Genomic DNA, 57,671 nt, shown 5'->3' with positions numbered 1-57,671 from the left:
TAGTGTTGATGAAGAAATCACTGAAGGCCAGTCGCAATGGGGTAACTACATTCGTGCTGTTACTTATGTTCTTAAAAGAGCGGGCTACACACTGCGTGGCGCCGACCTACTTATTGACAGCAACTTACCGCAAGGTAGTGGCTTGTCGTCATCGGCCGCACTAGAAGTTGCTGTAGGCGGTATGTTTAACCATATTGCACAGCTTGGTTTACCGCCAGAGCAAATTGCGCTATTTGGTCAAGAAGCCGAAAACGACTTTATGCATTGCCAATGCGGCATTATGGATCAGCTTATTTCAGCTAAAGGCGAGAATGGTCATGCACTATTAATCGACTGTGAAAACCTCGCAACCAAATCAGTTAAAGTTCCTGATGATTTAAATATTGTTATTGTTAATTCAAACTACCCGCGTAAGTTGGTTGATAGCGAATACAACCAGCGCCGTATTGACTGCGAACAAGCTGCTGTAAAAATGGGTGTAGAAACACTTCGCCAAGCCACCATGGCTGGCCTGCAAGCAGTAAAAGCGACATTAAGCGAAAACGAATATAAACGTGCACACCACGTAATTAGCGAAAACGACCGTGTAATTGCAGCAACTACTGCACTACAAAATAACGATATGGATGCACTTCGCACGCTAATGGCAGCATCGCATCAATCACTTAAACACGACTTTGAAGTAACCGTACCTGCAACCGATGGCTTAGTAGAAATTTGTAAAGAAGCGATGGGCGAGCGTGGCGCAGTTCGTATGACAGGGGGTGGTTTTGGTGGCGCAATTGTATGTTTATGTCGTGATGCGGAAGTACCACTAATTAAAGCAGCGGTAGAAAAGCATTACTTTGAACGCTTTAATTTAAATGCTGATATTTACGTATGTTCAGCGGGTTCAGGATTACAAATTACGTCTTTTTAAATAAACTTAAGGAATAAGCATGGCAAAGGTTAATTGGGGAATTATTGGGTGTGGCAATATAGCTCACACCTTTGCTACAAGCATTGCGCATTGCAGTGACGCACAGCTTATTGGCGCGGCATCAACGAGTATACAGCGCGCTAAAGAATTTGCCACACCGTACAATATTCAAGGCTATGAAAGCTATCAAGCTCTTGTGCAATGCCCAAATATAGATGCTATTTATATTGCCAATACCCACGATCAACACTTTAAAACGATAGCCCAATGCTTAAAACACAATAAGCACGTGCTAAGCGAAAAACCAATCACCGTTAATGCTAAGCAGTTGCAAAGTCTCACTGAGCTTGCCAAGCAACAAAACTGCTTTTTAATGGAAGGCGTTTGGATGCGGTTTTTACCAGCCATAGTAAAATTACAACAGCTCCTAAGTGAAGGTGTTATTGGTAATGTGCACAGTGTTAATGCCAACTTTAGTTTACCTGGCAGCTTTGCCGACACTCACCGATTAATGAACCCTGTAACAGCGGGTGGCGCCCTGCTCGATTTAGGTATTTATCCTATTTCGATTGCTGATGTGGTATTTAATAAAGCCCCTGAACACATCAACTCCTTTGTACATAAAAGCACAACCGGCGTTGATGAGCGAAGCACTGCTATAGTTGATTACGGTAACGGGCAATTTGCATCTCTTGCCAGCGCATTACAACAAAGTGGCCCCACAGAAGCATGTATTAATGGTGAGCTTGGCTATATTCGAATACCTCAGTTTGTAGGTGCACAAACGCTAGAGCTACACATAAAAGACCAAGACCCTCAGTACCTTGAATACGACTTTAGCGACGATGAAAACTTTAAGTTTGAAATTGCACATGTCACGCAGTGTATATTACAAAAACAAACTCAAAGCAGCGTGTTGCCCCTCAGTACTAGCTTACGAGTTATGAACATAATGGATACCTTGCGAGCACAGTGGCAGTTGCAATATAGCAATGTCGTCGAGTCGGCTGAACTGACTAATTAAAAAATAAAAATACACAACAAGGACACACAATGACACACACACTCAAGGCGCTTTCAAAAGCCATATTACTTGCAACGTGCAGTTTATCTGCCAGTGTAGCTGTTGCTGAATCTAATAAACCAGAGCAGCTATACCCGCCACTCACTAGCGAAGTACTGCCAGAGCTTGCAGCTAAAGGTAGCTACAATATAGGTGTGCAAACACTTGATTTAGTTAACCCTGCGCAATTTGACCCCGCTACACAAGGTCAAAAAGATCGTCCTTTAAAAGTAGAGGTGTGGTATCCGGCTGCAAATACAGCAAAAGCGCCACTTAGCAGCTACACAGATGAAACTCGCTCAGGTAAAGAGTTTACTTTGCAAGCCGATGCAATGCGTGATGTCGCCATTAATAATAAAGAGCACTACCCTGTGATAGTGCTTTCGCACGGTTATACCGGTTACCGTACAATTATGTACTACCTTGGCGAGCATTTAGCGTCGCACGGTTACATTGTGGTAGCTATTGACCATACTGACTCAACCAATGCCGATGTTGATTTTGAAAACGCACCGTTTTCTGGCTTTTTTAGCACGCTTATAAATCGCTCACGCGATCAGCAGTTTGTAATTAATTACTTTAATGAGCAAAACAACTTTGCCAGCAAGCAGATAGATAACAAAAGCGCAGGTGTAATTGGTTACTCAATGGGTGGCTATGGCGCGGTAAATACGATAGGTGGTTGTTACGCTTTTAATGAGCAAACTACGGCTATGTTTACGGGTATGAAAGACCCAGCTCAAATTAAAAAAGTACAGCAATTACTAAACAGCTGCGCTGGTGGACAATACCAAAACCCAAAAATAGACCCTCGTATAAAAGCGATGGTGGCCTTTGCACCGTGGGGCGGACAGCACGCTATATTTGATGCCAAAGCAATGGAAAATATTAAAGTACCTTCGCTTTATGTAGCTGGTGACTTAGATGACATTTCAGGCTATGAAGGCATTAAAAGTCTTTATGAACAAACAGGCAGCAAATATAAGTACATGCTTACTTACAAAAATGCACGCCATAATATTGCACCACACCCAGCCCCTGCTATTGCACAAAGCAGCAGTGAGCTAGATATAGGCCATTACTACGAGCCTTCGTGGTCTATGCGCACACTAAACGAGACCAACAAACACTTTGTACTTGCCATGATGGATTGCCACGTAAAAGGCATAGCCAGCGAGTGTAAATACTTAGATTTACCACAAAACGGCGACCAAGCTGTTGTTGATGGTAAGCCGCTGCCACAGTGGCGCGGGTTTGATAATCGCTTTTCTACCGGGATGGATTGGCAACAAGCTAAACCTCACACCAAGTAATAATAAGCTTTAAGCGGTTATTTTAATCAATAGCCGCATACGCCCTTAAAATAATGCAAAAATAAAACGCCTTTTATATAAAAGAGTTACCAGCAAATATCAGCGTGTTTATTTTTTAATCTGCTATTTTAAGAAAAAACCATTGCCATTAACTTCGGTTAAAGGCAATCTAGTCATATATAAGATAAGATAAATAACACAAATATCATGTCCAAATACATACTCTCAATTGATCAAGGAACCACAAGCTCTCGGGCCATCTTGTTTACAAAAGATGCAGACGTTTTTGGTACAGCACAACAAGAATTTTCGCAGCATTTTCCACAAAATGGTTGGGTAGAACACGACCCTAACGATATTTGGCAAACAGTGCTTAGCACTAGTCGCGAAGTGTTAACTAAAAACGATGTAAAGCCTGAAGAAATTATTGCCATTGGTATCACCAATCAGCGCGAAACCACTTTGGTATGGAACAAAAAAACAGGCAAAACAATTTATAACGCTATTGTATGGCAAGACCGTCGCACCAGTGACTATTGCGAAAGCCTAACAACTGATGAGCTTTGCCAAACAATAAGCGATAAAACAGGCTTATTACTCGACCCTTATTTTTCGGCCACTAAAGTTCGTTGGATTTTAGATAACGTTGAAGGCGCACGCGAACAAGCCCTTGCAGGCGAACTCGCCTTCGGTACGGTTGACACTTACCTACTTTGGCAGCTAACTGGCGGTAAAGAGCACCGAACCGATGCAACCAATGCATCGCGCACCATGTTATTTAATATTCATACCCAGCAGTGGGATCAAGAGCTTTTAGAGTTATTCGATATTCCAGAATCTATGCTGCCAGAAGTAATGGATTCAGCTGACGAGTTTGGTTCAACCAGCGCTGACATTTTTGGCGCGCCAATTCGTGTTTGTGGTATTGCAGGCGATCAACAAGCTGCGCTTGTAGGACACGCATGTTTTGAACAAGGCATGGCTAAAAGTACTTACGGTACTGGCTGTTTTTTAATGCTTAACACTGGCGAAAAAGCACTGACCTCAGAAAACCGCTTACTGACCACTGTTGCTTATAGATTAAACGGCAAGCCAACTTACGCCATTGAAGGCAGTATATTTATGGCTGGCGCAACTATGCAGTGGATTGTTGAAGGCTTAAAACTACTTAGCCATGCTGGCGAAAGTGAGTCGATGGTTAAAGATGTACCGCTCGATCATGGTGTATTTTTAGTGCCTTCGTTTACTGGTTTAGGCGCTCCTTATTGGGACCCTAATGCACGTGGCGCTATTTTAGGGCTAACACGCGACTCTGGTATTAGCACTATTGTTGCTGCAGCGCTGCAATCAGTTGGCTACCAGACCAAAGATTTACAAAAAGCGATGGAGCGTGATGGCCTTCGCCCAAGTGTGCTTCGTGTAGATGGCGGTATGGTAAAAAATAATTGGGTTATGACCTTTTTATCAAATATTTTAGGTGCAACAGTTGAGCGACCAACAGTGACCGAAACCACCTCTTTAGGGGTCGCTTATTTAGCAGGCTTGCAAGCAGGTGTGTACGAGTCAACTGAACAGTTATCTAAAATGTGGACATGCGACCGTCGCTTTGAGCCCACCATGAGTGCCGACGAGCGTAACGATCTATACGCAAAATGGCAGCACTGCGTAGCTCAAGTGTGCTTAACGAATAAAAACTGCCCGCAGTAAATACTAAGTGGTTAAGGCCAGTACTTTAGCCACTTTGCTTTTTTAACTTAGCTAAATGCTAGATTTAAAAGGCATGTTTTACTGCTTTAAATTGAAAATGAATTGGCGTCAAAATTAACGAATAAAAAACTGGGTTTTCTATTGTCAAATGAAAACAGCAGCTTTATGATGTTTATGTCTTATTTATATTACAAATAAAAAGGTTAGCTCGGTGGAATTAGCAGATAACGAATATGACTTACTAGTCATCGGTGGCGGTGTAAACGGCACTGGAATAGCAGCTGATGCAGCTGGCAGAGGGTTAAAAGTTCTATTGTGCGAACAATCAGACCTTGCCTGTGCAACATCTTCAAACAGTTCTAAGCTGATCCACGGCGGTCTGCGCTACCTTGAGCATTACGAATTTAGATTAGTAAAAGAAGCGCTAGCAGAGCGTGAAGTGCTACTTAAAAACGCACCTCATATTATGTGGCCGCTAACCTTTAGATTGCCGCATCAAAAACACCTCCGCCCTGCGTGGATGATTCGTATTGGCTTGTTTATGTATGACAACCTAGCAAAACGCGAAACACTAGCGGGTTCTCGAAGCATTAAATTTGGTGAAAATAGCGTTTTAGAACCCTCTATTACTAAAGGTTTTGAATACTCAGATGGCTGGGTTGATGACTCTCGCCTAGTCGTTTTAAACGCCCTAGCAGCGCAGCAAAAAGGTGCTGTTATTACCACGCAAACTAAGTGTGTACATGCTAAACGTGAGCAAGGTAAATGGCAGGTAACGCTTGAGCAGCAAAAGAGTAAAGCTAAATACACCATTTCTGCCAAAGGGATTGTTAATGCTGCGGGTCCTTGGGTTGCTAAATTATTTGACGAAGCACTAACAGAAAAATCACCACAAAATATTCGCCTTGTAAAAGGTAGCCACATTGTAGTGCCTCGTATTCACGATGAAAAACAAGCTTATATTTTACAAAATAAAGATCAGCGTATTGTGTTTGTTATTCCGTTTGAAGATGACTTCTCACTTATTGGCACAACCGATGTAGAACACAAAGGTGAAGCACAAGACGTTAAAATTAGTGATGAAGAAATTGATTACTTAATTGATATTACTAATACCTACTTTAAACAACCGATTAAACGCGAAGACATAGTACATACCTTTTCTGGTGTACGCCCATTACTTGATGACGAATCAGTTAATGCACAAGCCGTTACTCGCGATTATAAATTAGAGCTTTCGAGTGATGCTAAGCAAACACCTCTACTGAGTGTGTTTGGCGGAAAAATTACAACTTATCGCAAACTTGCCGAAGCTGCGGTTAATAAGCTTGAAGATTTTTATCCGCAAATGAGCAATGCGTGGACCAAACATAGTCCGCTCCCTGGTGGTGATTTTAGCTCTGTAGAAGCACTTAAATCAGAGCTAAAAGCAAAATACGAATGGCTACCTGAAATAACACTTAAACGCTTTGTACGCACTTATGGTACTCGTGCTAAACATATTTTAGGTAGTGCAACTGGGCTGAGTGATTTAGGCCAGGATTTTGGCCATGGTTTATTTGCAGCAGAAGTAGATTACTTGCTAAATGAAGAGTGGGCAGAAAACGCATACAATATTTTATGGCGCCGCAGTAAATTAGGACTACGTTTTAATGAGGCGCAAGTTGCTGCGCTTAATGATTATATTGAGCATAACCAAGCAGCTAAAAGCGCTTAACTATCAAGTTATAATAGCTTCCTGTTAACCCCTTTATAATTTAACCGTTATAAAGGGGTTTATTTTTTTGACTCTAAATTAAATAAATAATTAAAGCCACTAAGCGTCGCTGTTTTAATATCAAACTCAACACACTTCACACCTATTTGGTTAAGCGCCGTAGTAAAACACTTATTCAGCTGCTTTGTGCCAATCACCACAACTTGTGTATCACTTAATAATTGCCATTCACTAGCGTGGCGAGCTGCTCGTACATCGCTGCCAATTAATACACCCGACAAATAGGCTTTAGCTTGTACTGGCGTTAACTCCTTTGAAAGCTGGCGGGTACGCACACTAAAAATACCATGTGCCAAGTTACCGCTATCACTACCTAAAGTTAGCTCACAGCCTTGCTCAAATGCTTTAAAGTCAAACTCACCTTCTGCACAGTCGTTAGGAATTAAAACACTTTGATGACATAACAAATCATATAACTCACCGGTCATGGCTGTTTTAAAGCAAATGATTTCGCCATTGTTTATAAGCACCCATTTGGTATGTGTGCCAGGCAAACAGAGTAATATTTTACCTTGTTGATACTCTGGGTTTTGCTTTAAAAACCCTAAAATTTGCAGCTCTTCACCGCGCATTACATCAAACAAGCCATTTTGCAGCGTACACTTTGTGCCAGGTAACGCTTTAATAATATGTCCATCGCAATCAAAGCTAACAGCAGCATTAAGTAACCCTTCGGGATTAATTGGGCATTCTAAATAAGGTGTTTCGTGCCAGCCGATGCTTGAGGTAATTTGTCCTGCAATATATATAGGTAAGCTGCCATATTCTTGCTTCCACACCTCAATGGTGTCGATTAGGGTTTGCTCAAAATTTTGATTTGCTTTAACAACACCTGGGCCATCACGTTGTGCTAATAATTTAAGTGTTGATTGCGCTCGTACTTCGCACAAATAAGCGCGTAAATGGCTCGTGCCCCAGTCAACAGCAATAAAAAGAGATGAAGTAGCCAAGCTTTAAAGCCTCCCACCGTCAATTTTAATACTTTGCCCGGTGATCATACTGCTTTCATCGGCGGCTAAAAAGAGTGCCAAATTAGCAACATCTTCAGGAGTTACTAATTTTTTAAGCGCCATGGCTTCCATCCACTTAACTTGCTCTTCTTCGGTAAACCAGCTTGCTAGTTGACGGTCGGTAGCCACCCACCCTGGTAAAATAGCGTTAACGCGAATACCAAACTCGCCGTAATCGCGAGCCAGTGCCTTAGTCATACCTATTAGGCCTGCTTTTGCGGTTACATAGCCTGCCATTTGAGGTTGCCCCATAATAGCGTTAATAGAACTAAAGTTAATGATACTGCCCGCTCCATCGCCCTTCATAAAAGACATAGCAACTTGAGAGGCAAAAAATGCAGGGTTTAAGTTTATTTGTAAGCACTGATCCCAGTCTTGCACTGTAACGTCTTCGCTTGCTTGACGGCGATCGTTCGCTACATTATTAACTAGTACATTAATGGCACCAAAAGCGGCGCATGCATCCACAAGTGATTGCTGAAGTGCATGAGAGTCAGTTACATCAACTTGCCTATACCATAGTTTTGCATTGGGTAAATCACGAATAAGCGATTGCGCTGCCTTATCATCAATATCTATAAATGCCACTTTTGCATTTTGGTTTACAAAGGATTTAACCATTGCTCTACCAATGCCTGATGCACCGCCTGTAATAAAAATAACTTTACCAGAAAGACTATGATATTGAGCTAGGGTGTTCAAATTCAACTCTCCATACAGCGCATTTTCAATTTTAATTAAACCCTTTATAAACTTACATTTACAGTATAAAGAGCCAAACTAAGTTGTTATTGCTGTGCTAAAATATTTAACTAATTAAAAGTTTATATCATATCCTTGAGTACATTAATATGATATATGATATATAATAAAGCAATATATCAACTCGGAATCCTGCGCAATGAAAAGCCAACCCCGTCAAAATTTAACACAACAATTAACCCACGATTTGGGTTTTGCTATTGTGCGTGGTGTTTACCCTGTAAGCGAAGGCCTGCCTTCTGAAGCCGATTTATGTATAAAGTATGATGTAAGTCGCAGCGCTACCCGCGAAGCGGTAAAAATGCTCTCTGCTAAAGGGTTAATTTCATCGCGTCCTAAGCAAGGTATTCGTGTATTACCTGAAAGTAGCTGGAACATGTTTGATACCGACGTACTACGTTGGATTTTAAGCAGCAAGCCGTCACTCTCATTATTAAAAGAGTTTACTCAAGTACGCGTTGCCCTTGAACCACAAGCGGCCGCTCTTGCAGCACTAAATGCAACTGCTGAACAACTTGCCGATATAGATAGTGCCTTAGCCCGTATGGCTGAAGCAGACGAAGGCTTAGACGACCCACTAGAAGCCGACATTGCTTTTCATACCAGCATATTAGTGGCCAGTAACAATCGCTTTTTTGTGCAGTTAACTGAGTTTATTAGTACAGCCCTTAGAGTAAGTATTCGTTATACAAACCACATTAAAGGTGTACCGGGCGCAGATGTTGCTAAGCACGCTGATATTTTAGAGACCATAAAGTCACGCGATCCTGAGCGCGCTAAAAAAGCAGTAGAAACAATTTTAGAAGAAGCACTACAGTTAATTGAATCTAAATTAGTGTAATGTTAGTTCAACATATTATATAAATATTGAGTCCATCAAATTTACTCTTTGCAGTATATTTTATGGACTTTTTTATTGCCTATAAAACTTAAATTACAGGCATTAAAAAATCCGATATCAGTCTCCTGATATCGGATTTTTAATTATTTAAATCAGCTTAATAACTCGGGTTATTAACTAAGATAAAACGCCTTTTTACAGGCTAGAATTACAATCCTAATTTCTTCTCAAGATAGTGGATGTTAGTACCACCATTTTGGAAGTTTTCATCTGCAAGAATTCTCTTATGCAAAGGAGTATTAGTTTTAATTCCGTCAATTACTAGCTCGTTAAGTGCATTGCGCGCGCGGGCAATAGCTACGTCACGGTTTTCACCGTAAGTAATTAACTTACCAATCATTGAATCGTAATGTGGTGGAACCGTATAGTCAGCGTAAATATGGCTGTCCCAACGAATACCTAAGCCACCAGCAGGATGGAAACGTGTAATTTTACCCGGTGAAGGGATAAACGTTTCAGGGTCTTCAGCATTAATACGACACTCAATAGCATGACCACGAATAACAACGTCGTCTTGCGTGAATGATAATGGTTGACCCGCAGCAATTTTTAACTGCTCTTTGATTAAATCAATACCAGTAACCATTTCAGTTACAGGGTGTTCAACCTGAATACGTGTATTCATTTCGATGAAGTAAAACTCGCCGTTTTCGTATAAAAACTCAAACGTACCTGCACCGCGGTAACCGATTTCGATACATGCACGTGTACAGCGTTCACCAATAAATTTACGTGTTTCTGCAGTAATACCTGGCGCTGGTGCTTCTTCAACTACTTTTTGGTGACGACGTTGCATAGAACAATCACGTTCACCTAAATGTACTGCATTACCTTGGCCATCTGCTAATACTTGAACTTCGATATGGCGTGGGTTTTCAAGGAATTTCTCCATGTAAACCATGCTATTACCAAAGAACTGCTTAGCTTCTTGCTGTGTTAATGCAATTGAATCAATAAGTTCAGATTCGCTACGAACAACACGCATACCACGACCACCACCGCCACCAGCGGCTTTGATGATTACCGGGTAACCGATTCGTTTAGCGATTTGCATGTTACGTTCTTTATCATCTGATACCGGACCATCAGACCCTGGTACACATGGAACGCCTGCTTTACGCATTGCTGAAATAGCAGAAACTTTATCACCCATAAGGCGAATAGTGTCACCTTTTGGACCAATAAATACAAAACCACTTTGCTCAACTTGGTCGGCAAAATCAGCGTTTTCTGCAAGGAAACCGTAACCTGGATGAATCGCTACAGCGTCAGTTATTTCAGCCGCAGCAATAATGCGCGGGATATCTAAATAACTTTCAGTTGCTGATGGTCTACCAATACAGATGGTTTCATCTGCAAGCAATACATGCTTAAGATCGCGATCCGCCGTTGAATGCACAGCAACCGTTTTGATCCCAAGCTCTTTGCAGGCGCGCAATATACGAAGTGCAATTTCACCTCGGTTTGCAATGACTACTTTATCTAACATTAGAGTTGGCCTTTTAGGTTACGCTATTATTCAATGATGAATAGAGGTTGATCAAATTCTATTGGCTCGCCATTTTCAGCTAAGATAGCTCTTACTGTACCGGCTTTATCTGACTCAATTTGGTTCATCATTTTCATAGCTTCGATAATACAAAGCGTATCGCCAACTTTAACTTGCTGACCAACTTCTACATACGCTGGAGCTTCAGGAGACGCTGCTGCATAGAAAGATCCAACCATTGGTGATTTAACTTGATGGCCAGTAGGTTCTGCTGGAGCTGCTGCTTCAACTGCTACAGGAGCTGCTGCAACTGGAGCTGGGGCTGCTGGCGCCGGTGCATATTGCTGTGGAGCAAATTGCGGGTAACCAGGGCCTGCGCTCATGTTGTTACGGTTAATACGTACTGATTCTTCACCTTCAGTGATTTCTAGCTCAGCAATACCTGATTCTTCTACTAATTCGATAAGCTTCTTTATCTTGCGAATATCCATTACACGACCCGCCTGTTTGTTTGTGTGTTAATTTAAAATTAAATCGAGTTTTTCAACCGGCTCACAGCGGCATTTAATGCTGCGTGGTAACCCATTGCACCTAATCCACATATCACGCCCTGTGCCACATCAGAAAAATACGAATGATGACGAAAGGCTTCACGTGCGTGCACATTACTTAAGTGCACTTCAAAAAACGGAATATCAACACTTAGCAATGCATCACGTAATGCAACGCTTGTATGCGTAAATGCAGCAGGGTTAATTATTATGTAATCAACCGCTTGCCAAGCACTGTGTATTCGCTCAATGAGGGCTTGCTCACTATTACTTTGAAAATGTGCTAACTCAACATCTAGACTATCAGCGGCACTGGTTAGTTCGCTCATAATTTCACTTAGCGTTTGAAAACCGTATTTATCCGGTTCACGTTTGCCAAGCATGTTCAAATTTGGACCATTTATAACTAAAAGGTTAAATTTTGCAGCCATAATACGCGATATATCCTATAAGTAATGAGTTAAGCGGTTGCTAAGTAGTTTTTCGCTTTTAAGTAAGCAGAAAAAAGTAATGTAGCAACAAATTCTCACGTTAACCAACTATTATAGTGATTTCGATGTAAATAGCAGCAAAATACTGGTCCAATCTCTATTTTGGGAACGAATAACTAGGAGGGAGTCGTAAGCCACTTGGTATATCCAAGTGGCTCTATTGCACTATTATTGTGCGCTGGCGCGCACTGTAGCAAGGTGTTTAGCAAAATCTTCTGCGTTTAAAAAGCCGGTTACACGTTGTGTAGTTAGCTCTTTACCTTGGGTGTTAAAAAACAAAATACTAGGTAAACCAAACACGGTGTACTCTTCCATTAACTCAATTGTTTTATTGTCACTGTTAGTTAAATCAACTTGAATTAGCTGATAATGGCTAAATTCACTTTGTACTTTGGCATCTGGAAACGTGTAATGCTCAAACTCTTTACACGCCACACACCAGTCAGCATATAAGTCGACCATAACCATTCGACCTTCATTACTCGCTTGCGCTACGGCCTCTTTTAGCTCAGCTAAATCCGCCACCTTTTTAAACTCATTACTTTGTGAGCTTACTTGCACAGCTTGTACTGGCCAAAAGTAGTTTTTAGTTAACGTAAACCCTGTCATAACTAATAGCGTTGCAGCAAACCATAATGCAGTTTTTAACTTGCTTTGTGTTTGGCTACTTTGCCAGTGATGTAGGTAAAGTGCCGTTGCTAATGCAAGCACACCTGCCATTAATAATATAATGTCGGCGCTTACTAGTCGCTCAAGTAATATAAGCGGCACAACGAGCATCACAAAACCAAACAAGGTTTTAACTTGCTCCATCCAACCACCGGCTTTAGGCAGCAATTTACCGCCAGATGTACCAAGTAATAAAAGTGGTAACCCCATACCTAAACTAAGCACGTATAGCGTTAAACCACCCACTAAGTAATCACCACTTTGCGCTACAAATAAGAGCGCAGCTGACAGTGGCGCAGTAGTACACGGTGATGCAATTAACCCCGACAGTACGCCCATTAAAAATACGCCAACGTAGTTGCCGCCTTTTTGGTTATTACTTACTTGGGTTAGCTTGCTCATCATACTGCTTGGCAGTTTAATTTCGTACCAACCAAACATCGACATAGCCAATAATACAAATAGTAAACTAAAGCTAACTAATACAAATGGATGCTGTAAATACCCCTGCACTTGCCCACCAAGCGCCGCAACAACTAAACCAAGCGCTGCATAGGTAACTGCCATGCCTTGTATATATACAAACGACAACGCAAACGCTTTTTTAGTTGAAAGGTTTTGCTGACCCGCAATTAAGCTCGACAAAATAGGAAACATAGGGAATACGCAAGGCGTAAAAGCAAGGCCTACACCAACAACAAAAAATATAAGTAAATTAGTTATTAAGCCCTGACTTGCTAACTGTTCAGTAAAAGTAAGTTCTTTTTCGGTATCATCCGAATTTGTTGTAGGTTCAGTAGCTGGCTCGTTGAGTGCTGCAAATGTGCTTTGCGCAGTTGCTGCTTCATCTGTAGTGTTATTTTGGTCTACATTTTTAACCTGTGCACCACTAATAACACTAAGTGGGATGCTGATTACTTCTGGTGGATAGCAAAGCCCTGCTTTTGCACAGCCTTGGTAACGAACTTTAACCACAGCGCCTTCGGTTACATTACTTAGCTTACTAATAACACTCGCGGAATTAAAAAAAACCTCTGTTTTACCAAAAAATTCATCTTCAATAATTTCGCCACGGCCAGAATCGCCTACTTGAATGTTTGCACCTTTGGCGATAATTTCTATTTTCTTTTTATATAAATAATAGTCTGGCGCTATATCCCAACCTACAAACAAGGTACTGCCTTGCTGGTCAAAATCAAAAACAAACGCTTGGTCTACAGGTAAAAAAGTCTGTTGCGGAGGCCCAAGTAGATCACCAAGCACATTATTAGTCGCAGCCTTTACGGGTACAGTTAATAATGTAACCAACAATAAAAAGAAAAAACGCATTAATTCAGTACCTCGTCCATCCAATTAAAATACGCCAAATTACCGGTTGAAACTTCTACAACCTGAATCTCCGGCACTTCGTAGCTATGTAGCTCTTTTATTGTTAAAAACACATCGTTCATTTTATCTGCTTTTGTTTTTATAAGTAGCTTGGCTTCAGTTGCTTCTGCTACTTCGCCCTCCCACATATAAATAGAGCCCATGTTAGGTAAAATATTTACACAAGCTGCTAGCTTTTTTTCTACCAACGCCCTTGCTAGGCTGCGTGCTTCTGCTTCGTCTTTGCAAGTCGTAAAAATCATTTTAAAATGCGTAGTCATTATGAACCTATTCTTATTGGACAGTGTCTAGCTTCATAGTATCTGATAGGCGATACAATGTGTAGACGCTTAAATATCAGTAAAATGACTATACCTATGCCCTAACCTTGAAAAGAGACCTAGTCACCCTCATTTATATTTCATCAACTCTTTTGAGTGTCATTATTTAGAGAGCGCTATGTTTAGATTTTTATTTGTGTTGTTTATCATCATCCCTATTATCGAAATCGCTTTGCTGATTCAAGTAAGCGATGTGATTGGCGGATTTGCAACAATTGCACTTGTTGTTATTACCGCGATTTTAGGTGCCAAAATGGTTAAAACACAAGGTATGGGTGCGCTGCAAAACGTACAAGCGCAAATGGCGCAAGGGCAAATGCCAGCCAAAGAATTATTTACCGGAATATGCGTTGTAATTGCAGGGGTATTATTACTTACCCCTGGCATTATGACCGACGTGTTTGGGTTACTATTATTAACGCCTGCAATTCGTAACAAACTGGCCGCAGGTCTTGCTAGCCAAGCAACTGTTAGAATGAGCGCAGGTAGGCAACAAGGGCCATCGCCGTTTGCTGGGCAGCAACATGCTGAACGAGAGCAAGGGCAAATGGAACGACCAACGACTATTGATGGCGAATATGAGCGAAAAGATTAAAAATTTATCATTTTTTCTCTTGGAATTTTACACTCTACCCCCATTAATGAATGCAAATTAGAAAAGCTTTTTTCTGTACTGTTCAGAAACTGTTAGGAGAACTAAAAAACATGAACATTCGTCCTTTACAAGATCGCGTAATCGTTAAACGTCTAGAAGAAGAAACAAAATCTGCTGGCGGTATTGTATTAACTGGCTCTGCAGCTGAAAAATCAACTCGCGGAGAAGTTGTAGCCGTAGGTAATGGTCGCGTTTTAGATAACGGTGACGTGAGAGCGTTAGAAGTTAAAGCCGGTGACACTGTGTTATTTGGCTCATATGTTGAAAAAGTTGAAAAGATCGAAGGTCAAGAGTACCTGATCATGCGTGAAGATAATATTTTAGGCATTGTAGGCTAAACCTACTTTTCGTTTATAAACATTTAAGAATTTAGAGGAATTTAAAACATGGCAGCAAAAGAAGTACTTTTTGCAGGTGACGCACGCGCTAAAATGCTAACTGGCGTAAACATCCTGGCAAACGCAGTAAAAGTTACATTAGGTCCTAAAGGCCGTAACGTTGTACTAGACAAATCATTTGGCTCTCCAGTTATCACTAAAGATGGTGTATCTGTAGCAAAAGAAATCGAACTTGAAGACAAGTTTGAAAACATGGGCGCACAAATGGTTAAAGAAGTTGCATCTAAAGCAAATGATGCAGCCGGCGATGGTACAACTACCGCTACAGTACTTGCACAGTCTATTGTTAATGAAGGCCTTAAAGCTGTTGCAGCAGGCATGAATCCAATGGATCTTAAGCGCGGCATCGACAAAGCAGTTATTGCTGCTGTTGCAGAGCTTAAAGCGTTATCTGTTCCTTGTTCTGATACTAAAGCAATTGCACAAGTAGGTACTATTTCAGCTAACTCTGATCAAGAGATTGGTAGTATCATTGCTCAAGCAATGGAAAAAGTAGGCCGCAACAGTGGTGTTATTACTGTAGAAGAAGGTCAATCACTTGAAAACGAACTAGATGTTGTTGAAGGCATGCAGTTTGACCGTGGTTACTTATCTCCTTACTTTATCAACAGCCCAGAAAAAGGCACTGTTGAACTAGATAACCCATTTATTCTACTTGTAGATAAAAAAATATCTAACATCCGTGAATTATTACCAACATTAGAAGCGGTTGCTAAAGCAAGTAAACCACTACTAATCATTGCAGAAGACCTTGAAGGCGAAGCACTAGCTACATTAGTAGTTAATAACATGCGCGGTATTGTTAAAGTATCAGCTGTTAAAGCACCTGGCTTTGGCGATCGTCGTAAAGCAATGCTGCAAGATATCGCTGTATTAACTGGCGGTACTGTTATTTCTGAAGAAATCGGCTTAGAGCTTGAAAAAGCAACAGTTGAAGACCTAGGTACAGCTAAGCGCGTAATTATCACTAAAGATGATACAACTATCATTGACGGTGCTGGCGAAGAAGCGGGTATTACTGGTCGTGTTTCTCAAATTAAAGCACAAATTGAAGAAGCTACATCTGACTACGATAAAGAAAAACTTCAAGAGCGCATGGCTAAACTAGCTGGCGGTGTTGCAGTTATCAAAGTAGGTGCTGCTACTGAAATCGAAATGAAAGAGAAAAAAGACCGCGTTGAAGATGCATTAAATGCAACTCGTGCAGCGGTTGAAGAAGGCGTAGTACCTGGCGGCGGTGTTGCACTTGTACGTGCTGCTAGCAAGCTAGTTGATTTAGTTGGCGACAACGAAGATCAAAACCACGGTATTAAAGTTGCACTTCGTGCGATGGAAGCACCACTTCGTCAAATCGTAACTAACGCAGGCGACGAAGCATCAGTTGTAATTAACGCAGTTAAAGGCGGCGATGGTAACTACGGTTACAACGCAGCAACTGGCGAATACAACGACATGATTGAAATGGGTATCCTAGATCCAACTAAAGTAACACGCTCTGCGCTACAGTTTGCAGGGTCTATTGCGGGTCTAATGATCACTACTGAAGCAATGGTAGCTGAAATCCCTAAAGACGAATCTGCTGGTGCACCTGATATGGGCGGCATGGGCGGAATGGGTGGTATGGGCGGAATGATGTGATAAACATCCCCGTTTAAGCACCTCCCTTATATAAAAAACCAGCTTCGGCTGGTTTTTTGCTTTTTAGTATAAAAATCATTGATATTGTTTAATTTATACCCATACCTAAGTTACGTATAACTAAGATTTATATTAAATGGATTTATTAAGTAATAACACAATATTCATCTTCTTTGTTTTTGTTGCCCTTGTGACTGGGTTATTTTCATTCGTAGTTTGGGCTATGCTCAAAATGGTCACGTGGGGTAAAAGTATGTCTAAGGGGCTTATTTATTTTCAGCATTCTTTCCGCTTATTTCTATTATTCCTATCCCACCACCTACATACGAAAATGTACAAAAAGCAAAACAAGAACAAAAAACGCAAAGAAGACTCAGGTGATCCACCCGATGATGAAGACGAACTCGTAAGTTAATTCATATTACATACTGCGGGCATATACCCTACTTGATCGTTTGCTAAATATGATAAAAAGCACATTTATTTAATAGTACGGAGTAAACCAAATATGACTAACGTTCAACAGCATATCGGCAGCATTGCATTAGTTGTTAAGGACTACGACGATGCCATTGAGTTTTATACTCAAAAGCTAAATTTTGAATTAGTCGAGGATACTAACTTAGGAGATGGTAAACGTTGGGTGTTAATTTCACCTCCAAATTCAAACAGGGCTAATTCGAGCAGGACTAATCTACTGCTTGCTAAAGCCACAACACCCGAACAAATGAGCGCTATTGGTAATCAAACGGGTGGTCGTGTGTTTTTATTTTTACATACCAATGACTTTTGGCGAGATTATAATTTAATGCTTTCTAAAGACGTTACATTTAACGAAGAACCTCGAGTAGAACCCTATGGCACCGTAGTGGTTTTTGAAGATTTATATGGTACAAAATGGGATCTACTACAGCTTAATAATTAGCAAGATAAAGTGACGCTTAAACTCACGTCACTTTATTAACTAACTCTCTTACAATTGCGAATAGATCACTGGGTAGCATGCCCCTTTGCCCATCTCGCTCACTTGCGATATCACCGGCTTTAGCGTGCAGTGTTACGCCATAGCGTGCTGCTTCATCAATATTTAAACCTTGAGCAAGTACTGCCCCAATAATACCAGTGAGTACATCGCCACTACCGCCAACTGCAAGTGCTGGGTTGCCATCTTCACACACCCACGTGTGCTGGGCATTATCTATTAATGTTCCAGCGCCTTTTAATACACAAGTCGCGTTATAGCGCTTGGCGCAAAGGCGGGCATAATTAAAACGGTCTGATTCTATGTCGCTAGTACTAACACTTAGCAGTCGCGAAGCTTCGCCTGGATGTGGCGTAAGTACGCATTGCTCTAACATATACGATGAAGCTTGCTTAGCCAGTAAATTAAGGGCGTCTGCATCTATAACCAATGGCATTTTATTGTTTTGGCAATATTGCATTACTTCATCGAATGTTTGTTGTGCCCACTCGTCTTGCCCAAGCCCTGGGCCAATAACAACGCAGCTTGCCCACTCTAGCGCTTGATGTAAGTTATTACTGCTTACCATAAGCTCTGGTCTGCCAATACTAATAGGCGTTATTGAGCTTTCGTGTGTATACACCCTTACCATGCCAGCACCCGTTCTAAGAGCTGCTTCACTACTTAACCTAATTGCACCTGCAGTACCTTGATTGCCACCAACACATAAAAGCTTGCCATGGCTGCCTTTGTGACTATTGATTGCCCGCGTGGCAATTCCTTTAAAGCTATTAATATTTATCAAGGTTCCTGATGATTGAGCTATACTAGTAAACGCATCGCCAATTGCTAAATCATCAAAAACTAACTTACCGCTATATTGTTTACCTGCCGTCGTTGTGAGCCCTTGCTTTATACCTACAAAAGTAACGGTTGAAGTAGCTTGTACTGCGCACCCTAAAGGCTGTCCTGTATTTGCTTCAATGCCTGATGGAATATCAATGCTTATTACGGGCTTACCACTGTTATTTACAGCGTTAATTATATTCGCAAAATTATCGCGCACGGCGCTATTAAGCCCAGTACCAAGGAGCGCATCAATAACGATATCGCACTCATTAAGAGCATCTTTTGTAAAATGAGAAACCACCCCACCCGCTTCTATCCATAGCTGCTGCGCTTTTGCAGCATCACCTTTTAATGTTTTTTCGGGTTCAGCAGCGCATATTGTTACCTTTTTACCTGATTGCATAATAAGCCTAGCTACAACGTAACCGTCTCCAGCGTTGTTACCATGGCCAACAATGACTAATGTATGCTGCGCATCAAATAACTGCCATTGCTTATATACAGCCTCTCCTGCACGCTGCATTAGTGTAAATAAATCACAATGACTGTTTTTAGCCGCTAAAGCTTCATTGTCTCTTACTTGTTGTGCGGTAAATAAGGTTTTATTAAGCATAAAGGCTCCTTTACTAGGTGATACTTCACCTTATCAAATACTTATATCTAGCGGCTAGTTCTGTTGATAAATTTAAACTGCAATTTTATTTAAAGTCTAACACTCCCGCTTCAACTTGGGCATAGCTCACTTGAGCACGCCTAACTTGAGCAAGGTGAGCTAATTAAAGTATAATGCAGTTAATTAAAGGCTTGGTTTACTTGTAATCCAAGCCTGTTTATTTTTAGGTAGAGAAAAGCATGGCACAAACTCGCGGTAACTTATTTATTTTATCAGCCCCTTCAGGTGCTGGTAAATCAAGCTTAATCAATGCGTTATTAAAAAAACACGCTGACATGAAAGTATCTGTATCACATACAACTCGCGCCCCTCGCCCAGGTGAAGAAAATGGCGTGCATTATCACTTTGTATCTACAGACGAATTTAAAGCGCTTATTGCCAAAGATGACTTTTTTGAATGGGCTCAAGTATTCGATAATTACTACGGCACATCAAAGCAGGCTATTGAGTCGCAACTTGATGCGGGTATTGATGTGTTTTTAGATATTGATTGGCAAGGCGCGCAACAAGTGCGCGAAATAATGCCAAGCGTGAAAACTATTTTTATACTACCTCCTTCAAAAGAAGAGTTAGAGCAACGCTTAAATAATCGTGGCCAAGATTCGGCTGAGGTTATTGCCTCTCGTATGGCAAAAGCACAATCTGAAACATCACATTATAACGAATACGACTATGTAATTGTTAATGATGACTTTGAGAGCGCGCTTGGCGACATAGAAATGATTGTAATGGCTCAGCGCTTAACCCTAAAAGCGCAAGAAGAACGCCATCAAGTTTTACTAAATAGCCTGCTTAAATAATTTAAGTCTATTTAAATCAGGCTTAGACAAGTAAAACTGATAAAAATTGAACACTGGCTATTGGCGAAAGTGGCTGCTTGCAGTAAACTACGTCTTTGATTTAAATTATTTTTGGAGTGCTGTGATGGCCCGCGTAACAGTTGAAGATGCAGTAGATGCAGTTGGTAATCGTTTTGACTTAATTTTAGTTGCGGCTCGTCGTGCCCGCCAAATTGCTGTTGGTGGTAAAACTCCACTAGTAGACCCTGAAAACGATAAGCCAACGGTAGTTGCTTTACGTGAAATTGAATTAGGTTTAGTTGATAGCTCTTCAATGGACTTAATTGACCGTGAAGAACAACAACACCAAGAAGCAGCTGAATTAGCTGCTGTTGCCGCTATTGTTGGTGGCAACCAATAATCGACCTCCCGGTCTGATTTAGCCAACGGCGCAGTATTTCTACTATAGCCGTTGGCAATCCTCTCTTTTCATCGTATATTCGTAGCTTACCTAATTTACTTCACTAGGGCTGTTTATCTTTCGAGGTTAAATTTGCAGTAGTATGTTTGGTATTTAGGCAAGGCAGAGCCTATGTAGTGTGGTTATTCCCCATAAATAGGCGATAACGCAGCATAAATGCAAAACATGCGCTGCCTAAAGGGTTCTGCCTAGGGGCACTTTACTCTTTGTTGCTCGATTTTTACTTAGCCCGCTAGGCTAAAAACCTCGCGCCACAATTAAATCGCCCCTAGATTGAACAAATTTTAATCCTGAAAGGTCAACAGGCCCTAGAACATTGGAGTGTGAATGTATCTTTTTGAAGGTCTTAAAAAGAAAATCTCAGAATACTTGCCCGCTGCTGATGTAGAGCTGGTTCAAAAATCTTACGTGGTAGCCCGAGAGGCCCATGAAGGACAAACTCGCTCGAGTGGCGAACCTTACATAACGCACCCAGTAGAAGTAACCCAAATTCTTGCAGGCATGCATCTTGACCATGAAACGCTCATGGCCGCGCTAATGCATGATGTAATTGAAGATACTGATTTTAGTCAACAAGATTTAGCCGAGATATTTGGCGAAACTGTTGCAGAGCTAGTTGAAGGTGTGAGTAAGCTCGATAAGCTTAGCTTTAAAGATAAAAAAGAATTCCAAGCTGAAAACTACCGCAAAATGATTATGGCAATGACTCAGGATATTCGAGTCATTTTAATCAAGCTTGCTGATAGAACACACAATATGCGTACTTTAGGCGCATTGCGCCCAGATAAGCGCCGCAGAATAGCGCGTGAAACACTAGAAATTTACGCACCAATTGCAAACCGCTTAGGTATTCACGATATTAAAAATGAACTTGAAGACTTAGGTTTTCAAGCTTTATATCCTATGCGTCATCGCGCACTTAAATCGGAAGTTGCTAAAGCACGCGGTAATCGCAAAGAAGTTATTACTAATATCCAACATGAAATAGAAGCACGTCTTGAAGAATCAGGCATTAAAGCAACTGTGTCAGGCCGTGAAAAACATTTATATAGTATTTATAAAAAAATGCTTAATAAAGAACTGCTATTTAACGAAGTTATGGATATTTACGCGTTTAGAATTGCAGTTGACTCTATGGATACGTGTTATCGTGTATTAGGTGTAGCTCATAGTCTTTATAAACCTATTGAAACACGCTTTAAAGATTATATTGCAGTACCAAAAACAAATGGTTACCAATCGCTTCATACTTCATTAGTTGGTCCTCACGGTATACCTGTTGAAATTCAAATTCGTACTCATGATATGGATCATATGGCCGACAAAGGTGTAGCGGCGCATTGGATGTATAAAAAAGCAGGTGATGGCGCAGGTAATACTTCGCAGCAACGTGCTCGCCAGTGGATGCAGAGCTTATTAGAGCTTCAGCAAAGTGCGGGTTCATCATTTGAATTTATTGAAAATGTAAAAACTGAGCTATTCCCAGAAGAAATTTACGTATTTACACCAGATGGGCGTATTGTTGAGCTACCAATGGGTGCTACCGCAGTCGATTTTGCTTATGCCGTGCATACAGATGTAGGCAACACCTGCGTAGGCGCTCGCGTTAATCGCAAGCCGCACCCTTTAAGTAGGCCCTTAGATACAGGGCAAACTATAGAAATAATAACAAGCTCAGGCGCTCACCCTAATGCAACATGGCTAAACTTTATTGTTACTGGTAAAGCGCGTTTGGGCGTTCGTAACTACCTTAGAAGCCAGCATCATGAAGAAGCTATGCTTTTAGGGCGCCGCTTACTTGATTCAGCATTAGGTGAAAACAAACTAGATAGCATTGCTGATGAAAATATAGCGAGAGTACTTGAGGAGCACGAACTAACAACGCTTCTTGAATTACTTGTAGAAATTGGCTCTGGTAACCTAATGAGCATGTTAATTGCCAAACGCCTATTACAAAATGACAGTGACGACTTAACTGATATTACCAGCCAAGCCAAAGCGACCATTATTGGTACTGAGGGCATGCTAGTTAATTACTCTAAGTGTTGCCGACCTGTACCTGGCGATGCTATTACAGCTCATGTAAGCCAAGGTAAGGGCCTGACCGTTCACCGCCAAGAATGTAAAAACATCCGTGGCTGGGAAAATGAGCGCTCTAAATACTTAGTTGTAAAATGGGACGATAACCCAGAGAAAGAATATATTGCAGCTCTGAGAGTTGAAATTATTAATCATCAGGGGGCTCTGGCTAAATTAACCAATGTTGTTACTACAACCCAAGCCAATATTGTAGAAATAACCACCGATGAAAAAGAAAGTAATTTATACGTGATAGATTTAGGGGTTACCGTTAAAAACCGTATCCACGTTGCTAACATTATGCGCCGCATTCGCGTTATGCCTGATGTACAAAAAGTCTATCGTAAAAAGTAAAATAGGAAACACATGAATAAAGCATTTATCTCTACCGACAAAGCACCTGCTGCCATTGGCACTTACAGCCAAGCAGTTAAAGTAGGCACCGCTGTTTATTTATCTGGTCAAATTCCATTAGTACCAGAAACGATGGAAATGATTTCAGAAGACTTTAGTGAGCAAACGCATCAGGTATTTAAAAATATCACTGCGGTATGTGAAGAAGCTGGCGGGCAAATTCAAGATTTAGTGAAAATAAATATTTATCTAACTGATTTATCTAACTTCGCGACTGTAAATGAAGTGATGAGCCAATACTTTAAGCAACCTTACCCAGCGAGAGCTGCATTAGGTGTTCGTGCACTACCAAAAGGTGCACAAGTTGAAATAGATGGAATAATGGAACTTCCTTCTACCAATTAAGTATTACAGGCTATAGAGCCTCTCTATAGCCTTTTTTTCCCTCTTAGCACTTCGTTCTCTGTGACTTCTTGACTCAAATGTAAATTTCTAGCAATCTGTAGTTGTGTTTTAAAAAACAAACTTAACTTAAGTAGTAAAAAAGGATTAACTCGTGTTTAAGCTTGCCAACAATGGAAATGTTTTACTTGATGTAAAAGAACATATTCCTCCCAGCGCTGCATTTATTTTAGAGGCTCTCGAAAAGTCAGCTTTTTGCGACTGCAAAATAGATCATGACGCTATTAATGATTTTTTTAAAAACGAAAACACACAACACACTCTGGTTGTAGCAACAAAACACAATGCCACTTTAAATGTAACAATTAGCGACGATAAAATGCTGGCCATTGGCGAGCTAACCCTTGCCCAAGGCGGAAAATTATTAAGTTTAGAAGATGCAAAAAAACAACTCGTTAAAGCAGGAATTGTGCGTGGCTATAAGCAAGCATTTTTAGAGTTGCTACTGCAAAAACAGTTTGAGCATACAGCGGGTTCTGTTGTTAAGGGAGTATTAGCTAAAGGCAGACTACCAAGTGATGGTTTAGCCACTAAACTAATAACAACCGTAGAGACTTTAAAAGACCGTTTAAAAACCCCCAAGCTCAAAGAAGATGGGAGCGTAGATATGCGCGACTTTGGCAAGCTTGCAAGCGTAGAGCCAGGCTCTGTGCTTATTCGCCAACAACCAGCAACCCCTGGTAAAGAAGGCTTCACCGTAATAGGTGACATACTGCCCGCAAAACCCGGAGAAAATAAACAATTAGTGGCAGGCGAAGGCACCGAAATATCAAAGCTGAATCCGCTTGAACTAGTCTCTACTATTGCAGGTGTTCCGGTTGAAATTAATAATGGTATGCGTGTCGACGATATTTTTACCATTTCAGATGTAAACGTAAAAAGCGGCCACATTGACTTTCAAGGCAGTGTTATTGTTACCCGCAATATAGACCCTGGAATGAAAGTAACAGCCAAAGGCGATATTACTATATTTGGCACGGTTGAATCAGGAGAGCTTACCGCAGGCGGAAACATCACCGTTAAACAAGGTATTATTGGCCATCAAAAAGCCGACGAACAATCACTGTCTTGTAAGCTTATTGCACGTGGTGATATTCACGTATCCCATTCACAGTATTGCTACTTAGAAGCAAATAATATTTTTATTGATCGCCAAACAAGCCACTGTGTAATGAAAGCTAAACGCTTACTGCAAGTTGGTCAATCCGACTTACCTAAGGGTAAAATATTTGGTGGAGAAATACTTGATGCTACGACCCTCATTGCTGGCGAAATAGGGAATGAATCAGGCGCTAAAATGATTATTAACCTAGCGGCTTCTGGCGCCGAAATAACCGCAGATACTGATAATTGCTTTAAAGACTTAGCTAAAACAGATGCACAGCTAGACACGTTGCAAGCAGCGCTAGAAAAAACTGATTTAGTGAAAGATGCCGAAAAGAAAAAACTATTAATTACTAAAATTGGTGCTACTCAAAAGCATTATTGTGAGCAGGCAGAGCAATTAGAAAAACGTCTTTCAAACTTAGATCACGACTTACACGATTTACTTAACGACGCTAATTTAGCGGTAAATTCTGTTTTGCATTCAGGTGTAGAGATTCATATTTTTGATAAAGTACTCAAAACAATCCGCAATTACCCTCCGTGCAACGTTAAACTTTTGAATAACAAAATTGAAATAGAGTTCAAAACAAGCTAATAACTGAGTGCTCTATTGAGCACTCGAATTTATTCACATTTAAAGTAAACCGCTTACCTCAGCATGTGTTTGCTGCGGCCACACACCCACTTGTACTTGGCCAATATGCTGCTTTTGTAGCAAGAGCATAGCCAAGCGCGACTGCCCTATTCCACCGCCAATTGTTTGCGGAAATTTACTTTGTAGTAGCGCTTTATGCCAATCAAACTCTAAGCGGTCTTCATCTCCAGTTGTACTTAACTGCGCTTTTAAAACTTCAGGACTTACGCGTATACCCATTGATGAAATTTCAAAAGCGTCTTCAAGTACTGGGTTCCATACTAAAATATCACCATTTAAACCCATGTATTGCTCGCATGTCGGCGTAGACCAATCATCGTAATCTGGGGCTCTTACATCATGGATTTTGCCATCACCAAGCGCGCCACCAATACCAATTAAAAATACAGCACCATATTCTTGTGCAATGGCTTTTTCGCGTTGTTTAGCGCTAAAGTCAGGGTACATTTTACGTAACTCTTCACTGTGCACAAACTTAATGTCGTCCGGTAAAAAAGGCGTCAAACCATAAGACTTTCTTACAAAAGCTTCCGTCTCTTTTATCCCTTTATAAATAGATTGAACAGTTTGCTTTAGTGTTGCCAGCGAACGCTCTGTGGTTTCGTTAATTACTTTTTCCCAATCCCATTGATCAACATATACAGAATGAATAGGACTTAATGAATCTTCATCTGGGCGCAAAGCTTTCATTTGAGTGTAAATACCCTCACCAACACCAAAGCCATAAGTTGCTAGTGTTTTACGTTTCCACTTAGCCAATGAATGCACCACTTCGTAGCGGCTATCTGTAATCGCTTTTACATTTACAGCAACTGCGTTTTCATGGCCGCTTAAGTTATCTTGCGTGCCGTCACCTACTTTAGCCAAAATAGGGGCTTGAACCTCAACCAGCCCAAGTTGGGTTTCTAGTTGCTGTGAAAAAAATTGCTTAACTTTACTTATTTGCTGCTGTTGCTGCACATAGTGTGAACTCATAATAATTGGCCTCATTCCCAGTTATTGTTACTTGCTTAATTGATAAAAAGCGCCCTAACGAGCGCCTTTAATGAGGTTAATGTAACGATTTGATGAATTAATTCAACATCCCATAATAAAAATAGCCTTAACATATTAAAATCATCAATTAAGTGGTATAAAAATCATATATTCAATAATTTTATGAGAAAAATATAATGGAAAATTATTTAATCGATAATCTCGATAAACAGATACTTCATGCGTTAATGGCAAATGCCCGTACTGCGTACGCCGAATTAGCAAAAAGATTTAATGTAAGCGCTGGGACAATTCACGTAAGAATTGAAAAAATGAAGCAAGCAGGGATCATTACAGGCACCCAATTAACGATTAATACTAAACAGCTGGGCTACGATGTATGCTGCTTTATAGGTATTAATTTAAATAACGCACGTGATTACCCGCAAACGCTTATAAAGCTAGAAGCATTAGAGGAAGTGGTAGAGGCTTATTACACAACAGGTAACTACAGCATATTTATAAAGGTAATGACAAAGTCCATTGATCACTTACAAGATGTACTGATTAATAAAATACAAGCAATAGAGGCCATTCAATCAACAGAAACACTTATTTCTCTACAAAATCCAATTAGCCGTACGGTAATGCCTTAACTGTAAAAATCTCGTATAATTGCCGAAAAAAGAGGATAACCATGCAGCAAACTCGCTATGAAAGAATCGAAGACGTACTTTCGCGCCGTCAAACAGACTTAACCGTGTGCTTAGAAGACGTGCATAAACACCATAACTTATCGGCAATAGTACGAAGTGCTGATGCGGTTGGTTGCCATCACGTACATGCTGTATGGCCTGAAAAGCAAAAATGGCTAACAAACAATACCTCAGGTGGTAGCAAAAATTGGCTAGAGACGCATCTGCATAGAAATATTGATGATGCCGTTACTGCAATGCGTGAGCGCAATCCAGAAATACAAATACTCGCAACTCATCTATCAGAAGATGCCGTTGATTTTAGAGAAGTAGATTACACCAAGCCAACGGCTATTATTGTTGGACAAGAAAAAACAGGGATCTCAGAAAAAGCCCTAGAATATGCCGATCAAAATATTATTATTCCAATGCAAGGCATGGTGCAATCACTAAATGTTTCAGTTGCTGCTGCGCTAATATTGTTTGAAGCACAGCGCCAACGCGAGCTGGCTGGTTTATATAATAGAGATATGTTGAGCGCCGAAGTTAAACATCCACTTTACTTTGAAGGCTGCCACCCTATTATCGCAAGGCAGTGTAAACAAAAAAAATTACCTTATCCTGCACTTGATGAAAACGGCGAAATAGTCGCTGACGAGCAATTTTGGCAAGCTTTAAAACATACTTGATGGACTAAAGCTCTGTAAGTACACTTAACTTATTCACAAATAATAAGATTGATATAATTTGTCTAAACCTAGCTTAAATCAATACCCAATTACAGAGCTCAAAGGGGTCGGCCCAAAAATGGCTGAGCGTTTGTTAAAGCTAGGTATTTTAACTGTGCAAGATATGCTTTTTCATTTGCCACTTCGCTATGAAGATCGCACTCGCTTATACGCGATTAATGAGTTGTCACTACATAGCCACGTGAGTGTTGAAGCAACAATTGAAACAAGCCAAATCACGTTTGGAAAAAGGCGCATGCTTGTTTGCCAAATCAATGATGGTACTGGCAGGCTAACACTACGATTTTTTAATTTTACCGCTGCACAAAAAAACGCATTTAGCGCTGGTAAAATAATACGTTGTTTTGGTGAAGTGCGCCGTGGCCGTGTTGGCTTTGAAATGAGTCATCCTGAATACAGCATCAGCGATACCTCTAACGAGCAGCCGGTAGCGACAACATTAACGCCCGTTTATTCAACAACCGAAGGCTTAAAGCAACTATCGATTAGAGCTTTAAGCGAACAGGCTATTGATTTACTAAATAAATACTCAGTAGAAGAACTACTGCCTTCACAGTGGCAGCCATCAAATATGCCGCTAAGTGACGCACTATTATTACTGCACCGCCCACCAAATAATGTTGATGTAGCTGCATTAGAGCAAGGTACTCACCCTGCTCAACAGCGCCTTGTATTTGAGGAGTTACTTGCTCAAAACCTCAGCTTATTAAAAGTGCGAGAGCAAGGGCAACAAGTTAAAGCCGTGGCATTAAATCCGGTAAACACATTAGAAAGCCAATTTTTAGAGCAACTTCCTTTTGCACCCACAAATGCGCAAAGCCGCGTAGTTGCTGAGATTAAAGGTGACATGCAACACGCGTATCCCATGATGCGTTTAGTACAAGGCGATGTAGGCTCAGGTAAAACCCTAGTAGCAGCACTTAGTGCACTAACAGCCATTGCGCAGGGCTTTCAAGTCGCTTTAATGGCTCCTACTGAAATTTTATCAGAGCAACATGGTGTTAATTTTACAACGTGGTTTAATCAACTAGGTATAACAGTTGCTTGGCTTGGCGGTAAAACAAAAGGCAAAGAGCGCGTAGCAACACTTGAAAAAATAGCCTCTGGTGAAGCGCAAATGATTGTAGGTACTCACGCTTTATTTCAAGATGAAGTTAAGTTTAATAACTTAGTGCTTATCGTTATTGATGAACAACACCGCTTTGGTGTCCACCAGCGTTTATCACTGCGTGAAAAAGGTAAGTTTGGTGATTGTTACCCTCATCAACTAGTCATGACCGCAACACCCATTCCACGTACACTCGCCATGACCGCCTATGCCGACTTAGAAACCTCTGTGATTGACGAGCTGCCACCTGGGCGTACGCCAATCACAACAGTGGCACTTCCTGATACTCGCAGAGACGATATTATTGCCCGCGTTAAATTAGCGTGTAACGAGCAAGGCCGCCAAGTTTATTGGGTGTGTACACTTATTGATGAATCTGAAGTACTGCAATGCCAAGCAGCGGAGGACAGCGCACTGCAGTTAAAAGAAGCATTACCAGAGCTAAACGTAGGCTTAGTACATGGGCGAATGAAATCAGCTGAAAAACAAGCCATTATGAGCGAGTTTAAGGCAGGTAATATACATGTTTTAGTTGCCACGACGGTTATTGAAGTTGGTGTAGATGTCCCTAATGCGAGCTTAATCATTATAGAAAACCCTGAGCGCTTAGGCTTAGCACAGCTGCATCAGTTACGTGGGCGAGTTGGCCGTGGCGCTACTGCATCGCATTGCGTGCTTTTATACCACGCACCACTGTCTCATACCGCTCAAAAGCGATTAGGTGTACTACGCGATAGTAACGATGGCTTTGTGATAGCAGAGCGCGATTTAGAAATTCGTGGCCCTGGTGAAGTACTCGGTACAAAACAAACAGGGTTAGCCGAGTTTAAAATTGCCGATCTTACCCGCGATAAGCACATCCTCAACCAAGTTAGACCGATTGCACAGCAAATGCTTAAGCAACACCCAGAGGTTGTTGACCCGCTAATTCAACGCTGGTTGGGTAATAAGCAAAATTACGCGCAAGCGTAACCACTCTATTTTCGATATTTTTGAGTTTACTAAGTTAATTTACTAAATTAGCTTACTAAGGATATAAAAAAGTCAGCTCTAAACAATATAGAGCTGACCTCTGATATCTCAATAGAGCAGCATAAAAGCGATTTTCGCCCTTTACTGCTCTTAGTTAAATTTAAGCTTTATTAAGCTCAAATATAAGCGATGTTTGCGGGAATGAAATTGGCATTTGTAAACCAAACTGCATTAGCGCTTCACCTGTAAATGTTTGACCATTTACCGCAGCAATAGAAGATGGGCGATACTCTTCAAATTTTACCGGCCACACTAAATTAAGTGTGTACTGCGCATCGGCATCTAGGCCAACAAAACGAAGCTTATTAGGCGCTGTACGCGGTGTTTCGCGAACGCTGTTATAGGCAAATAACGCTTTTGTTTTTTGCGCATCAATTAAACCAAAGTTAATTGATAAATCGTCGCTATCTAGGCGGTATAAATCGGCAGCATGAATAAACTCACGATGCTCTTTATGAAGTGCTATTGCCGCTTTAAGTGCATTGTATTCGTGATCGGTCAGTTCACGTGGGTCCATTTCGATTCCCATGTGGCCAAACATTGATACCGCAGCACGCATTTCAATACTTACATTACGCCCTGTGATATGACAATCGCGTGGGCCTACGTGTGCACCCATAACCGACGATGGGAAAAAGAAAGAACATCCACGCTGTATTTCAAGGCGATCTAGCGCATCGTTTGAATCTGACGTCCATACACGATCTGTGTGTGCAAGTACGCCGTAATCTACACGTGCACCACCTGACGAACAGCTTTCTATTTCAAGACCAGGGTGCGCCGCTTTAATACGGTCAATTAAACGATAAAGTGCCAATGTTTGCTGATGCACAGCAGGCTTGCCATCAAAATTACCCGCATGGTTAATATCGCGGTTCATATCCCATTTAATGTACTTAATAGTTGGGTATTCAACTAAAATATCGTCAATCGCTTTGTATAGGTACTCAACAACCTCAGAGCGCGTTAAATCAAGTACTAGCTGATTTCTAAAGCTTAACTGCTCGTTATTTTCTGAGCCTAAAACCCAATCAGGATGCGCGCGGTATAAATCACTATCTGGGTTAACCATTTCTGGTTCAAACCAAATACCAAACTCCATACCTAAGCTATTAACATGATCAATGACTGGCGATAAACCATCAGGGTAAATTTTGTAATCTACTGTCCAATCACCTAAGCCTGCATTGTCGCCACGGCGGCCTTTAAACCAGCCATCATCAAGTACAAAACGCTCAATACCTAACGGCGCTACTTTGTCGGCTAGTTGCTTAAGCGTGTCTACGTCGTGATCAAAGTAAATACCTTCCCACGTGTTGTAATGCACAGGGCGCGCTTTTTCACGTTGAGCTTGGCTAAGTAAATTAGCTTTAACAAAACGATGGAAATTACGAGAAAGCGCACTAAAACCTTCACTTGAAAACGAGCCATAAATGCTCGGGCTTTGATACGTTTGACCTTTAGCAAGCGTAAGCTCACCAGGAAGTAATAGCTCACCCATTTGTACATAACGACGACCTTCAGCTAAAAGCTCTGCGCGTAGTTTATTGTTGCCGCTCCAACCTAAATGAAAGCCGTAACATTCGCCGTGTTGCTCGCCTGCATTTTCGTTATGCACTAATAAACCAGGAAACACATCGTGTGATGTTTTGCCTTTACGGTTTTCGCGTACAAAACTCCCAAGCACTAAATCAACAGATTGACGTTGGAATTCGTTTGACCAACGACCTTCAAAGCTCACTATTTTGCTTACGCTATCTGGCAATTGAAATGTTGGCGCGGCGCAAAAATTAACGCTCAGTGGTGAGTCACCTAAATTAGTTAATACAGTATGTGCACTTAGTACGTCACTGTTGTTGTCAAGCGTAATGCTGTGCACGACTTCAATACCACGAAGCTTATCTACACTTACAAACTCAACAGTCGCACTTGAAGGCTGACGCACTTCTTGAAGCTCTGGCCCAACTGACCATGCGATTGAATCATTTACTAGCTCAAGCCCTGGCGCGCCAGTAAAGCCTTCGCCTAATAAAGGAGATAGAGAAATAGGCGCTTCTTCAACCACGGCACATTTTACCTCTTGACGGGTAGCAAGCTGAGTAAGCATTGTTTCTGTTGTTTGCTCAGATAGGCGTTTACCAAAGTACAGTAACGCCGGTGTTTTGCTCTGGCAGTCGAAAATAACGGTGCTGTTTACACTGTCTAATCGATAAAATGATTTAGTGTCGGCCATGATTTTCCTATCCTCTTGTTCATTGTGTGAGTTATAAATATAACGAAAATTAGTAAGCTACACTATTTACTAAATGTATCTCTTTGCTTGAGCCACAATCTATCAGATGGTGACACTCAATAATAATAGTATATATCATACAAATTAGGTTTTGATAGTCTTTACATCGCAAATAGTCAGATAAACTCACTGGAAGTACCACTGTAATAAAAGTTATTAAACTAACCTTTACTTTAAAATTCTGTTATTGCTTTTAATATATATAAAAAATCGGCCAGAGTTGCCCCATGACCGATTTTGTCAGCTTAAACTATTTACAATCTATTTTTGTACTTGTACTTGTCCTGCGTCATCAAGTGCCGGTGTTTTACCTGCCCACTGCGCATTCAAACCAAATACCACTTTATTTACTATCAATGCAAAAGCTACACATACAATCAGTGTAATTGGCATTAAATGAATGTAATGAATGTCAGTATGTAGTGGTGAGTTTGCAAACGTAAGCATGCCGTACATTACAACACCTAAAATTACTGCTGCAATACCTGCACGTGCATCAACATTTTTAAATAATAAGCCCACTACAAAAATTGAGAATATAGGCATACTTAATAAGCCGTTTAATTGCTGTAGCAAGTTAATAATACTGTCTGCTTGCTGGTAAATTGGTACAAGTACCAGTGTTAAGCTTGTTAGTAGCAATGTTACGTAACCGCTTAGCTTTACAACACTTGGCTCTTTATTAAAGTAAGCTTCGTGAATGTCACACACGTATAGTGCTGTAGCTGAATTTAATAAGCTGTTGTAAGTAGAGAGTACAGCGGCTGCCATTGCCGCTGCAAACACACCGGTTAACCATGCTGGCATTACATCACCTACAATTCGACCATAAGCAGCGTCGCCAATATCGCCGTAAAGTTTAAACGAAATGATACCCGGTAATACCACAATGGCAGGGACGATTAAAAAACGAATTCCCGCTGCGGCAAATATACCTTTTTGCGCTTCTTTAACATTAGGAGCAGCCATGGCTCGTTGCGTAATTGTTTGGTTAGTACCCCAGTAATACATTTGAATAAAGATCATACCGGTTAAAAGTGTTGGCCATGGAATAGGTGAATCAGCATCGCCGATGAGTGTTAAGCGCTCCTCAGGAATACCCGTAAAGTCATAATCAATCGCATTTAGTGCTAAAAACACCACTAAAACAGCCATACCCAGTACCAGTAAGCCGTTATAAGTATCAGACACTGCAACTGCACGTAGACCACCAAAAAACGCATAAATAGCACCTACAATGGCAAATGCGGTGGCAATATACATTAGCGGAATATCAACCTTAAACATGGTTTGCATAAACAGCGCACCTGAGTAAATTACCGCTGGCATGTAAATAAGTGCATTACCTAAAAAGAATAATCCCCCAATAACAGCGCGAATATGTTTGTTGTTATAGCGCTTTTCTAAAAGCTCTGTGGTCGTTGTACAGTTGTATTTATAATAAACAGGAATAAACACTTTGGCTAAAATAATTAAGCCAATAATCGCCGCAAGCTCCCACCAAACAAGCAAAGCCATTTGGTTACCATTCATACCCACTAGTTGGTCGGTACTTAAGTTAGTAAGTGTTATTGAACCTGCAACAAACATCCAAGTAAGGCCACCGCCCGCTAAAAAATACTCTTTGGTTTGGCTTTGTCCGTTATTACGATTTTGGCCTCGGCATTTCCAATAAGTAAGGCCACCAATTAAAGCGGTGACAAAAACAAAAACCACCAGCTGTAAAATGTTATCTGACATGTGTGTGTCTCCTACGCGTTACGCGCAATGTCTGTGTAATAAAAAAGTGCACGCTACAGCGCGTGCGCATCTCGACTTAGTTCTAACTTAATTTGCTTTAAAGGCATAAGTTCGGGACGTTGGTTGTTCAGCTTTACCAATGCATTTAACTGAAACAGTGAAATAAGCATACTGTTAAGCACACTTAGGTAACCTTGCTTGTGTAAGTTTGCAACGGTATCGCTATCTAAAGTTTGCAGTTTGTCTTCATCAACGGTGCTCAAACCTTGAATAGTTTGGGTTTCGCCTTGTTCAAACTGCAATACAATATCTATGTTTTTAATAAGCCCTAAGCGCGCTACTTCTTGGGTAAATTGATACGTTTGATAATCATTTTTTAAATCGCTCTCAAGTAGCTTTTGCTGTGAATTTAAAAATAAGCTTGGCTTACCTTTAGCATCAAATAGTGCCTCGCCTTGCTGCGTATTTACGGCTGAGCTTTGATCATCAATCGCAATAAAGTAGTCGCTGCTATTTGCTTCACGGGTCATTAAATAAAGAGGGTGAGTTTGTATACATACCGGTGTGTAAAGCGCCTGCCACTGGTGGTTATTAACCAATAAACTTTGCCCAGCACTAAAGCTTGTTAAACCCGATACGGTATAACTGCCGTTTTGCGCATTTCGTGCTAAAAATATAGGTAAGTCGCATGCAGCTTTTGCCACTTCGTTAGCTCTTAAATTAACTAAATGCTGCGTTTTTGCATATTCAATACCTGCATTAGGGTTAATTTTTAATGTTTGGTGTTTGGTGTTTACTAGTTCACTAATAGCCATAGTTACACATCCTTAAACTGGGTTAGCCGCTAACCACTGCTCAATATAAGCGCGGTGTGGCGGCAAAGTTTGCAACATCTGCTGTGTAAGCTGGCTGTTACGTTCAATTACTTGTTTGGCTTGCGCGTCTTGTGAATACAAATAAGCCTGTTTAGTAAAGTCTGGTTTGAAGCCCATACCATATAAAACGTACTGGTAGCTGGCGGCTGGGAATAACTCTAATGCGCCATGAAAATCTTGGATAAGCGGGCCACGGCTTCCCCAAAGCAGTAAATCTTCTTGCAGGGTTTGTGGAATAGTGTCCGGATGTACATGTGCTTGCCAGTAAGGTTCTGGGCGCTTGGTTAACATGTAATGCAGCTTTAAAAAGTCGATAATGCGCTGCCAGCGGTAGTCCATTTGCTCGTTAAAGCGTTTAGCTACAATAGGCATTACTTGTGTATCTGCTGGCATATGCTCTGCTACAAAGCGTGCTGAAATTTCAGCAAGCATAATAGCGGTTGCTTCAAGCGGCTCTACAAACCCTGCTGACATACCCACTGCAACACAGTTTTTATGCCAAAACTTCTCACGGTAGCCCGACTCAAAGCTAATTTTACGGGCAGTTAAACCGTTTGCTGCATCGCCTAAATAGTTTCGTAAGTTTTGCTCTGCTTCATCGTCTGATAAAAATTTGCTTGAATATACATGCCCTACACCACGGCGATGCGTTAAACCTATATCCCAAATCCATCCAGCGTTTTGCGCTGTTGCTATGGTATGGCTGGCTAAGGAGTCATCGTTTTCATCGTAAGGGACTTGCATCGCCAGTGCGCTGTCGTTAAATAGCACGTGGTCCATTTTTTTAAACGGTACGTTGAGCGCTTGGCCTAATAACAATGATGAAAAACCAGTACAGTCTATAAATAAATCGGCGCTTATAATGCGGGTTTGATCTTTTAGAGTAAGCTCATTTATTGCACCATCGTCATCAAGTTTTACCTGATCAACAGTACCAATAATATGCTCTACACCAAGCTTACTTTTGCAATGTTGTTTAAGCATTTCTGCAAAAGCGCCGGCATCTAAGTGATAAGCGTAATTACAGTTACCTTGATATTCACCTTGCGCTATACCTCTTGGGGCTAAGCTTGCCTCGCAAATATCATGTTGAAAATTAGTTTGCTGTGCAAAGTCTTCAACATTATCTAAATAAGGGGCTAAATCTATGCGGCCGTAGCCTAGCGGTACAGTAAATGGATGGTAGTAAAAGTCGTTGTTGCCGTGCGTCCAATTTACAAATTTACCACCTTGCTTAAAGGTAGCGTTACAGGCTTTAAATACATCAACTTCACGCAAACCTATTTGCTGAAGTGTGTTTTTCATCGTGGGCCAGGTACCTTCACCTACACCAATTGTTGGAATATCTGACGATTCAACCAACATCACTTTTAAGCCATCACCATTTTTACCTTGGTGATACGAAGCTATAATTGCAGCGCTCAACCATCCTGCTGTGCCGCCACCAATTACTGCGATTGTTTTTATTGTTTTATTCATAATGGACTACTCTTTGAGTATCTTTGATAACGTTTTATACAACAAATGCCCGGTAGGGCATTTGGATTTAATGTGGCTTCATTTTAGCCAATTAGGTTAACTAATATACATTACTGTTAAATTAACCTAATTGGTATTAGCACTAATGTACTGCAATGAAACAAGAGGCGAGAAGTTCGCCTCAAACATTAATTAAAACGATCCGCGAATACCAAACGCGTAACGTGAGCCATTATCTTCCACTGAATAAATTTGGTTAGCAAAACGACCTGTTTGTACTAACTCTTCTTCAGTGATATTGATGCCTTCTGCAAAAATAGTGAAGTTTTCGTTAATATCGTAGCTTGCACTAATATCCCACTGGCCGTACGTTTCTACGTTCACTGGTTCACCATTGAAGCCGTTATCAACTAAGCGTAAAAAGCCTTCACGGTTGTTAAATGCAACACGTGCTTGCCAGTTGTCTTGCTCATAAAACAATACTAAGTTTTGTGAATCGCCCAAACCTTCAAGTGCAAATGTTTGAGTTGTATCATCACCTACACTAATGTCGCTATTCACAACAGTCGCATTAGCGATAAAACCAAAGCCATTTTCAAACATGTGAGTAACACCCACTTCGAAGCCGGTTACAGTTGCAGACTCACCATTTTGAGGACGGCTTACAGTGTAAACTTCTGAGCTACCAATAAGTTCGTCATCTGTTTGGTCTGTACATGTAGTACACGCAAAATCAGGTCCTGAACGGTCAGACATTTCGTATGTTTCTGCACCTGTTAACGTAACAATAAAGTCGTCAACTTCTTTACTAAATACTGCAAAGCTAAATAAGTTAGCATCGTTGTAGTACCACTCGTAAGAGATATCCCAGTTTTCTGATTGGAATGGTTTAAGTGCTGGATTGCCACCACTTGCCGTTAAGTTTTGACGACGTGGTTCGTTAAAGTTTGTCGCAGGAGATAACTGAGACATAGTTGGACGAGTAATACTATCGTACGCGGCAAAACGTAAAATCATATTATCTTGTAGCTCAAGCTTAACGTTGAAAGACGGTAGTAAGTTTGAGTAGCTAGTACCCTGTTCAATATTAGTCGCAGGGCCAAATACGTTAGCAAACAATGTCGCATCTGAAGTTGGAACTACATCGCTAATAAAGCTTTGTATTGCAGCAACTTCAATATCAGTTTCTGAGTAACGAGCACCCATATTAACGGTTACTGGCATATCAGCTAAATCAAAACCAAGCGTAAAGTCCATGTATAAACTAGTGATGTCTTCGTTAATTGTGTAACGGTTATTTTGTAGCGTTGGCTCTACTGGGAAACCTTGATCGGCTAAGTAATCAAGCATTTTATCGCCATCGTAGCTATAAAATGTATCGATCAAACCAGGGAAGTAATTACTCGCTGTGTATGCTTCAAAATCAATTTCATCAAGCGGTGCTTGTGTACCGTAACCACAAAATTGACATTGGCTACCAAAAATTTGGAAGCTAGATTTTTCACGCTCTTGGCGATAAGCACCAAAGTTAATACGCTCTACTGGGCCTTTATCTGGCACGTATTCAAAATCGGCTTTTACTTCAGTGATTTCATCTTCATCAGTAAATTGGTTACCAATTTCGTTGTAGTGAAGACGCGCTAGGCTTGGATCTGGCAATGAACCATTTTCAAAGCCATCATGCTGTACGGTAGGAATGCTGCCTGTACCATCAAAAGTATAGCTGTTAATAATACCCACTACGTTAAAACGATCATTACCTGCACGGTCGTTTTCAGCTGTTGAGCGAGATACATCAAATTTTGCTTTTAGTGACTCGTTTACTTGCCAGTCAACATTAATACCAAATGCTTTATTAGTTACATCACGTGAGTTACGTGTATGTGATACAAAGTCACTTGCAGGGTCGCCACTTGGCGCGCCTAAGCCAACTTCTTGAGAGAAAGTTAAAAGCGTACCCGTTTCAGCATCAATTGTTGCGCTGCCTACACGGTCTGGTTCGAACCAAGATGCTAAATCACGCACTGACGAATCAACTTCAAATTTTGAAATCATTCCATCAACCGTAATCGTAACATCGTCAGATGGTGCATATTGAAGTACTAAACTTGCGTTTGTACGTTCACGGTCTTGCTCATCAACTACTTGGTCCCAGTTACGTGGAATGTAGGCATTTTCAAACAATACACCATCAGTTGGGTTAGATATTGTTTGGCCACCGCGCCAACCTGCCGTTAAAATTTGGTTATTTTGAAGTTTACGTTGTTGATTAGTGATGGCAAAAAGCACACCTAGCTTGTCATCGTTAAACGTATTACTTATTAAGAATGATGTTGATGGAGATACTTCTTCAGAAAGGCTTTCGTACATACCTTTAACTGAACCTAAAATATGTAAACCACCAAAATCAAAAGGGCGTGCTGTAGTTACGTTAACCGTACCACCAATGCCGCCTTCTTGAAGCGTTGCAGTATTACTTTTATAAATATCAGCACCGGTGATTTGATCTGCTGCTAATACATCAAAATTAAATTCACGACCTGCACTGTCTGTCGCAATTTGACGACCATTAACAAGTACAGTATTAAATTGTGGACCAAAACCACGAATAGTTACCGCTTGGCCTTCACCACCACTACGGTCAATTGCTACACCTGTAATACGTTGCAGAGACTCTGCTACGTTTAAATCAGGAAATTTACCAAGATCTTCTGCTTTAATCCCGTCTGTAACAACATTAGATGCTTTTTTATCTAACATTGATGAACGTAAGCTGCTGCGGATACCCGTTACTGCGATAACTTCAACATCTTCATTTACTACTGTAGGCGTATTGCCTTCAGCGCCTTGAGCTGCAACGCTTCCGCTTGCCAATATACCAGTGATAGCAATACTGAGCGCGGTTTTCTTGTTGAACGATAACTTATTGTTAATTACCATTTTTTAAAAACTCCTGATTGTGTGTAGTCGTTGTGTCGTTGTGGTAGTGCGTATAGTTTCAAATACTATTTATATTATAAATACTTTAAACCGGCAAAAAGTGCAACCTTTTCCTTAATTATGGATAGCATTCAATTACCGTATATTTTCTTTTGATTTTCTTTTAATTAACATTAAAGAACTGTATTCACTCAGAAAAAGCGTAAATAATAACCTGTTCGTATTTCTCTGCTGGCAATAAATTAGCCTTTGGAAAATTTTCACGATTTGGCGCATCTGGCCAATTTTGCGCTTCAAAACACAAAGCTTGCCGTGCTTTAAAAGGCGAACCAACAAAGTTTGCGGTATAAAGCTGCATGCCTGGCTGCGTACTTTTAAGGGTTAAACTAACGTTCGTGTGTGGCGAAGTTAATGTAGCCATCGTCTTTAAACTGCTGTCATCATTAAAAATATAGCAGTGATCAAAGCCATTTCCAGCTTCTAGCTGAGGATGAACGGCGCTTAAGGCCTCACCAACTTGAGCTGGCTTAGTAAAGTCAAAGCAGGTACCGCAAACTAAAGCGGCTTCATTAAGTGGAATACTAGTTGTATCAATAGGAAGGTAACGATCGGTATTAATTTGAACAAGATGCTCATTAATTGATGAGCTGCCATCAAGATTAAAGTAGCAATGGTTAGTAAAGTTAACGAGCGTTTCTTTATTGGTTAGCGCTTTAAAGTGCAGAGTAAGCTCGCCGTTTTTAGCGCTAATAGTTTGCCAAACCTGCAACTCACCGGGGAAACCTTGTTCGCCGTCGGGCGAGCAATAATAAAGCTCAACTTCACTTTCAGTTTGTTTGGTTACTTGCCAAAGTACTTTATTAAAACCTTTAACACCGCCATGTAGGCTATTAGGACCGTTATTTGCCTCTAGTTGATACTGCGTACCAGATAAGTTAAAACGCCCCTTTGCAATACGATTAGCGTATCGACCTACTGTAGCGCCTAAGTAAAATGGGTTTTCAAGATAGTATTGAGGGTCATTGACGCTAAGCGTCATTTCTTGTTTTTTAAATTTAATGCTTTTTATTATTGCGCCAAACGGCAAAATTTCAGCTGCTAAATTCTCACCATCACTGAGCTGAATAACTTGTAAAGGCTGGTTACTGGTAATAGATGTCACACGCATACTCCAATCAAATTACCGAATTAACATTTCCTGTTATAACGGCGCAACAATATATAATATAAATAGTATATAATTGAAGCCTGCAACTCAATCTAAATACGTTAAAATTTCTCGACAAAAATTTATACCTCTTCACTTAATTAAGTGATCTATTTTGAGGAAAGAAAATCGTGTTGATAACAAGGCAAAAATTTCGTTATTTAGTTGTTCTATATCAGAAATTTTTAACGCAGTTATCGTCAGATTTAATCCCTCAAATTGATTAAGTATTATTGAGGATAGGTATTACAGCTGCCATTATTTATTTACACTAATCCAGCTCAGCATGAGCTTATATAAAATATAAGCTTTGTAAGGTTAACTCCCTTGGTAAATATGCTCGTTAAGCGCCGCTTTTTCGTCAATGCTAAGCGCTTGCTTTGATTTAGCAATAAAATCGTACCTCACCATCACAGCTTTTCCTATTGCGCAGCATTTATCGTGTTGCCATGCTTCTTGCCTAAGTGTAAAAGAGCTAGTGCCTATATGCTCTACAGAGGTTTTTACGGTCACGTCGTGGCCATAAAATAATTCGCCCACAAACGACACTTCAACTTTGGCGATAATCAATTTCCAATCATGTGGATTTAAGTCCGGTGTAAAAAACTTAAAAATAGGTCCACGCGCGACTTCAAACCATACAGGGAGTACGGTATTGTTGATGTGTCCGAGTGCATCTGTTTCGCTAAAGCGCGGCATCACTTTTTCAATAAACATAAAAATCCAATAATAATTATATAAAGGTAAACCATGACGGACTTTATACGCGTTATTAATAACGCATTAAGCGATGAGTTTTGCGATGAATTTATTTCCACATTCGCGCAAAGCCCGCATGTAAGACAAGGGGTAACATCGGGCGGTGTCGACTTAAAGAAAAAAGACAGCCACGACCTACACTTAAATAATCACCCCGAATATGCACAACAATTAAAACATATACAACAAACGACTGCACAGCATGTTTTTAAGTATGTTGAAGAGCATATTTTTATGATGATTGGGGCATTTGGCTTAAAGGTTTATCATCCAAAAACAGGCGAAGTAGTCGATTTAACCCAAGAGAATTTTGAAGAAGTGGGTAAACCGCAATTACCCGTTTTAGTTCAGCAAATTTTTAGACTCGGTAACATTCAAGCGCAAAAATACGAAGTAAACAAAGGTGGCTACCCTTACTGGCACAGTGAAGTTTATCCGCAGCTACAGCACAATGAAGCTTTGCATCGCGTGTTGTTATTTATGTTTTACTTAAACGATGTAGAGGAAGGTGGTGAAACAGAGTTTTATTATCAAAACCGTAAAATAGCCCCTCAAAAAGGCACTATGGTAATAGCACCTGGCTACTTTACACATACTCATAGAGGCAATAAGCCAGTATCAAACGATAAGTATATTTTAACCTCGTGGGTATTGTTTAACCGTGCAGAACAAATATATGGTGCGCCTAAGAGTTAGCGCACCAAAATAAGTATTATTTAACCGAGCAGTTCATCAAATAAATTAAACAACTGATCTAGCTCTTCAATGGTGTTGTAGTGCATACAACCAATGCGCACTACACCGCCTTTATCAAGCACATCTAATTGCTTGCACAAACCTTGCGCGTAAAAATTACCATCCCACACACAAATATGCTGCTTACCTAGAAATTCTGAAACGGCGCGTGGCTCAAGCCCTTCAAAAATTAAAGCAAAAGTAGGTGTACGCTCATTTAAGCGATCAAAATCATCAATACCAAATAACTTAATACGTGGATAATTAACTAAGCGCGTTAAAAAGTGTTCGCTAAGCGCCATTTCGTGCTGCTTAGTTTTAGCAAAAGCAACGCTTAACTTTTCGCGGCGTGAATGGCTATCGTCAAGTTCGCTAATCGCCGCAATGTAATCAACAGCAGCAATAAAGCCCGCCATTGCTTCAAAGCTTTGCGTGCCGGTTTCCCAGCGACCTGGTGCTACGTCTTTAGCTGGCTCAACCTTGTAAGGCGTAAACCCGTCTAAATGTTCTTTTTTACCGTAAACCATACCTAAATGCGGGCCAAAAAACTTATACGCAGAGCACGCTAAGAAGTCGCAATCAAGTGCTTGCACGTCAACAAGTTCGTGCGGTGCATAATGTACGGCATCAACATAAACAAGTGCACCTACAGCGTGAGCAAGCTCTACAATACGTTTAATATTATTAATTGAACCTGTGGTATTTGAAGCGTAAGTGACCGCTACAAGCTTAGTGTTGCTGTTTAATAAGCTTTCAAATTGCGCCATATCTAAGCTGCAATCAGCTTCGTTAATTAAAGCCGTATTAACTTTAACGCCTTTATCTTCTGAAGCTTGTTGCCACGACGATACATTCGAGAAGTGATCGGCATTGGTTACAATTATTTCATCGCCAGCCTGCCAGTCGCGTGAAATTGCACGGCTAAAACTAAACGTAAGGCTGGTCATGTTTGGACCAAACACAATTTGTTGTGAGCTAGGTGCATTAAGTAAGTCTGCGGCGGCTTGGCGCGCATTCGCCATCAACTCAACCGTTTTATCACTTGAAAAAAACGCGCCACCTAAGTTCGAATTATAATGACCTAAATAAGCTGTCATCGCAGTAAGCACCGATGTTGGTACCTGCGAGCCACCTGGTCCGTCTAAAAATATTGGCGATTTACCATCAACGTTCTGCATTAATGCTGGAAACTGCTCACGTAATTGCGTTATGTTCATGCCTAACTTCCTTAAGACGTTAATACAAAACAATCCAGGTAACCTGGTTTGCTAGCATCAATTTTGTTCATAGGTGTTGCGTTATGCCACACTTGACGGTCGTTTATTAATGCAAACATGCCGTCTTTTATTTCCATTTTAAAACAAGGCTCAGCTTGCTTGTTTTCGTATACAAGCAGTTCGCCACCTTCTAAGTTCTCGTGAGAAACACCGCATATACATACATGGTCAAAACCATCTTGATGCACGCCTTCTGGCGCTGCAGGTGTATCGCTATCGATGGCAAGCATACGGAACTGATGAATTTCAATATCACGCTGCTCATCAATACCGGTAAGTTGGCGAAACTCATTTACAATGCTTTTCATGCCCTCTGACTCAAGTAAACTTTGCTCTAAATTTTCGTAAGTACGCTCTACATTGCCTTGAAAAGTATTAATTGAATCATCTTGAACAAATGCTTTGGCTTGCTGTAGCTTTATTTCACCATTTTGCATTTTTACTACTGAATAACGACGTTTACGAAAGGCACCATCTGCATAAAGGTTTGCAGGAAGGTTATCAAAAGAAGGTTTAACCAAATCAATATTTGCTTGGTTAACAAAACGTAGTTGCAATAAATTCTGGTTGTTTAATGCTGTCATAAAATCTCGCCTAAAATAATGAGAATATTGATAAGGATTTTAATGCATTTTGATAGGAATTTTTGCGCGATTAATTACTTTAAAAGCAATTTAAGACTAGAGTTAATACAATAATATAAAAAAAGAAGCATGAACTATCTAATATTTGTTTTAGCCAATAAAAAACCCGCCGAAGCGGGTTTTTAAACAAACTCTAAAAGTTATACAGCTTGTTGAATAATCACGTTGTCTGCTTTTTTAGTGTAAGCAGGCATACGGTGGAAGTTTAAGTAACGGTAAGTATCTGCAGCCGTTGCATTAATCTTCGCTGCGTATTCTTGGTACTCAGCTGGAGTAGGTAGTTTACCTAAAATAGCCGCTACTGCAGCAAGTTCTGCTGAAGCTAAGAATACGTTCGCGCCATTACCTAAACGGTTAGGGAAGTTACGTGTAGAGGTAGACACAACCGTTGCTTTGTCTGCAACACGTGCTTGGTTACCCATACATAGTGAACAACCTGGAGTTTCGATACGTGCACCTACACGACCAAAGATACCGTAGTAACCTTCGTCTGTAAGCTGATCTTTATCCATCTTAGTTGGCGGGGCAACCCAAAGCTGAGTTGGGATACGACCTTTAAAGCCATCTAGTAACTTACCTGCTGCGCGGAAGTGACCGATGTTAGTCATACAAGAACCGATGAATACTTCGTCGATTTTCTCGCCAGTAACATCAGATAATAAACGTGCATCATCTGGGTCATTTGGAGCACAAAGGATTGGCTCTTTAATATCTGCTAAATCGATTTCAAGTACATGTTTGTACTCTGCATCAGCGTCAGCTTCCATTAGTTCTGGGTTAGCTAACCAATCTTGCATTGCAGTAATACGACGCTCAATAGTACGTACATCGCCGTAACCTTCAGAGATCATCCATTTAAGCATAACAATGTTTGATTCTAGGTATTCTGCGATAGACTCTTTAGAAAGTTTAACCGCACAACCTGCTGCAGAACGCTCTGCAGATGCATCTGATAGTTCGAACGCTTGCTCAACAGTTAGGTGTTCAACGCCTTCAATTTCTAGTACACGACCAGAGAATTCGTTAATTTTACCTTTTTTCTCAACTGTTAATAAACCTTCTTTAATACCGAAGTAAGGGATTGCATGTACAAGGTCACGTAAAGTGATACCTGGTTGCATTTCACCTTTAAAGCGAACCAAAATTGACTCAGGCATATCAAGAGGCATAACACCTGTAGCTGCTGCGAATGCTACTGCACCCGAACCTGCTGGGAATGAAATACCTAATGGGAAACGTGTATGTGAATCACCACCAGTACCTACAGTATCTGGTAATAACATACGGTTTAACCATGAGTGAATTACACCATCACCTGGGCGAAGTGACACACCGCCACGGTTCATGATGAAATCAGGAAGCGTATGGTGAGTGTTTACATCGATTGGTTTAGGGTAAGCCGACGTATGACAGAAAGACTGCATTGTTAAATCTGCAGAAAAACCTAAACATGCTAAGTCTTTAAGTTCGTCACGTGTCATAGGACCTGTTGTATCTTGCGAGCCAACAGTTGTCATTTTAGGTTCACAGTATTGGCCTGGGCGAATACCTGGAACGTTACACGCTTTACCAACCATTTTTTGCGCTAGTGTGAAGCCTTTTTCAGACACTTCTGTCACTGTTGGTACTTTAAATACATCAGTTGGACCTAGGCCAAGTGATGTACGTGCTTTATCAGTTAAACCACGACCAATGATAAGTGGTATACGACCACCAGCACGAACTTCATCTAAAATTACATCAGATTTAAGTTCAAAAGTTGAGATTACTTTGTCAGTACCGTGGCTCTTAACAACACCTTCGTACGGGTAAATATCGATTTGCTCACCCATGTTAAGCTCATCAACATTTAATTCGATTGGTAATGCACCTGAATCTTCCATTGTATTGAAGAAGATTGGAGCAATTTTGTTACCTAGACATACACCGCCAACACGCTTGTTTGGTACGAATGGGATATCATCGCCCATGAACCAAAGTACAGAGTTAGTTGCAGACTTACGAGAAGAACCAGTACCAACAACGTCACCTACATATGCAAGTGGTAAGCCTTTAGTTTTTAATTCTTCAAGCTGAGAGATTGGACCTACTTCGCCTGGCTTGTCTGGTGTAATTCCATCACGTTCAATTTTTAGCATTGCTAAAGCATGAAGTGGGATATCTGGACGAGACCATGCATCTGGTGCTGGTGATAAGTCATCAGTATTTGTCTCGCCAGTTACTTTAAATACAGTAACTGAGATCTTTTCAGCAACAGCTGGCTTATTAGTAAACCATTCTGCATTTGCCCAAGACTCAATAATTTGCTTAGCGAATGTATTACCCGCTTTTGCTTTTTCTTCAACATCGTAGAACGCATCAAACATAAGTAATGTATTTGAAAGGCCTTTAACTACGATTGGTGCAAGTGTTTCGTCATCAAGTAGGTCAATCATTGGCGCGATATTGTAACCGCCCAGCATTGTACCTAATAATTCTGCCGCTTTTTCTTTAGAAACAAGTGGAGAATTAGCTTCACCTTTAGCTACAGCTGCTAAAAATCCCGCTTTAATATAAGCAGCATCATCAACACCAGCTGGTATACGCTGAATGAACAAATCTAAAATGAATTCTTCTTCACCTGCAGGTGGGTTTTTTATTAATTCAATAAGATCAGCAGTTTGCTGAGCATCTAATGGCGCTGGTACGATACCTAACGCGGCACGTTCTTCTACGTGTTTACGATATTCTTGTAGCACAATATTGCCCTCTTGGTGACGTGAAAGTATCCGGTAGCGCTTTGGACGCAAATAAGTTACCCAATACTTATAGTATTCTAACGCGTAATTATAAAGCTTTTATGGATAGATGAAAATCCATCCAGTTGCGCAACTGATTATACCGATTATAAATACTATGAATAGTGGTTGTAGTAAAAACTATTTTCATGAATACTTATTAAGTAAGAATCATTACCATTAACTAATATTAATTTATTACAGGCATAAAAAAACCCAGCACTTGGCTGGGTTTTTATTACAAACTATTTAATTAACGTAAAACTTTAACGTTTTTGATAGTTTTGATATGCGCTTCTACACGACGGTTTTCTGCGTTTGCAGCTTTAGTGTTTGCATCATTTTTAAGACGCTCTTCACCTAAACCAACTGTAGTAATACGGTCTTCAGCAATACCATCAGCAACAAGTTGCTTAGCTACAGCATCAGCACGTTTTTTAGATAACCATTTGTTGTAAGTTGCTTTACCTACAGCAGAAGTGTGACCTTCTAATAGTACTGTTGTATCTGGGTACTCTTTTAAGAATGCAGATACTTTTTCAATATCATTTAAGTATTGAGTAGATACTGCAGAAGCATTGTTAGGGAAAGTCACTAATAAGCTTACTGTTACTTCTTTATCTTCATATAAAGTACAACCAGTACCATCTACAGCATCAGTCATAGGTGTGTTAGCACACTTATCATCTGCATCAGGAATGTTATCGTTATCGCTGTCTACAGGAGCTACAGCTACTTCAACTACTTTAGGCTCTGGAGCTGGTTTTACTGGCTCTACAGGAGCAGAGTTTTGGCCAAATAAGTAGTTAATACCAATTTTAGCACCAACATCTGTGTAACCACGGTCAAGACCTTGGTATACAGCTGTTTCGGCATTTACAAATAAGCCATCTGTAATGAAATGTTGGTAACCAACACCTGCATTTAAGAATGTGTTGTCATCAACTACGTCAATTTCTTTAATACCGAAAAGACCATAGAAAGGACCGCCGTCTAAATGGTAAAGAGCATCAATACCGTAACGCTCGCCATCAATATTGTTACGGTTGCCAGCAACTTTATCAAAAGCATTAAAATCCATGTCTGCATATTCAAGACGTGCGCTCCAGTAATCACTGAAACGGTAACCAGCTTCAACACCCCAGCCAGTTGATTCGTTTACGTCAAGACCGGCTTGGTCACGCATGTTTTTCCAAGATGCGTCATAGTAGTCGCCAAATGCGCCAATGTAGAAACCTTCTTCTTTATCAGCAGCGAATGTAGATGCGCTAGTTGCAGCCAACGCGATTGCAATTGTAAGTGATTTTAATTTCATTGTTTTCTTCCCATTTGAACAATTTTAAATTGTAGCTAATCGATACTAGCTCAATCAGTTTTATATAGACTAACTGAGCCTTTGTTAATCAATACTTAACGAAAAATAAAGTTTATTACTTTTTTCTATGCCTTGTCGCAACACACATCCACTTACTATAGGCGAAATTAAAACTTTATTGAAAAATAAATATAGTAGTTTTTTGTAAATTAGTACTTAGCAAGGAATGTAAGAGCAATTAAATTAAATGCACTTATAAATGCAAAGAAATATTGCTTGGTTTTAATTGTGCGCATAATACCACCAGAATTAGCATCCCCCTAGGTATATGCGCATGTTTGATTAAAAAATGACTCTTTTTAATCATGCGGTTATATTTAAAGTTAAGTATTAAGTACCACAAAAAGTCTGGTAGTCATTATCATTCGTCGGTGGAGAGCAAAATTCTGATAACTCTTCACTGTTAGAATATGGATTGCTGGCTATTTTTATAAAGCGCTGTAGCAACTCGCTGGATCCTGTAGCGTTATATTGTGCAATTATTTCTTCGATCACATGATTACGCGGTATTACACGAGGATTTGCCGCTCTCATTACTTCATAACTATTATCGTCAGTTAAACTTACCCACCTAGCTCTCCATTCAATTAGCGACTCAGGTACGCTTTTTTCTCCTTTTAAGGATTCAGTAAGCGCATCAAAGGTATTGGTGTAGTCGAGCTGATTATCTTTTAATAGCGTTAACAGCTCTGCTATTAACTCGCCACTACTATCGCTAGATTCAGTTAAACCCAGTTTTTGTGCCCACATAGCTGTAAACTCAGCATTAAACTGCTCAGCAAAACTATTAATAAATGGCGTCATTAATAAAACTGCTTGCTCGTCATCATCGCTAATAAGCGGTATTAAACTCTCAGCTAAGCGTGCGCAGTTCCAGTTAGCTATATTAGGTTGATTACCGAATGCATAGCGGCCTTGTTTGTCTATAGAGCTAAATACGGTATCAAAATCAAAGCTATTCATCATGGCACACGGGCCGTAATCAATAGTCTCTCCGCTAACTAGCGTATTATCTGTATTCATTACTCCGTGAATAAAGCCAACACGCATCCAGCTCACAACTAGCTTAACTTGGTTTTTAATCACAGCGCCTAAAAATGCTAAGTATCGCTGCGAACCTGTATCGGTTATTTCTGGGTAGTGTCGCTCTATAGCTAAATCGGCTAAATTTTTAAGCCCTTCAACATCGCCTTGCGTCGCTAAATATTGAAACGAGCCAACACGAATATGACTCGTTGCTACACGCGTAACGATAGCCCCTGCTTGTGGCGGATTACGATAAACCGTTTCACCACTACCAACAACCGCTAAGCAGCGTGTGGTTTTAACTCCCAGCGCATGCATTGCCTCGCTCATTACGTATTCACGAATAGCAGGACCAAGTGCGCAACGCCCATCCCCTCCTCTTGAGTAAGGAGTAGCACCAGAGCCTTTTAATTGAATATCCCATAACTGGTTTTTATCATCACTAATAGCGCCCAGTAAGTGCGCTCGTCCATCGCCTAAGCGTGGTGAAAAATGTCCAAATTGGTGCCCAGAGTAACCAAGTGCTACTGCAGGAATCACCTGTTTTTCGTTACCGCTAAAAGTGCTGGCACGCAAATCAACCGCAACGTTAATATTAAACTCTTTTGCTAAGCTCTCATTCCACAGTAATAACTGAGGAGAGGCGACACTTGCAGGGGAATCTTCTATTGCGAAGTTTTCCGCAATATCTGTGTATCTTGGCACTAATTTCATTGTAATTCCTATTGTTGCTGACTTATACCAACACGGTTGTCACCTACGCCATAAGCAACAATTAAGCTTAACTCTTGCATACTTAAGCCGCTTTGCTTTTGCATTTCGTTAAAAAAAGCTTGGGCTGCATTTAGTGACTTTTTAGTTTGTAAGCCGCCGTCTATAATTTTATGGGCACGCAAATAATTCTCTACATCGCGTGATAGTAAAAATGTATCTTTACCAAGTGCTCGCAGCGCATAAGGCCCTGTATTTCCGCCTAAACGCGAACCATGTTTTTTTAAATACGCCCACAAACCAATAATATCGTCTGTCGGCCAATTAGCGATAAACTGACTAAAATTGCCATGTTCCCCTGCTATTTCGTGGATCATGTAAGCATTTTCGGTAATTGTTTTTACTTTTTTATAGTTACGAACAATTCGCTCATCCGTTGCTTTTTGTTCCAGCATATCAGGTGGCATCATTAATAACTTATCAACGCTAAAATCCCAAAAAACCTCTCTAAAGCCTGCCCACTTATTATTTATGACTGACCAATAAAAGCCGCTTTGAAATACTTTTCGAGTAAATTCTTCAAGCCAATCGTCGTCACTTAACGTGCTTAGTTGTTTTTTAGATAGCGGTTTTGCAAGTAATAACTTAAGCATTTTTTCAGAGCCTTTTCGCTCTACCGCTCGCTTATAAATATCGCTAAATTTTTCCATACTAATTAAATACCTCACTACTTATATTGCTAGTGTACGAGAAAAGCACCTAATACGTAACCACCCCTTTTTTCGATGAATTAATCTGTATTTAGTCGCTTGACACCTAGACGGCTAAAATGCTTTAATCGCCGTAATTACCCTATTTAAATTGCACAGGTTTGTAAGTTTTACTCTACAAACAGGTGCAAAGGGCTAGAAGAGGTGCGTTATTCAGGTAGCGTATGTTAGGAGCGCAAACTCCAGCAAGCATACGTGAGGGGAATTAACGCCGAGAAGTAACCACTTTTGCGAGGTGTTTATTTCGGGCGACTAGGTTGAACCCTAGCGACTGTCACCAATAGCTGCTTATAAAAAGCAGCTTGTTAGTTTGGTGGAGAGCTTCTGGTCTTAAATATTAAGGCCGTGCGCCCTATTATTTTAAGCCCATTCGCTCTTCGAATTATTAGTTCGAACGACGTTAATGCGGCTCCTTCCATAAAGCTTTTTAACTATTCGAATAATACCAATTGCATTAAATTAGTTATCGCTAAAATGATCACGTTTTTAATAAAATTGGTACAAATTATAAGTTCGTGAGAGATGATCAACAACTTCAATTTAAACGACTACTCACTGTGGACCGCGCTCGTAACGCCATTTGATCAACACGGCGATGTTGACTACAACACGTTAACTAAGTTGGTTAGCGATCAAGAAGCGGCACATAACGGTATTTTGCTACTTGGCAGTACGGGCGAAGGTTTAGCACTAACGCTAAAAGAGCAACAAGCCATTGTTGAGCACGTATGCCAGCTAAAACCAACAGTACCACTCATGGTAGCTGTGGGCGGTAGTAACTTAAAGCAACAAATTGAGTGGGTTAACTACTGTAATACACTCCCAATTCATAGCTTTTTACTTGGCTCACCGCTTTATGCAAAGCCTGGCGCTATAGGTCAAACTCATTGGTTTGAAAGCCTACTAAATGCAAGCGCTCATCCATGTATGCTTTATAACGTACCCGGTCGAAGCGCTGTTAGCATCCCAGCGGCAACAATTCAAAACTTACAAAACAATAAAAATTTATGGGCGTTAAAAGAAGCGAGCGGCAGTATTGCTCAGTTTGAAGCTTACCGCCAAGCGGCGCCTAATTTAGCTATTTTTAGTGGCGACGATGCGCTAATGCCTTATTTTGCTCAAGCTGGCGCAAAAGGTTTGGTGTCGGTAGCTGCAAACGCATGGCCTGAACAAACTCACGAGTTTGTTAAGCGCAGTTTAAGTGGTCAACACCCTAATTTATTTGCCCAGTGGTCAAGCGCTATTAATAGCCTATTTGCTGTCGCAAACCCTATTCCCGTAAAGGTACTGATGCATTTGCAAGGCCGCTTAAGCAGCCCGCAACTTCGTCCACCTTTAACACATCTTGAGTTAACTCAAACCGATTGCATTACAACTGCAAACAACACCATTTTATCTTGGCATTAAATATAGGTTTTTATAATGAGCTGGTTAGAACTATTAAATAATTTAGAATCGGGCGCAGTACGCGCTGCATCACAAAACGAAAGCGGCCAATGGCAAGCTAACGTAGAAGTAAAGCAAGGCATTTTAGAAGCCTTCAAAAATGGCACTAATACTGAATTTGCAGGCGGCTTTGTTGATAAACATAACCTAGCTCCGCAAGAATTTAGTACTGATGATGGCGTCCGTATGGTACCAGGTGGCTCAAGTGTTCGCCGTGGTGCTTATGTTGCTAAAGGCACGATTATTATGCCACCAGCGTATGTAAACATTGGCGCATATATCGACGAAGGCACAATGGTAGATAGCCACGCATTGGTGGGTTCTTGTGCACAAGTAGGTAAAAACGTACATTTAAGTGCTGCAGTTCAGCTTGGTGGTGTACTTGAGCCAATTGGTGCAAGCCCAGTAGTGGTTGAAGATGACGCATTTATTGGTGCAGGCTGTATTATTGTTGAAGGCGTAGTCATTAAAAAAGGCGCAGTACTTGCCCCTGGCGTGCGTTTATCAGCAACTATTCCAGTATACGACTGCGTAAACGAGCGCCAACTAGATAAAGGCGAGCCAATCCCAGAGTACGCGATTGTAATACCGGGCTCTCGCCCTGCATCAAACGAATGGGCGCGCGAGCAAGGCCTAAGCATGTCGTGTGCGTTAATAGTTAAATACCGCGACGAGAAAAGCGATGCATCGTTATTGCTTGAAGAGGTTTTACGATAATGAGCTTTTTGAGCACGCCTATCAAAACCGCTGTAAATACTATTACACAACAACTTGATACACCTTTTTTTGTTTACGACCTAGATCAACTAAACACGCATCTTGCGCGTTTAGTTGCGCAAACCGATGTAAAGCTGTGGTACGCGGTAAAAGCAAACCCACTGTCTAAAATTATTCAAAGCTTAGACAGTGCTGGCTTTAATTTTGACGTAGCAAGTAAAGGTGAGCTTGAGCAAGTACTAGCACAAGGTATTAGCTCGCAGCGCGTGCTCAACACAGGGCCTGCAAAAAGCCCTAAACAAATAAAACACTTTATTGAGCGCGGCGTGCGTATATTCGTAGCAGAAAGCCTCAATCAAGTACGTTGGTTAAACCAACAAGCGCAACTACAAAACACGCAGTTACAAGTATTACTGCGTGTACAATTACGCTGGCCTGAAGGTGAAAAAAACCCACTGGGCGGCGACAGCCTTACGCCGTTTGGTTTGGGTTGTAATGAGTGGCAAGCACTCAATGTAGCTGACTACCCTGCGCTTAAATTTGACGGCCTGCATATTTTTCAGTGGGGCAACATGCTTAGCACTCAAAAACTAAGCGACTTGTGGTCACAAATGATTGCACCTCTTAGCCAACTTGCCAGCGATTTAAATATTAGCCTTAAAATTCTCGATTTAGGCGGCGGTTTAGGTATTCCTTATACACAAAACGAAGCAACACTTGATTGGGATGACTTAATTGCTGCGCTCGCTAAAATTAAAAATGATGCGGGTGTAGAAGAGCTATGGATGGAACTTGGTCGCTATGCCGTTGGCGAATGCGGTCATTACGCAAACCCAGTAGTAGAGCGCAAACAAAACTACAATCAAGAACAAGTAATTTTAAGCGGCGGTATAAATCACTTATTACGCCCTGCTGTTACCAGCCAGAACTTTCCTGCTGCATTACTGCGTGAATCCAGTGCTAAAACTCAAGCAGTCACTTTATATGGCCCACTTTGTACAGCGCTTGATTGCTTGGGTGAACATAACTTACCAAGCGATTTAAATGAGCACGACTGGCTAGTGTTTAGCCAATGCGGTGCTTACGGCTTTACCGAAAGTATGCCGTATTTTTTATGCCATGAGCTAGCTGCTGAGTACACCTTGCAAAACGGTACACTTACCTGTGTTCGCCAAGCCGAAAATGCCAGCCATTATTTAAGGTAACAAGTATGAGTAATACAACACACATTAGCCAAGAGAACATTGTAGTAGGGGAAGTTGCAAACGGCTTACCACTTACAATTCCTGTGTATCGTTTAAAAGGTGATGGCACAGGGCCAAGTGTTTACATTCAGGCCAATATGCATGGCGCTGAAGTGCAAGGTAACGCAGTTATTTTTCAGCTGCTTGAGCAATTAAAACACCTTAACCTTAGTGGCGATATTACCCTTGTACCTTATGCAAATCCGATTGGCTGTAATCAAAAATCTGGCGAGTTTACCCTTGGCAGGTTCGATCCGATTACGGGCACTAATTGGAATCGCATGTATCACTACAATAAAAATTTAGTGGCACAGTTTGCACAAAATCATACTCAGTATGACGACGCTACATTAAAAAGTAACTTCAAACAGGCACTTATTGACGAAGTAGATAGCAAACTTAACGGCCCTGCTTATTTACTCAATACGGGTAAACGCATTGCGCTTAACTTACAAAAGCTCGCTCATCAGGCTGATATAGTACTCGATTTACACACAGGCCCTATTTCAAGCAAGCATCTGTACTGCCCAACCTATGCAACCGACAGCGCACGTTACTTTAATATTGAACATGTATTGCTTATTCCTAGTGATTTTGACGGCGCTATGGATGAAGCTAACTTTTGCCCATGGTGGCATTTAAGTGATGCGCTTAGCGGACAAGGTCGCGAATTATCAATAGCTGTAGAAGCATTTACTGTAGAGCTAGGCAGCCAAGAAAAAATAGACTTAAAAGAAGCATTAAACGATGCAAACAGCATTTTAAGTTACTTAAATCACAAAGGCGTATTACAAAACGCACCGCATACGCCAGCCAATATGACTCGTTATGCATGTAATTTAGATGACTACTTTGCTTATTACGCCCCTATTGGCGGCATGGTTGAATACTTAGCCCCACTTGGCGGGCACATTAAAGCTGGTGAGCCTATTGCCAATATTTTACGCATGGAGCGCTACTTAAGTGAGCAACCATTGCAAACACTTACTCTTGATTGCGATGCAATTGCTATTTTGCACTTTGCCTCAGCGAGTGTTAATCAAGGTACCGAGCTTTATAAGTTTTTTACTAACATATTTGAGCTTTAGCTCACCCTTCTCATTGCGTGAGAGTAATACCAATTGCATTAAATTAGTGATCTATTATAGCGATAAGGAAATAGCTTAATAACAAGGCTAAAATTATGGTACATAGTTGTTCTATATAAATAATTTTTAACGTAGTTAGTGAGTTATTTAATACGCTAGAATGATCATGTTTTTAACAAAATTGGTATAAATTAACTAAAGTAGTTAATTTGCATTAGAAAAGCGGCTTAGGCCGCTTTTCTTTTGATCTATATTTACTTTGTATACGTATGGACCTTGTTATGAATACAAATTCAGTAAAAGTTCACCGTTACATATGTAAAAAGACGTTATAATTAAATTAACGCATACAACAACCCAAACTCACAAGGAATTACAATGAGCTGGCGCCACTGGATAACTCTTTCTGCTTTAATTAGTACCGCTACCTTCGCACAAGAAGAAGAAGTTGCTACAAACGAGCAAGACAACGACATCGAGCTTGTAAAACAGTGTATTTTAAATGAAGTGATTGGTGGAGATGGCAAGCAAACTCTCGATGACTTGCGTAAAAAGTGCTCATCCCTTGAAGAAGACAAACAACTTACCGCGCTTGATAAACGCCAAGCTCGTGAAGAAGTCGGTAAAAAAAATAGAAATGTAATTACGCCACATAAGCGTAACTATATTTTACCGCTTTCGTATGTATCACACCCAAACGATCGCCCTTTTGATGGTTTTGACGAATTAACAGATGATAACGATGGTGAGCCACTAGACAACCTAGAAGCAAAATACCAGCTTTCAATCAAAGTGCCTCTATATGATGATTTTTCTGATGAAGACCAAGCCATATTTTTTGGCTTTACTCTGCAATCTTACTGGCAGCTTTATAACTCAGAAATCTCTTCTCCATTTCGTGAAACCAACTACGAACCAGAAATATTTTGGATAAACTACCTCGATCCAGAAAACGTATTATGGGGCGACGAAATGGCAATCGCATTAGGTATTTCGCACCAATCAAACGGTCGAAGCCAACCAAACTCGCGTTCGTGGAACCGTATTTACGCAGACTTTATTTGGGAAAATAGGGGCTTTGTTTTTAGCTTTAAACCTTGGTATCGCATAAGCGAAGATACTAAAGAAGACATACTTGATGCTAAAGGCGACGATAATCCAGACATATACAAATACATGGGCTATTTTGAATTTAGTGGTGCATACCGTCTTAACGATCATGAATTTAGCTTCATGACGCGTAACAACTTAAATTCAGAAAACCGTGGTGCAATTCAACTCGACTGGTCATTTCCATTATGGGGTCGCGTTCGTGGTTATGCACAATACTTTAACGGTTATGGCGAAAGCTTAATTGATTACAACGCGGATGTAGAACGTATTGGTGTCGGTATATTATTAACCGATTTGCTGTAATACTTCTCTAAGTTTTACGCACAAAAAAGCCAAGCATTGCTTGGCTTTTTTGTGTTTTAAACAGCTAAACAGTTATTTTTTTACTACAAACTGCCCTTCAAATTCTGCAACCACGTTATCACCATCGTAAATAGTTACTGGCACTACGTAACTTGCTTTACCGTCGGTTTCTAAATCGCTTAACTTGCCCTTACAGGTTTGTATATCAACACAACCACGTGGGTCGGTAGTAAGCGGTTTTAAGTACTTAATGTTAGCATCGGCTAATACAATATTACCTTCAAGCCCAGCTTCTTTAAGTGCTAAGTACGTAGCGCCCCAACCTGTTAGCGTGGCCAAGCTATAAATAGAACCTGCAAACATTGTGTTATGTAGGTTTAAGTTAGCGTCTAGGTCGGCGCTGGTTGTAAATTGCCAATCGGTATAGCTTTCTACCTTAATACCCATCGCGTCACTAATTGGAATAGACTCACGCCACGTATTTTGTAGTACTTGCGTCCAATTAGGGTGACGAAACCAACCTGGCTCAGACGGTTTTTGCTTTACCATTTTAAAGTGTTGAACATCGCCATACGCTAAGTGCGCTTTTTCTTTTAATTCGTAACCGTGGCGTTTATAAAACTCAAGCGCTCGTTCGCGTGCAAACAATACAAGCTCGCCTGCGTTTTGAACCCATGCAATTTTTTCAAGCTCGTGCAGTAAGCGACTACCAATATGCTGGTTACGATTACCCTCTGCAACCGCCATATAGCGCACTTGTGCTTGCTCATGATTGTTAAAGTGCAAACGTGCTACACCTAGCACTTCGCCTTCTTTATTTTTTATAAAGCGGTGCTCAGAGTCTTGTTCCATATCGTCTTGTTCAGAGCCACGAGGCTCGTCCCAAGGCGCGCGTAATACTTGCCAACGCAATTGGTAATACGCTTGCCAATCTTCGCTACTTTGTGGGGTGCTTACCTGAAACATACATACTCCTGTTGTTATATAAGCCGTAAATAAAAGTCAAAAAAGGCTACGGCGCTATACTAATAGTATTGATTATCTACCAAACTAAAAAGCTTAAATAATTAAGTCCGTTGGTATTATTTATGGCAAATACCATACTCCATCTTAAAAAAACTGCAAATACGACTTTGGTGAT

At 40.7% G+C, this 57,671-nt stretch carries 47 protein-coding genes and 1 riboswitch (1 of these 48 only partly in view); of the genes, 24 read left to right on the top strand and 23 right to left on the bottom strand.

The window, feature by feature from the left end; genetic code table 11:
• The 5 genes from galK to glpD all read left to right on the top strand — a co-directional run.
• Nucleotides 1-919, top strand: partial view of a galactokinase gene (gene galK, locus H5118_RS12890; RefSeq protein WP_024606495.1) — the 3' portion only. It extends 230 nt beyond the left edge of the window; the window shows 919 of its 1,149 coding nt (coding positions 231-1,149); its start codon lies off the left edge, out of view; its stop codon occupies nt 917-919.
• A 19-nt stretch (nt 920-938) separates the two neighbouring features.
• Nucleotides 939-1,943 (top strand): Gfo/Idh/MocA family protein, encoded by a 1,005-nt coding sequence (locus H5118_RS12885; RefSeq protein ID WP_182749050.1) that lies wholly within the window; start codon nt 939-941, stop codon nt 1,941-1,943.
• Nucleotides 1,944-1,972: 29 nt separating this feature from the next.
• Nucleotides 1,973-3,295 (top strand): dienelactone hydrolase family protein, encoded by a 1,323-nt coding sequence (locus H5118_RS12880; RefSeq protein WP_182749049.1) that lies wholly within the window; start codon nt 1,973-1,975, stop codon nt 3,293-3,295.
• 207 nt (nt 3,296-3,502) lie between these two features.
• Nucleotides 3,503-5,002, top strand: coding sequence for a glycerol kinase GlpK (glpK, locus tag H5118_RS12875; RefSeq protein WP_033013631.1), 1,500 nt, complete (start codon nt 3,503-3,505; stop codon nt 5,000-5,002).
• A 211-nt stretch (nt 5,003-5,213) separates the two neighbouring features.
• A complete protein-coding gene (glpD, locus tag H5118_RS12870; RefSeq protein WP_165723682.1) occupies nt 5,214-6,719 on the top strand; it encodes a glycerol-3-phosphate dehydrogenase in 1,506 nt (501 codons plus the stop codon).
• A 59-nt stretch (nt 6,720-6,778) separates the two neighbouring features.
• Here glpD and H5118_RS12865 read toward each other — a convergent pair whose 3' ends face one another.
• Together H5118_RS12865 and H5118_RS12860 are read right to left on the bottom strand one after the other, a co-directional pair.
• Complete coding sequence (locus H5118_RS12865; RefSeq protein WP_182692713.1) at nt 6,779-7,729, bottom strand: 2-dehydro-3-deoxygalactonokinase; 951 nt, start codon at nt 7,727-7,729, stop codon at nt 6,779-6,781.
• Between the two features lie 3 nt (nt 7,730-7,732).
• Complete coding sequence (locus H5118_RS12860) at nt 7,733-8,491, bottom strand: SDR family NAD(P)-dependent oxidoreductase (RefSeq protein ID WP_002958845.1); 759 nt, start codon at nt 8,489-8,491, stop codon at nt 7,733-7,735.
• A gap of 199 nt (nt 8,492-8,690) precedes the next feature.
• On the opposite strand from H5118_RS12860, the gene H5118_RS12855 reads away from it, so the two are divergent.
• Entirely contained in the window at nt 8,691-9,392 is a 702-nt protein-coding gene (locus H5118_RS12855; protein ID WP_024596672.1) for a FadR/GntR family transcriptional regulator, read from the top strand.
• A 208-nt stretch (nt 9,393-9,600) separates the two neighbouring features.
• Here the strand turns inward: H5118_RS12855 and accC are convergent, their stop codons facing one another.
• The 5 genes from accC to cutA form a co-directional block, all read right to left on the bottom strand.
• Nucleotides 9,601-10,941, bottom strand: a complete 1,341-nt coding sequence (gene accC / locus H5118_RS12850; RefSeq protein ID WP_002958843.1) for an acetyl-CoA carboxylase biotin carboxylase subunit — start codon at nt 10,939-10,941, stop codon at nt 9,601-9,603.
• Between the two features lie 26 nt (nt 10,942-10,967).
• Nucleotides 10,968-11,432 carry an acetyl-CoA carboxylase biotin carboxyl carrier protein gene (gene accB / locus H5118_RS12845; protein ID WP_002958842.1) on the bottom strand — a complete coding sequence of 155 codons (465 nt, stop codon included), beginning with the start codon at nt 11,430-11,432 and terminating at the stop codon, nt 10,968-10,970.
• Between the two features lie 38 nt (nt 11,433-11,470).
• The gene (gene aroQ / locus H5118_RS12840) at nt 11,471-11,923 is read right to left on the bottom strand and encodes a type II 3-dehydroquinate dehydratase (RefSeq protein WP_002958841.1); all 453 of its coding nucleotides are present in this window, start codon (nt 11,921-11,923) and stop codon (nt 11,471-11,473) included.
• Nucleotides 11,924-12,151: 228 nt separating this feature from the next.
• Nucleotides 12,152-13,981, bottom strand: coding sequence for a protein-disulfide reductase DsbD (locus H5118_RS12835; protein ID WP_024606504.1), 1,830 nt, complete (start codon nt 13,979-13,981; stop codon nt 12,152-12,154).
• Nucleotides 13,981-14,301, bottom strand: a complete 321-nt coding sequence (gene cutA, locus H5118_RS12830) for a divalent-cation tolerance protein CutA (protein WP_002958839.1) — start codon at nt 14,299-14,301, stop codon at nt 13,981-13,983. The genes H5118_RS12835 and cutA overlap by 1 nt, the downstream gene beginning before the upstream one ends.
• A gap of 178 nt (nt 14,302-14,479) precedes the next feature.
• Here cutA and H5118_RS12825 point away from each other — a divergent pair, with 178 nt between their 5' ends.
• The 4 genes from H5118_RS12825 to H5118_RS12810 all read left to right on the top strand — a co-directional run bounded on the left by H5118_RS12825 (nt 14,480) and on the right by H5118_RS12810 (nt 17,977).
• Nucleotides 14,480-14,956 carry an FxsA family protein gene (locus H5118_RS12825; protein WP_002958838.1) on the top strand — a complete coding sequence of 159 codons (477 nt, stop codon included), beginning with the start codon at nt 14,480-14,482 and terminating at the stop codon, nt 14,954-14,956.
• A 110-nt stretch (nt 14,957-15,066) separates the two neighbouring features.
• Nucleotides 15,067-15,354 carry a co-chaperone GroES gene (locus tag H5118_RS12820; protein WP_002958836.1) on the top strand — a complete coding sequence of 96 codons (288 nt, stop codon included), beginning with the start codon at nt 15,067-15,069 and terminating at the stop codon, nt 15,352-15,354.
• Between the two features lie 48 nt (nt 15,355-15,402).
• On the top strand, nt 15,403-17,052 hold the full coding sequence (gene groL / locus H5118_RS12815) for a chaperonin GroEL (RefSeq protein ID WP_182749047.1): 1,650 nt from the start codon (nt 15,403-15,405) through the stop codon (nt 17,050-17,052).
• Nucleotides 17,053-17,560: 508 nt separating this feature from the next.
• Nucleotides 17,561-17,977: a VOC family protein gene (locus H5118_RS12810; RefSeq protein ID WP_182749045.1), complete on the top strand. Its 417-nt coding sequence runs from the start codon at nt 17,561-17,563 to the stop codon at nt 17,975-17,977.
• A gap of 22 nt (nt 17,978-17,999) precedes the next feature.
• Here H5118_RS12810 and H5118_RS12805 read toward each other — a convergent pair whose 3' ends face one another.
• Nucleotides 18,000-19,475: an NAD(P)H-hydrate dehydratase gene (locus H5118_RS12805; protein WP_182749043.1), complete on the bottom strand. Its 1,476-nt coding sequence runs from the start codon at nt 19,473-19,475 to the stop codon at nt 18,000-18,002.
• Between the two features lie 239 nt (nt 19,476-19,714).
• On the opposite strand from H5118_RS12805, the gene gmk reads away from it, so the two are divergent.
• From gmk to H5118_RS12780, 5 genes are all read left to right on the top strand, one after another.
• A complete protein-coding gene (gmk, locus tag H5118_RS12800) occupies nt 19,715-20,335 on the top strand; it encodes a guanylate kinase (protein WP_182693853.1) in 621 nt (206 codons plus the stop codon).
• Between the two features lie 124 nt (nt 20,336-20,459).
• On the top strand, nt 20,460-20,735 hold the full coding sequence (gene rpoZ / locus H5118_RS12795) for a DNA-directed RNA polymerase subunit omega (protein ID WP_002958829.1): 276 nt from the start codon (nt 20,460-20,462) through the stop codon (nt 20,733-20,735).
• A gap of 387 nt (nt 20,736-21,122) precedes the next feature.
• Nucleotides 21,123-23,228 carry a bifunctional GTP diphosphokinase/guanosine-3',5'-bis pyrophosphate 3'-pyrophosphohydrolase gene (gene spoT / locus H5118_RS12790; RefSeq protein ID WP_002958827.1) on the top strand — a complete coding sequence of 702 codons (2,106 nt, stop codon included), beginning with the start codon at nt 21,123-21,125 and terminating at the stop codon, nt 23,226-23,228.
• 12 nt (nt 23,229-23,240) lie between these two features.
• Complete coding sequence (locus H5118_RS12785; protein WP_002958826.1) at nt 23,241-23,633, top strand: RidA family protein; 393 nt, start codon at nt 23,241-23,243, stop codon at nt 23,631-23,633.
• A 151-nt stretch (nt 23,634-23,784) separates the two neighbouring features.
• Entirely contained in the window at nt 23,785-25,392 is a 1,608-nt protein-coding gene (locus H5118_RS12780; protein ID WP_182692454.1) for a DUF342 domain-containing protein, read from the top strand.
• A 39-nt stretch (nt 25,393-25,431) separates the two neighbouring features.
• Here the strand turns inward: H5118_RS12780 and asnA are convergent, their stop codons facing one another.
• Nucleotides 25,432-26,427, bottom strand: a complete 996-nt coding sequence (gene asnA / locus H5118_RS12775) for an aspartate--ammonia ligase (protein WP_182749041.1) — start codon at nt 26,425-26,427, stop codon at nt 25,432-25,434.
• A gap of 197 nt (nt 26,428-26,624) precedes the next feature.
• Between asnA and asnC the strand changes: the two genes are divergently transcribed.
• Genes asnC through recG form a run of 3 tightly spaced genes read left to right on the top strand, consistent with a single transcriptional unit; the run spans nt 26,625 to nt 29,951 of the window.
• Nucleotides 26,625-27,083: a transcriptional regulator AsnC gene (gene asnC / locus H5118_RS12770; RefSeq protein ID WP_002958822.1), complete on the top strand. Its 459-nt coding sequence runs from the start codon at nt 26,625-26,627 to the stop codon at nt 27,081-27,083.
• Nucleotides 27,084-27,124: 41 nt separating this feature from the next.
• Nucleotides 27,125-27,811 carry a tRNA (guanosine(18)-2'-O)-methyltransferase TrmH gene (gene trmH / locus H5118_RS12765; RefSeq protein ID WP_182749039.1) on the top strand — a complete coding sequence of 229 codons (687 nt, stop codon included), beginning with the start codon at nt 27,125-27,127 and terminating at the stop codon, nt 27,809-27,811.
• Between the two features lie 58 nt (nt 27,812-27,869).
• A complete protein-coding gene (gene recG / locus H5118_RS12760) occupies nt 27,870-29,951 on the top strand; it encodes an ATP-dependent DNA helicase RecG (RefSeq protein WP_182712474.1) in 2,082 nt (693 codons plus the stop codon).
• 160 nt (nt 29,952-30,111) lie between these two features.
• Here the strand turns inward: recG and H5118_RS12755 are convergent, their stop codons facing one another.
• The 7 genes from H5118_RS12755 to H5118_RS12725 form a co-directional block, all read right to left on the bottom strand.
• Nucleotides 30,112-32,244 carry an alpha-galactosidase gene (locus H5118_RS12755; protein WP_024595829.1) on the bottom strand — a complete coding sequence of 711 codons (2,133 nt, stop codon included), beginning with the start codon at nt 32,242-32,244 and terminating at the stop codon, nt 30,112-30,114.
• Nucleotides 32,245-32,565: 321 nt separating this feature from the next.
• The gene (locus H5118_RS12750; protein WP_002958818.1) at nt 32,566-34,044 is read right to left on the bottom strand and encodes an SLC5 family protein; all 1,479 of its coding nucleotides are present in this window, start codon (nt 34,042-34,044) and stop codon (nt 32,566-32,568) included.
• Nucleotides 34,045-34,097: 53 nt separating this feature from the next.
• Complete coding sequence (locus H5118_RS12745; RefSeq protein WP_182749037.1) at nt 34,098-34,859, bottom strand: SapC family protein; 762 nt, start codon at nt 34,857-34,859, stop codon at nt 34,098-34,100.
• A 12-nt stretch (nt 34,860-34,871) separates the two neighbouring features.
• Nucleotides 34,872-36,398 carry a tryptophan halogenase family protein gene (locus H5118_RS12740; protein WP_182749035.1) on the bottom strand — a complete coding sequence of 509 codons (1,527 nt, stop codon included), beginning with the start codon at nt 36,396-36,398 and terminating at the stop codon, nt 34,872-34,874.
• A gap of 192 nt (nt 36,399-36,590) precedes the next feature.
• Nucleotides 36,591-39,338 (bottom strand): TonB-dependent receptor, encoded by a 2,748-nt coding sequence (locus tag H5118_RS12735; RefSeq protein WP_182692448.1) that lies wholly within the window; start codon nt 39,336-39,338, stop codon nt 36,591-36,593.
• 187 nt (nt 39,339-39,525) lie between these two features.
• A complete protein-coding gene (locus H5118_RS12730; RefSeq protein ID WP_220497257.1) occupies nt 39,526-40,506 on the bottom strand; it encodes an aldose epimerase family protein in 981 nt (326 codons plus the stop codon).
• A 357-nt stretch (nt 40,507-40,863) separates the two neighbouring features.
• Nucleotides 40,864-41,262 (bottom strand): thioesterase family protein, encoded by a 399-nt coding sequence (locus tag H5118_RS12725; RefSeq protein ID WP_182749033.1) that lies wholly within the window; start codon nt 41,260-41,262, stop codon nt 40,864-40,866.
• 33 nt (nt 41,263-41,295) lie between these two features.
• Between H5118_RS12725 and H5118_RS12720 the strand changes: the two genes are divergently transcribed.
• Nucleotides 41,296-42,000: a 2OG-Fe(II) oxygenase gene (locus H5118_RS12720; protein ID WP_182720176.1), complete on the top strand. Its 705-nt coding sequence runs from the start codon at nt 41,296-41,298 to the stop codon at nt 41,998-42,000.
• Nucleotides 42,001-42,020: 20 nt separating this feature from the next.
• Here H5118_RS12720 and H5118_RS12715 read toward each other — a convergent pair whose 3' ends face one another.
• The 6 genes from H5118_RS12715 to H5118_RS12690 form a co-directional block, all read right to left on the bottom strand.
• Nucleotides 42,021-43,256, bottom strand: coding sequence for a cysteine desulfurase-like protein (locus tag H5118_RS12715; protein ID WP_182749032.1), 1,236 nt, complete (start codon nt 43,254-43,256; stop codon nt 42,021-42,023).
• A gap of 11 nt (nt 43,257-43,267) precedes the next feature.
• Nucleotides 43,268-43,900 carry a 2OG-Fe dioxygenase family protein gene (locus tag H5118_RS12710; protein ID WP_002958808.1) on the bottom strand — a complete coding sequence of 211 codons (633 nt, stop codon included), beginning with the start codon at nt 43,898-43,900 and terminating at the stop codon, nt 43,268-43,270.
• A 200-nt stretch (nt 43,901-44,100) separates the two neighbouring features.
• Nucleotides 44,101-46,698, bottom strand: coding sequence for a bifunctional aconitate hydratase 2/2-methylisocitrate dehydratase (gene acnB / locus H5118_RS12705; RefSeq protein ID WP_039488618.1), 2,598 nt, complete (start codon nt 46,696-46,698; stop codon nt 44,101-44,103).
• A gap of 292 nt (nt 46,699-46,990) precedes the next feature.
• Nucleotides 46,991-48,052, bottom strand: coding sequence for an OmpA family protein (locus H5118_RS12700; protein WP_154903746.1), 1,062 nt, complete (start codon nt 48,050-48,052; stop codon nt 46,991-46,993).
• Nucleotides 48,053-48,442: 390 nt separating this feature from the next.
• Complete coding sequence (locus tag H5118_RS12695) at nt 48,443-49,852, bottom strand: YdiU family protein (protein WP_182749031.1); 1,410 nt, start codon at nt 49,850-49,852, stop codon at nt 48,443-48,445.
• A gap of 8 nt (nt 49,853-49,860) precedes the next feature.
• Nucleotides 49,861-50,559 carry a DNA-3-methyladenine glycosylase I gene (locus H5118_RS12690; RefSeq protein WP_182749030.1) on the bottom strand — a complete coding sequence of 233 codons (699 nt, stop codon included), beginning with the start codon at nt 50,557-50,559 and terminating at the stop codon, nt 49,861-49,863.
• Between the two features lie 191 nt (nt 50,560-50,750).
• Nucleotides 50,751-50,951: riboswitch (Lysine riboswitch) on the top strand.
• Nucleotides 50,952-51,141: 190 nt separating this feature from the next.
• Here H5118_RS12690 and dapA point away from each other — a divergent pair.
• From dapA to H5118_RS12665, 5 genes are all read left to right on the top strand, one after another.
• Nucleotides 51,142-52,026, top strand: a complete 885-nt coding sequence (gene dapA / locus H5118_RS12685) for a 4-hydroxy-tetrahydrodipicolinate synthase (RefSeq protein ID WP_002958800.1) — start codon at nt 51,142-51,144, stop codon at nt 52,024-52,026.
• Nucleotides 52,027-52,041: 15 nt separating this feature from the next.
• Nucleotides 52,042-52,782, top strand: a complete 741-nt coding sequence (locus tag H5118_RS12680) for a 2,3,4,5-tetrahydropyridine-2,6-dicarboxylate N-succinyltransferase (protein WP_002958799.1) — start codon at nt 52,042-52,044, stop codon at nt 52,780-52,782.
• Entirely contained in the window at nt 52,782-53,987 is a 1,206-nt protein-coding gene (locus tag H5118_RS12675; protein ID WP_182749029.1) for a PLP-dependent decarboxylase, read from the top strand. Before H5118_RS12680 ends, H5118_RS12675 begins: the two co-directional genes overlap by 1 nt.
• 5 nt (nt 53,988-53,992) lie before the next feature.
• Nucleotides 53,993-55,114, top strand: coding sequence for a succinylglutamate desuccinylase/aspartoacylase family protein (locus tag H5118_RS12670; protein WP_182737746.1), 1,122 nt, complete (start codon nt 53,993-53,995; stop codon nt 55,112-55,114).
• Nucleotides 55,115-55,492: 378 nt separating this feature from the next.
• Nucleotides 55,493-56,530, top strand: coding sequence for a phospholipase A (locus H5118_RS12665; RefSeq protein WP_182749028.1), 1,038 nt, complete (start codon nt 55,493-55,495; stop codon nt 56,528-56,530).
• Between the two features lie 72 nt (nt 56,531-56,602).
• Here the strand turns inward: H5118_RS12665 and H5118_RS12660 are convergent, their stop codons facing one another.
• Entirely contained in the window at nt 56,603-57,496 is an 894-nt protein-coding gene (locus H5118_RS12660) for a bifunctional GNAT family N-acetyltransferase/hotdog fold thioesterase (protein WP_182749027.1), read from the bottom strand.
• Nucleotides 57,497-57,671 lie beyond the last annotated feature (175 nt).

It is taken from the genome of Pseudoalteromonas sp. SR41-1 (assembly GCF_014164015.1).
Taxonomy (GTDB): Bacteria; Pseudomonadota; Gammaproteobacteria; order Enterobacterales; family Alteromonadaceae; genus Pseudoalteromonas; species Pseudoalteromonas distincta.
Note: the sequence above shows the minus strand (reverse complement) of the source record. Positions and strands in the feature narration are given on the sequence as shown.

Excerpts from the sequence above, each read along its gene's own strand:
- H5118_RS12730 (WP_220497257.1), bottom strand. The coding sequence starts at position 40,506 with ATGCGTGTGACATCTATTACCAGTAACCAGCCTTTACAAGTTATTCAG.
- spoT (WP_002958827.1), top strand. The coding sequence starts at position 21,123 with ATGTATCTTTTTGAAGGTCTTAAAAAGAAAATCTCAGAATACTTGCCC.
- H5118_RS12750 (WP_002958818.1), bottom strand. The coding sequence starts at position 34,044 with ATGTCAGATAACATTTTACAGCTGGTGGTTTTTGTTTTTGTCACCGCT.
- H5118_RS12695 (WP_182749031.1), bottom strand. The coding sequence starts at position 49,852 with ATGAAATTAGTGCCAAGATACACAGATATTGCGGAAAACTTCGCAATA.
- accB (WP_002958842.1), bottom strand. The coding sequence starts at position 11,432 with ATGGATATTCGCAAGATAAAGAAGCTTATCGAATTAGTAGAAGAATCA.
- H5118_RS12680 (WP_002958799.1), top strand. The coding sequence starts at position 52,042 with ATGAGCTGGTTAGAACTATTAAATAATTTAGAATCGGGCGCAGTACGC.
- asnA (WP_182749041.1), bottom strand. The coding sequence starts at position 26,427 with ATGAGTTCACACTATGTGCAGCAACAGCAGCAAATAAGTAAAGTTAAG.
- H5118_RS12885 (WP_182749050.1), top strand. The coding sequence starts at position 939 with ATGGCAAAGGTTAATTGGGGAATTATTGGGTGTGGCAATATAGCTCAC.
- H5118_RS12700 (WP_154903746.1), bottom strand. The coding sequence starts at position 48,052 with ATGAAATTAAAATCACTTACAATTGCAATCGCGTTGGCTGCAACTAGC.
- H5118_RS12810 (WP_182749045.1), top strand. The coding sequence starts at position 17,561 with ATGACTAACGTTCAACAGCATATCGGCAGCATTGCATTAGTTGTTAAG.
- aroQ (WP_002958841.1), bottom strand. The coding sequence starts at position 11,923 with ATGGCTGCAAAATTTAACCTTTTAGTTATAAATGGTCCAAATTTGAAC.
- H5118_RS12755 (WP_024595829.1), bottom strand. The coding sequence starts at position 32,244 with ATGGCCGACACTAAATCATTTTATCGATTAGACAGTGTAAACAGCACC.
- H5118_RS12670 (WP_182737746.1), top strand. The coding sequence starts at position 53,993 with ATGAGTAATACAACACACATTAGCCAAGAGAACATTGTAGTAGGGGAA.
- H5118_RS12665 (WP_182749028.1), top strand. The coding sequence starts at position 55,493 with ATGAGCTGGCGCCACTGGATAACTCTTTCTGCTTTAATTAGTACCGCT.
- H5118_RS12835 (WP_024606504.1), bottom strand. The coding sequence starts at position 13,981 with ATGCGTTTTTTCTTTTTATTGTTGGTTACATTATTAACTGTACCCGTA.
- glpK (WP_033013631.1), top strand. The coding sequence starts at position 3,503 with ATGTCCAAATACATACTCTCAATTGATCAAGGAACCACAAGCTCTCGG.
- H5118_RS12720 (WP_182720176.1), top strand. The coding sequence starts at position 41,296 with ATGACGGACTTTATACGCGTTATTAATAACGCATTAAGCGATGAGTTT.
- gmk (WP_182693853.1), top strand. The coding sequence starts at position 19,715 with ATGGCACAAACTCGCGGTAACTTATTTATTTTATCAGCCCCTTCAGGT.
- trmH (WP_182749039.1), top strand. The coding sequence starts at position 27,125 with ATGCAGCAAACTCGCTATGAAAGAATCGAAGACGTACTTTCGCGCCGT.
- H5118_RS12785 (WP_002958826.1), top strand. The coding sequence starts at position 23,241 with ATGAATAAAGCATTTATCTCTACCGACAAAGCACCTGCTGCCATTGGC.
- accC (WP_002958843.1), bottom strand. The coding sequence starts at position 10,941 with ATGTTAGATAAAGTAGTCATTGCAAACCGAGGTGAAATTGCACTTCGT.
- groL (WP_182749047.1), top strand. The coding sequence starts at position 15,403 with ATGGCAGCAAAAGAAGTACTTTTTGCAGGTGACGCACGCGCTAAAATG.
- H5118_RS12825 (WP_002958838.1), top strand. The coding sequence starts at position 14,480 with ATGTTTAGATTTTTATTTGTGTTGTTTATCATCATCCCTATTATCGAA.
- H5118_RS12855 (WP_024596672.1), top strand. The coding sequence starts at position 8,691 with ATGAAAAGCCAACCCCGTCAAAATTTAACACAACAATTAACCCACGAT.
- H5118_RS12820 (WP_002958836.1), top strand. The coding sequence starts at position 15,067 with ATGAACATTCGTCCTTTACAAGATCGCGTAATCGTTAAACGTCTAGAA.
- H5118_RS12710 (WP_002958808.1), bottom strand. The coding sequence starts at position 43,900 with ATGACAGCATTAAACAACCAGAATTTATTGCAACTACGTTTTGTTAAC.
- H5118_RS12690 (WP_182749030.1), bottom strand. The coding sequence starts at position 50,559 with ATGGAAAAATTTAGCGATATTTATAAGCGAGCGGTAGAGCGAAAAGGC.
- H5118_RS12715 (WP_182749032.1), bottom strand. The coding sequence starts at position 43,256 with ATGAACATAACGCAATTACGTGAGCAGTTTCCAGCATTAATGCAGAAC.
- H5118_RS12740 (WP_182749035.1), bottom strand. The coding sequence starts at position 36,398 with ATGAATAAAACAATAAAAACAATCGCAGTAATTGGTGGCGGCACAGCA.
- cutA (WP_002958839.1), bottom strand. The coding sequence starts at position 14,301 with ATGACTACGCATTTTAAAATGATTTTTACGACTTGCAAAGACGAAGCA.
- H5118_RS12735 (WP_182692448.1), bottom strand. The coding sequence starts at position 39,338 with ATGGTAATTAACAATAAGTTATCGTTCAACAAGAAAACCGCGCTCAGT.
- H5118_RS12805 (WP_182749043.1), bottom strand. The coding sequence starts at position 19,475 with ATGCTTAATAAAACCTTATTTACCGCACAACAAGTAAGAGACAATGAA.
- H5118_RS12745 (WP_182749037.1), bottom strand. The coding sequence starts at position 34,859 with ATGGCTATTAGTGAACTAGTAAACACCAAACACCAAACATTAAAAATT.
- H5118_RS12675 (WP_182749029.1), top strand. The coding sequence starts at position 52,782 with ATGAGCTTTTTGAGCACGCCTATCAAAACCGCTGTAAATACTATTACA.
- asnC (WP_002958822.1), top strand. The coding sequence starts at position 26,625 with ATGGAAAATTATTTAATCGATAATCTCGATAAACAGATACTTCATGCG.
- H5118_RS12660 (WP_182749027.1), bottom strand. The coding sequence starts at position 57,496 with ATGTTTCAGGTAAGCACCCCACAAAGTAGCGAAGATTGGCAAGCGTAT.
- H5118_RS12725 (WP_182749033.1), bottom strand. The coding sequence starts at position 41,262 with ATGTTTATTGAAAAAGTGATGCCGCGCTTTAGCGAAACAGATGCACTC.
- dapA (WP_002958800.1), top strand. The coding sequence starts at position 51,142 with ATGATCAACAACTTCAATTTAAACGACTACTCACTGTGGACCGCGCTC.
- rpoZ (WP_002958829.1), top strand. The coding sequence starts at position 20,460 with ATGGCCCGCGTAACAGTTGAAGATGCAGTAGATGCAGTTGGTAATCGT.
- H5118_RS12880 (WP_182749049.1), top strand. The coding sequence starts at position 1,973 with ATGACACACACACTCAAGGCGCTTTCAAAAGCCATATTACTTGCAACG.